The organism is Natronococcus roseus (genome assembly GCF_043677095.1).
Taxonomy (GTDB): Archaea; Halobacteriota; Halobacteria; order Halobacteriales; family Natrialbaceae; genus Natronococcus; species Natronococcus roseus.
Genome location: NZ_JBHLJR010000002.1, coordinates 564,487 through 617,681 on the forward strand (window position 1 = coordinate 564,487; position 53,195 = coordinate 617,681).

At 66.5% G+C, this 53,195-nt stretch carries 65 protein-coding genes and 2 tRNA genes (2 of these 67 only partly in view); 33 read left to right on the forward strand and 34 right to left on the reverse strand.

What is annotated here, in order from left to right; all coding sequences use genetic code 11:
* A protein-coding gene (gene mutS / locus ACFEMD_RS07350; protein WP_394740385.1) for a DNA mismatch repair protein MutS crosses the window boundary here: on the forward strand, positions 1–884 show its end. The gene continues 1,807 nt to the left of window position 1, outside the view; only the last 884 of its 2,691 coding nucleotides appear in the window; its start codon lies beyond the left edge, outside the window; it ends in the stop codon at positions 882–884.
* A gap of 29 nt (positions 885–913) precedes the next feature.
* Here the strand turns inward: mutS and ACFEMD_RS07355 are convergent, their stop codons facing one another.
* Positions 914–1,390, reverse strand: coding sequence for a DoxX family membrane protein (locus tag ACFEMD_RS07355; protein WP_394740386.1), 477 nt, complete (start codon positions 1,388–1,390; stop codon positions 914–916).
* 101 nt (positions 1,391–1,491) lie between these two features.
* On the opposite strand from ACFEMD_RS07355, the gene ACFEMD_RS07360 reads away from it, so the two are divergent.
* Positions 1,492–1,950 carry a YbhB/YbcL family Raf kinase inhibitor-like protein gene (locus ACFEMD_RS07360; RefSeq protein ID WP_394740387.1) on the forward strand — a complete coding sequence of 153 codons (459 nt, stop codon included), beginning with the start codon at positions 1,492–1,494 and terminating at the stop codon, positions 1,948–1,950.
* Between the two features lie 31 nt (positions 1,951–1,981).
* On the opposite strand, the gene nucS is transcribed toward ACFEMD_RS07360, so the two are convergent.
* A complete protein-coding gene (nucS, locus tag ACFEMD_RS07365; protein WP_394740509.1) occupies positions 1,982–2,689 on the reverse strand; it encodes an endonuclease NucS in 708 nt (235 codons plus the stop codon).
* A gap of 133 nt (positions 2,690–2,822) precedes the next feature.
* Here nucS and ACFEMD_RS07370 point away from each other — a divergent pair, with 133 nt between their 5' ends.
* On the forward strand, positions 2,823–3,512 hold the full coding sequence (locus ACFEMD_RS07370; RefSeq protein ID WP_394740388.1) for a hypothetical protein: 690 nt from the start codon (positions 2,823–2,825) through the stop codon (positions 3,510–3,512).
* Between the two features lie 15 nt (positions 3,513–3,527).
* Here the strand turns inward: ACFEMD_RS07370 and ACFEMD_RS07375 are convergent, their stop codons facing one another.
* Positions 3,528–4,010, reverse strand: coding sequence for a hypothetical protein (locus ACFEMD_RS07375; protein WP_394740389.1), 483 nt, complete (start codon positions 4,008–4,010; stop codon positions 3,528–3,530).
* A 343-nt stretch (positions 4,011–4,353) separates the two neighbouring features.
* Here ACFEMD_RS07375 and ACFEMD_RS07380 point away from each other — a divergent pair, with 343 nt between their 5' ends.
* Positions 4,354–6,288 carry a beta-CASP ribonuclease aCPSF1 gene (locus ACFEMD_RS07380; RefSeq protein ID WP_394740390.1) on the forward strand — a complete coding sequence of 645 codons (1,935 nt, stop codon included), beginning with the start codon at positions 4,354–4,356 and terminating at the stop codon, positions 6,286–6,288.
* Between the two features lie 60 nt (positions 6,289–6,348).
* Here ACFEMD_RS07380 and ACFEMD_RS07385 read toward each other — a convergent pair whose 3' ends face one another.
* Positions 6,349–7,344: a hypothetical protein gene (locus ACFEMD_RS07385; protein WP_394740391.1), complete on the reverse strand. Its 996-nt coding sequence runs from the start codon at positions 7,342–7,344 to the stop codon at positions 6,349–6,351.
* 341 nt (positions 7,345–7,685) lie between these two features.
* On the opposite strand from ACFEMD_RS07385, the gene ACFEMD_RS07390 reads away from it, so the two are divergent.
* On the forward strand, positions 7,686–8,660 hold the full coding sequence (locus ACFEMD_RS07390; protein ID WP_394740392.1) for an EamA family transporter: 975 nt from the start codon (positions 7,686–7,688) through the stop codon (positions 8,658–8,660).
* Positions 8,661–8,678: 18 nt separating this feature from the next.
* Here ACFEMD_RS07390 and ACFEMD_RS07395 read toward each other — a convergent pair whose 3' ends face one another.
* From ACFEMD_RS07395 to ACFEMD_RS07455, 13 genes are all read right to left on the reverse strand, one after another.
* Positions 8,679–9,482 (reverse strand): ABC transporter permease, encoded by an 804-nt coding sequence (locus tag ACFEMD_RS07395; protein WP_394740394.1) that lies wholly within the window; start codon positions 9,480–9,482, stop codon positions 8,679–8,681.
* Entirely contained in the window at positions 9,475–10,392 is a 918-nt protein-coding gene (locus ACFEMD_RS07400; RefSeq protein WP_394740395.1) for an ABC transporter permease, read from the reverse strand. Before ACFEMD_RS07400 ends, ACFEMD_RS07395 begins: the two co-directional genes overlap by 8 nt.
* A 2-nt stretch (positions 10,393–10,394) precedes the next feature.
* Positions 10,395–11,534: an ABC transporter ATP-binding protein gene (locus ACFEMD_RS07405; protein WP_394740396.1), complete on the reverse strand. Its 1,140-nt coding sequence runs from the start codon at positions 11,532–11,534 to the stop codon at positions 10,395–10,397.
* 49 nt (positions 11,535–11,583) lie between these two features.
* A complete protein-coding gene (locus ACFEMD_RS07410; protein ID WP_394740397.1) occupies positions 11,584–12,726 on the reverse strand; it encodes an ABC transporter substrate-binding protein in 1,143 nt (380 codons plus the stop codon).
* Between the two features lie 126 nt (positions 12,727–12,852).
* On the reverse strand, positions 12,853–12,999 hold the full coding sequence (locus ACFEMD_RS07415) for a hypothetical protein (protein WP_394740398.1): 147 nt from the start codon (positions 12,997–12,999) through the stop codon (positions 12,853–12,855).
* A gap of 131 nt (positions 13,000–13,130) precedes the next feature.
* Positions 13,131–14,807 (reverse strand): potassium channel family protein, encoded by a 1,677-nt coding sequence (locus ACFEMD_RS07420; protein WP_394740399.1) that lies wholly within the window; start codon positions 14,805–14,807, stop codon positions 13,131–13,133.
* Positions 14,808–14,873: 66 nt separating this feature from the next.
* Positions 14,874–15,686, reverse strand: a complete 813-nt coding sequence (locus tag ACFEMD_RS07425; protein ID WP_394740400.1) for an endonuclease III domain-containing protein — start codon at positions 15,684–15,686, stop codon at positions 14,874–14,876.
* A 120-nt stretch (positions 15,687–15,806) separates the two neighbouring features.
* Complete coding sequence (locus ACFEMD_RS07430) at positions 15,807–16,112, reverse strand: hypothetical protein (protein ID WP_394740402.1); 306 nt, start codon at positions 16,110–16,112, stop codon at positions 15,807–15,809.
* A gap of 133 nt (positions 16,113–16,245) precedes the next feature.
* Positions 16,246–16,659 carry a DUF371 domain-containing protein gene (locus ACFEMD_RS07435; RefSeq protein WP_394740403.1) on the reverse strand — a complete coding sequence of 138 codons (414 nt, stop codon included), beginning with the start codon at positions 16,657–16,659 and terminating at the stop codon, positions 16,246–16,248.
* A gap of 45 nt (positions 16,660–16,704) precedes the next feature.
* On the reverse strand, positions 16,705–17,073 hold the full coding sequence (locus ACFEMD_RS07440) for a hypothetical protein (RefSeq protein WP_394740404.1): 369 nt from the start codon (positions 17,071–17,073) through the stop codon (positions 16,705–16,707).
* Positions 17,074–17,210: 137 nt separating this feature from the next.
* Positions 17,211–18,554, reverse strand: a complete 1,344-nt coding sequence (locus ACFEMD_RS07445) for an alkaline phosphatase family protein (RefSeq protein ID WP_394740405.1) — start codon at positions 18,552–18,554, stop codon at positions 17,211–17,213.
* A gap of 207 nt (positions 18,555–18,761) precedes the next feature.
* Positions 18,762–18,896 carry a hypothetical protein gene (locus tag ACFEMD_RS07450; protein ID WP_005558012.1) on the reverse strand — a complete coding sequence of 45 codons (135 nt, stop codon included), beginning with the start codon at positions 18,894–18,896 and terminating at the stop codon, positions 18,762–18,764.
* Positions 18,897–19,024: 128 nt separating this feature from the next.
* On the reverse strand, positions 19,025–19,555 hold the full coding sequence (locus tag ACFEMD_RS07455; protein ID WP_394740407.1) for an inorganic diphosphatase: 531 nt from the start codon (positions 19,553–19,555) through the stop codon (positions 19,025–19,027).
* 201 nt (positions 19,556–19,756) lie between these two features.
* Between ACFEMD_RS07455 and ACFEMD_RS07460 the strand changes: the two genes are divergently transcribed.
* Entirely contained in the window at positions 19,757–20,125 is a 369-nt protein-coding gene (locus tag ACFEMD_RS07460; RefSeq protein WP_394740409.1) for a PadR family transcriptional regulator, read from the forward strand.
* Positions 20,126–20,272: 147 nt separating this feature from the next.
* On the opposite strand, the gene ACFEMD_RS07465 is transcribed toward ACFEMD_RS07460, so the two are convergent.
* Both ACFEMD_RS07465 and rnhA read right to left on the reverse strand, forming a co-directional pair.
* Positions 20,273–20,887 carry a DUF7108 family protein gene (locus tag ACFEMD_RS07465; protein WP_394740410.1) on the reverse strand — a complete coding sequence of 205 codons (615 nt, stop codon included), beginning with the start codon at positions 20,885–20,887 and terminating at the stop codon, positions 20,273–20,275.
* A 45-nt stretch (positions 20,888–20,932) separates the two neighbouring features.
* Entirely contained in the window at positions 20,933–21,526 is a 594-nt protein-coding gene (gene rnhA, locus ACFEMD_RS07470) for a ribonuclease HI (RefSeq protein ID WP_394740411.1), read from the reverse strand.
* Between the two features lie 162 nt (positions 21,527–21,688).
* On the opposite strand from rnhA, the gene ACFEMD_RS07475 reads away from it, so the two are divergent.
* A complete protein-coding gene (locus ACFEMD_RS07475; protein WP_049892140.1) occupies positions 21,689–22,651 on the forward strand; it encodes a transcription initiation factor IIB in 963 nt (320 codons plus the stop codon).
* A 141-nt stretch (positions 22,652–22,792) separates the two neighbouring features.
* Here the strand turns inward: ACFEMD_RS07475 and ACFEMD_RS07480 are convergent, their stop codons facing one another.
* Both ACFEMD_RS07480 and gfcR read right to left on the reverse strand, forming a co-directional pair.
* Positions 22,793–23,143, reverse strand: coding sequence for a hypothetical protein (locus ACFEMD_RS07480; protein ID WP_394740412.1), 351 nt, complete (start codon positions 23,141–23,143; stop codon positions 22,793–22,795).
* Between the two features lie 269 nt (positions 23,144–23,412).
* A complete protein-coding gene (gene gfcR / locus ACFEMD_RS07485) occupies positions 23,413–24,063 on the reverse strand; it encodes a transcriptional regulator GfcR (RefSeq protein ID WP_005558005.1) in 651 nt (216 codons plus the stop codon).
* Between the two features lie 120 nt (positions 24,064–24,183).
* On the opposite strand from gfcR, the gene ACFEMD_RS07490 reads away from it, so the two are divergent.
* From ACFEMD_RS07490 to ACFEMD_RS07500, 3 genes are all read left to right on the forward strand, one after another.
* Positions 24,184–25,428, forward strand: a complete 1,245-nt coding sequence (locus ACFEMD_RS07490; protein ID WP_394740414.1) for an HAD family hydrolase — start codon at positions 24,184–24,186, stop codon at positions 25,426–25,428.
* 154 nt (positions 25,429–25,582) lie between these two features.
* Positions 25,583–26,707, forward strand: a complete 1,125-nt coding sequence (locus ACFEMD_RS07495; RefSeq protein WP_394740415.1) for an acyl-CoA dehydrogenase family protein — start codon at positions 25,583–25,585, stop codon at positions 26,705–26,707.
* A 43-nt stretch (positions 26,708–26,750) separates the two neighbouring features.
* On the forward strand, positions 26,751–27,293 hold the full coding sequence (locus ACFEMD_RS07500; RefSeq protein WP_394740416.1) for an HAD family hydrolase: 543 nt from the start codon (positions 26,751–26,753) through the stop codon (positions 27,291–27,293).
* A 70-nt stretch (positions 27,294–27,363) separates the two neighbouring features.
* Here ACFEMD_RS07500 and ACFEMD_RS07505 read toward each other — a convergent pair whose 3' ends face one another.
* Entirely contained in the window at positions 27,364–27,597 is a 234-nt protein-coding gene (locus ACFEMD_RS07505) for a DUF5822 domain-containing protein (protein ID WP_394740417.1), read from the reverse strand.
* A 96-nt stretch (positions 27,598–27,693) separates the two neighbouring features.
* On the opposite strand from ACFEMD_RS07505, the gene panB reads away from it, so the two are divergent.
* Positions 27,694–28,506: a 3-methyl-2-oxobutanoate hydroxymethyltransferase gene (gene panB, locus ACFEMD_RS07510; RefSeq protein ID WP_394740418.1), complete on the forward strand. Its 813-nt coding sequence runs from the start codon at positions 27,694–27,696 to the stop codon at positions 28,504–28,506.
* A gap of 96 nt (positions 28,507–28,602) precedes the next feature.
* Here the strand turns inward: panB and ACFEMD_RS07515 are convergent, their stop codons facing one another.
* Positions 28,603–29,379: an alpha/beta fold hydrolase gene (locus ACFEMD_RS07515; RefSeq protein WP_394740419.1), complete on the reverse strand. Its 777-nt coding sequence runs from the start codon at positions 29,377–29,379 to the stop codon at positions 28,603–28,605.
* Positions 29,380–29,586: 207 nt separating this feature from the next.
* On the opposite strand from ACFEMD_RS07515, the gene ACFEMD_RS07520 reads away from it, so the two are divergent.
* Both ACFEMD_RS07520 and ACFEMD_RS07525 read left to right on the forward strand, forming a co-directional pair.
* Positions 29,587–29,835, forward strand: coding sequence for a DUF7127 family protein (locus tag ACFEMD_RS07520; RefSeq protein WP_394740420.1), 249 nt, complete (start codon positions 29,587–29,589; stop codon positions 29,833–29,835).
* Positions 29,832–32,093, forward strand: coding sequence for a CDC48 family AAA ATPase (locus ACFEMD_RS07525; protein ID WP_394740421.1), 2,262 nt, complete (start codon positions 29,832–29,834; stop codon positions 32,091–32,093). Before ACFEMD_RS07520 ends, ACFEMD_RS07525 begins: the two co-directional genes overlap by 4 nt.
* A 56-nt stretch (positions 32,094–32,149) precedes the next feature.
* Here the strand turns inward: ACFEMD_RS07525 and ACFEMD_RS07530 are convergent, their stop codons facing one another.
* The 5 genes from ACFEMD_RS07530 to ACFEMD_RS07550 all read right to left on the reverse strand — a co-directional run bounded on the left by ACFEMD_RS07530 (position 32,150) and on the right by ACFEMD_RS07550 (position 35,730).
* Positions 32,150–32,287 (reverse strand): hypothetical protein, encoded by a 138-nt coding sequence (locus ACFEMD_RS07530; RefSeq protein WP_169331743.1) that lies wholly within the window; start codon positions 32,285–32,287, stop codon positions 32,150–32,152.
* A 128-nt stretch (positions 32,288–32,415) separates the two neighbouring features.
* Positions 32,416–32,901 carry a peroxiredoxin gene (locus ACFEMD_RS07535; protein ID WP_394740422.1) on the reverse strand — a complete coding sequence of 162 codons (486 nt, stop codon included), beginning with the start codon at positions 32,899–32,901 and terminating at the stop codon, positions 32,416–32,418.
* A 58-nt stretch (positions 32,902–32,959) separates the two neighbouring features.
* A complete protein-coding gene (locus tag ACFEMD_RS07540) occupies positions 32,960–33,970 on the reverse strand; it encodes a DNA replication complex subunit Gins51 (protein WP_394740423.1) in 1,011 nt (336 codons plus the stop codon).
* On the reverse strand, positions 33,967–35,142 hold the full coding sequence (priS, locus tag ACFEMD_RS07545) for a DNA primase small subunit PriS (RefSeq protein ID WP_394740424.1): 1,176 nt from the start codon (positions 35,140–35,142) through the stop codon (positions 33,967–33,969). Before priS ends, ACFEMD_RS07540 begins: the two co-directional genes overlap by 4 nt.
* 111 nt (positions 35,143–35,253) lie before the next feature.
* Positions 35,254–35,730 (reverse strand): GNAT family N-acetyltransferase, encoded by a 477-nt coding sequence (locus tag ACFEMD_RS07550; protein WP_005557985.1) that lies wholly within the window; start codon positions 35,728–35,730, stop codon positions 35,254–35,256.
* 153 nt (positions 35,731–35,883) lie between these two features.
* Here ACFEMD_RS07550 and ACFEMD_RS07555 point away from each other — a divergent pair, with 153 nt between their 5' ends.
* The 3 genes from ACFEMD_RS07555 to ACFEMD_RS07565 all read left to right on the forward strand — a co-directional run bounded on the left by ACFEMD_RS07555 (position 35,884) and on the right by ACFEMD_RS07565 (position 39,019).
* Positions 35,884–36,303, forward strand: coding sequence for an archease (locus ACFEMD_RS07555; RefSeq protein ID WP_394740425.1), 420 nt, complete (start codon positions 35,884–35,886; stop codon positions 36,301–36,303).
* A gap of 142 nt (positions 36,304–36,445) precedes the next feature.
* Positions 36,446–37,510, forward strand: a complete 1,065-nt coding sequence (locus tag ACFEMD_RS07560) for a DoxX family protein (RefSeq protein WP_394740426.1) — start codon at positions 36,446–36,448, stop codon at positions 37,508–37,510.
* Between the two features lie 48 nt (positions 37,511–37,558).
* Entirely contained in the window at positions 37,559–39,019 is a 1,461-nt protein-coding gene (locus tag ACFEMD_RS07565; protein ID WP_394740427.1) for an RtcB family protein, read from the forward strand.
* On the opposite strand, the gene ACFEMD_RS07570 is transcribed toward ACFEMD_RS07565, so the two are convergent.
* Positions 39,016–39,243: a hypothetical protein gene (locus ACFEMD_RS07570; protein ID WP_005557977.1), complete on the reverse strand. Its 228-nt coding sequence runs from the start codon at positions 39,241–39,243 to the stop codon at positions 39,016–39,018. The two genes, ACFEMD_RS07565 and ACFEMD_RS07570, sit on opposite strands and share 4 nt — an antisense overlap.
* 46 nt (positions 39,244–39,289) lie before the next feature.
* Positions 39,290–39,949, reverse strand: a complete 660-nt coding sequence (locus ACFEMD_RS07575) for a helix-turn-helix domain-containing protein (protein ID WP_394740428.1) — start codon at positions 39,947–39,949, stop codon at positions 39,290–39,292.
* 139 nt (positions 39,950–40,088) lie between these two features.
* Here ACFEMD_RS07575 and moaA point away from each other — a divergent pair, with 139 nt between their 5' ends.
* Positions 40,089–41,060, forward strand: coding sequence for a GTP 3',8-cyclase MoaA (gene moaA / locus ACFEMD_RS07580; RefSeq protein ID WP_394740430.1), 972 nt, complete (start codon positions 40,089–40,091; stop codon positions 41,058–41,060).
* Here moaA and ACFEMD_RS07585 read toward each other — a convergent pair.
* The 4 genes from ACFEMD_RS07585 to ACFEMD_RS07600 all read right to left on the reverse strand — a co-directional run bounded on the left by ACFEMD_RS07585 (position 41,057) and on the right by ACFEMD_RS07600 (position 44,955).
* A complete protein-coding gene (locus ACFEMD_RS07585) occupies positions 41,057–41,491 on the reverse strand; it encodes a hypothetical protein (RefSeq protein ID WP_394740431.1) in 435 nt (144 codons plus the stop codon). The two genes, moaA and ACFEMD_RS07585, sit on opposite strands and share 4 nt — an antisense overlap.
* Positions 41,492–41,552: 61 nt before the next feature.
* Complete coding sequence (locus ACFEMD_RS07590; protein WP_394740432.1) at positions 41,553–42,089, reverse strand: DUF7519 family protein; 537 nt, start codon at positions 42,087–42,089, stop codon at positions 41,553–41,555.
* Positions 42,086–44,032, reverse strand: a complete 1,947-nt coding sequence (locus tag ACFEMD_RS07595) for a DUF7269 family protein (RefSeq protein WP_394740434.1) — start codon at positions 44,030–44,032, stop codon at positions 42,086–42,088. Before ACFEMD_RS07595 ends, ACFEMD_RS07590 begins: the two co-directional genes overlap by 4 nt.
* Positions 44,029–44,955 carry a DUF4129 domain-containing protein gene (locus tag ACFEMD_RS07600; RefSeq protein ID WP_394740435.1) on the reverse strand — a complete coding sequence of 309 codons (927 nt, stop codon included), beginning with the start codon at positions 44,953–44,955 and terminating at the stop codon, positions 44,029–44,031. The genes ACFEMD_RS07595 and ACFEMD_RS07600 overlap by 4 nt, the downstream gene beginning before the upstream one ends.
* Before the next feature lie 180 nt (positions 44,956–45,135).
* Between ACFEMD_RS07600 and ACFEMD_RS07605 the strand changes: the two genes are divergently transcribed.
* The 16 genes from ACFEMD_RS07605 to ACFEMD_RS07680 form a co-directional block, all read left to right on the forward strand.
* A tRNA-Ser gene (locus ACFEMD_RS07605) sits at positions 45,136–45,218 on the forward strand.
* A 71-nt stretch (positions 45,219–45,289) separates the two neighbouring features.
* Positions 45,290–45,805, forward strand: coding sequence for a 30S ribosomal protein S13 (locus ACFEMD_RS07610; protein ID WP_005557961.1), 516 nt, complete (start codon positions 45,290–45,292; stop codon positions 45,803–45,805).
* Positions 45,805–46,326, forward strand: a complete 522-nt coding sequence (locus ACFEMD_RS07615) for a 30S ribosomal protein S4 (RefSeq protein WP_005557957.1) — start codon at positions 45,805–45,807, stop codon at positions 46,324–46,326. The genes ACFEMD_RS07610 and ACFEMD_RS07615 overlap by 1 nt, the downstream gene beginning before the upstream one ends.
* Position 46,327: 1 nt before the next feature.
* Positions 46,328–46,717: a 30S ribosomal protein S11 gene (locus ACFEMD_RS07620; RefSeq protein WP_005557955.1), complete on the forward strand. Its 390-nt coding sequence runs from the start codon at positions 46,328–46,330 to the stop codon at positions 46,715–46,717.
* Between the two features lie 3 nt (positions 46,718–46,720).
* Positions 46,721–47,470 (forward strand): DNA-directed RNA polymerase subunit D, encoded by a 750-nt coding sequence (locus ACFEMD_RS07625; RefSeq protein ID WP_394740436.1) that lies wholly within the window; start codon positions 46,721–46,723, stop codon positions 47,468–47,470.
* Positions 47,471–47,602: 132 nt separating this feature from the next.
* Positions 47,603–47,687, forward strand: a tRNA-Leu gene (locus tag ACFEMD_RS07630).
* Positions 47,688–47,870: 183 nt separating this feature from the next.
* Positions 47,871–48,224 (forward strand): 50S ribosomal protein L18e, encoded by a 354-nt coding sequence (locus tag ACFEMD_RS07635; protein WP_005557951.1) that lies wholly within the window; start codon positions 47,871–47,873, stop codon positions 48,222–48,224.
* Positions 48,221–48,661 carry a 50S ribosomal protein L13 gene (locus ACFEMD_RS07640; protein ID WP_394740438.1) on the forward strand — a complete coding sequence of 147 codons (441 nt, stop codon included), beginning with the start codon at positions 48,221–48,223 and terminating at the stop codon, positions 48,659–48,661. Before ACFEMD_RS07635 ends, ACFEMD_RS07640 begins: the two co-directional genes overlap by 4 nt.
* Complete coding sequence (locus tag ACFEMD_RS07645; protein WP_005557947.1) at positions 48,655–49,053, forward strand: 30S ribosomal protein S9; 399 nt, start codon at positions 48,655–48,657, stop codon at positions 49,051–49,053. The genes ACFEMD_RS07640 and ACFEMD_RS07645 overlap by 7 nt, the downstream gene beginning before the upstream one ends.
* Positions 49,054–49,065: 12 nt before the next feature.
* Positions 49,066–49,260 (forward strand): DNA-directed RNA polymerase subunit N, encoded by a 195-nt coding sequence (locus tag ACFEMD_RS07650; protein ID WP_005557945.1) that lies wholly within the window; start codon positions 49,066–49,068, stop codon positions 49,258–49,260.
* A 2-nt stretch (positions 49,261–49,262) separates the two neighbouring features.
* Positions 49,263–49,445 carry a DNA-directed RNA polymerase subunit K gene (locus ACFEMD_RS07655; protein ID WP_005557944.1) on the forward strand — a complete coding sequence of 61 codons (183 nt, stop codon included), beginning with the start codon at positions 49,263–49,265 and terminating at the stop codon, positions 49,443–49,445.
* Complete coding sequence (gene eno, locus ACFEMD_RS07660) at positions 49,442–50,653, forward strand: phosphopyruvate hydratase (protein ID WP_394740440.1); 1,212 nt, start codon at positions 49,442–49,444, stop codon at positions 50,651–50,653. Before ACFEMD_RS07655 ends, eno begins: the two co-directional genes overlap by 4 nt.
* Positions 50,650–51,432 (forward strand): 30S ribosomal protein S2, encoded by a 783-nt coding sequence (rpsB, locus tag ACFEMD_RS07665; protein WP_278293209.1) that lies wholly within the window; start codon positions 50,650–50,652, stop codon positions 51,430–51,432. The genes eno and rpsB overlap by 4 nt, the downstream gene beginning before the upstream one ends.
* 82 nt (positions 51,433–51,514) lie before the next feature.
* Positions 51,515–51,643: a hypothetical protein gene (locus ACFEMD_RS07670; RefSeq protein WP_394740441.1), complete on the forward strand. Its 129-nt coding sequence runs from the start codon at positions 51,515–51,517 to the stop codon at positions 51,641–51,643.
* A gap of 91 nt (positions 51,644–51,734) precedes the next feature.
* Positions 51,735–52,721, forward strand: a complete 987-nt coding sequence (gene mvk / locus ACFEMD_RS07675) for a mevalonate kinase (RefSeq protein WP_394740442.1) — start codon at positions 51,735–51,737, stop codon at positions 52,719–52,721.
* Positions 52,718–53,195: the 5' portion of an isopentenyl phosphate kinase gene (locus ACFEMD_RS07680; protein WP_394740443.1), read on the forward strand. Its footprint extends 275 nt past the window's final position; only the first 478 of its 753 coding nucleotides appear in the window; its start codon is at positions 52,718–52,720; the stop codon falls past the right edge of the window. Before mvk ends, ACFEMD_RS07680 begins: the two co-directional genes overlap by 4 nt.

Sequence of the window (53,195 nt, forward strand, 5' to 3'; positions counted from 1 at the left end):
AGGCGAGCGACGGCCTCGAGATCGGTATCGAGGGCGGGCGCCACCCCGTCGTCGAGCGCACCCAGGAGTCGTTCGTCCCCAACGGCGCCGCCCTCTCGCCCGATCGGCGGCTGGCGGTGATCACGGGGCCGAACATGTCCGGGAAGTCGACGTACATGCGCCAGGTCGCCCAGATCGTCCTCCTCGCGCAGGTCGGCAGTTTTGTCCCCGCCGAGTCGGCTCGGATCTCGCCCGTCGACCGGATCTTTACTCGAGTCGGCGCCAGCGACGACATCGCTGGCGGGCGCTCGACGTTCATGGTCGAGATGGACGAGCTGGCGACCATCCTCCGGGAGGCCGACGAGCGCTCGCTGGTCCTGTTAGACGAAGTGGGTCGGGGAACCTCGACGGCCGACGGGCTCGCGATCGCGCAGGCGATCACCGAACACCTCCACGACGAGGTCGGCGCGACGACGCTGTTCGCGACCCACCACCACCCGCTGACCGAGCTGGCCGACGAGCTCCCGGCCGCGTTCACGCTCCACTTCGAGGTCGAGCAACGCGAGGGCGAGGTCGTCTTCCACCACGAGATCGCTCCCGGCGCGGCGACGGGCTCCTACGGCGTCGAGGTCGCGACCGCGGCCGGCGTCCCCGAGGACGTCGTCGAACGCTCCCGGGAGCTCGTCGCGGAAAACGCCGACGAACCGGAGGGAGGCGGACTGGGCCCTCAGGCCGATCCGCAAAGCCGGGCGGACGAGCCCCGCGTTCCGGCGTCGACCGACGGGGGGTGCCAGGGGGTTCCCGACGACGTCGCGAGTGAGCTCCGCTCGCTCGAGCTGGCCCACCTCACGCCCGTCGAGGCGCTGACCGAACTCGATCGGTTACAGCGGCTGCTCGAGGAGTAGTCGAAGCGGCAAAGAAGCGATCGTCGACGTTACTTCGAGCGACGGGCGACCCGCGCGAACGCGAGCGCGGCGCCGAACAGCGCGGTGTTTTTGAGGAACTGGATCTGCTCCTGCTGTTTCTCCTCGGGATCGTCCTGGTTCCAGAAGTCGTGCATCACGGGCGTCGTACCGGCCAGGAAGCCCGCGATCCCCAGCGCGGCCGCGGCCGGGAGCTTCCAGAGGACGACGCCGAGCCCGCCGAGCAGCAGGCCGACGCTCGCCGCGGGAACGGTACGGTCGGGCTCGGGAGCGCCCTTGAACTCAGCGTAGCCGATGCGCTCCTCGAGGTTGCGCAGGTTGTCGATCGCGTTGAACGCGAGCACGCCCCCGAAGAGGACGCGCCCGAGTCGGAAGAGGGCGGTGTCGGCTACCGAACGGTCGTCGGCCGGCTCCGAAACCGTCTCGGTGCGCTCGACGGGTTCGTCGTCGCTATCGCTGCGGCTCGTAAGTCGAGAGGCAACTGTCATCACCAGCGCTAGGGGATCGAGCGGGATAAGTCCGCGCTGACACCGATGTCACTGCGCTCCGGTATAACGTACTTCGTGGCTCGGGTGGGAGAGCCGAGGCGATGGCGACGCTCACCCTTACGAGTCCCGCGTTCGACGACGGCGAACGGATTCCCGAGCGATACGGCTACGACGAAGCAAACATCAACCCGCCCCTCGAGATCGAGGGCGTGCCCGACGAGGCCGAGTCGCTCGCGTTGATCGTGGACGACCCCGACGCGGTCGAGCCCGCCGGAGCGATCCGGGACCACTGGATCGTCTGGAACGTTCCCTTGGAGATCGAAACGATCCCCGAGGACTGGGATGCCGACGACGCGGCGGAGGGGACGAACGATTTCGGCGACGTCGGCTACGGCGGCCCGAGTCCGCTCGATCGGGAGCACACGTATCGGTTCGCGGTCTTCGCGCTCGACACGACCCTCGAGCTCGGTCCCGAGACGGACGCCGACGGCCTCAGATCGGCGATGAGCGGCCACGTCCTCGCACAGGGCCAGCTAGAGGGACGCTATCCGTCGACGTAGCAACTCGAGGAGCGGTCGCCGCCGACGTAGTTCACGCTGTCGGCTCGAGGGCGACGAACTCGAGGTCGTGGCGGGCCAGCAGCCGCTCGGCCCGATCTGTCACCGAGGGCGCGACGAGGATCCCCCGGACCGAGGCGTCGGCGTGGAGATCCCGCTCTAAGGCGTCGACGTACCGACGGAGCTGGCTCACCGCGTCGGGGCCGACCCGTCGGCGCTTGAGTTCGACGACGACCGATCGGCCCGCGGCATCCTCGCCGTAGATGTCGACCGCTCCCGCGGGCGTGTCCCGCTCGGTCGCAAGCGGCGTAAAGCCGGCCTCGAGCAGGGTCGGCTCCTCGAGGATCCGTCGACGGAGGTCCTCCTCGGTGCCGACGACCGAGAGCTCCGTCGGATCCGAACCCGCGAACGTCGAGACCTGTAGCACTTCCTCGAAGCTGACCAGCAGTCGTTCGTCGGGCGAGGAACGCAGGCTCTCGATGACGAGGGCGTCGTCCTCGCAGCGAACCGCGTGGTCGCAGCCCGGCGGCTGCCAGTTGACGGGCTGTTGGCCCTCGTCGGTGTGAACCAGCGCCGCGCCGTCGGGTTTGAGCATGAGGTGACGGTCGCCGGCCTCGAGCCGGCTCGAGGCCCGACCGTCGTAGTCGACGGAACAGCGGCCGAACACGGTGATCATCGCCCCCCGGTCGATACCGTCGGCGATCGCCTCGCGGGCGTCCTCGAGGGTGGGACGCTCGAGCATCGTCGCCTGCGGAGGCCGGATACCGGATGTCACTGGCCCGTGGTAGCGGGCTGACGGACAAAAGGGATCCGGACCGCAGGTGTGGGGCGATCGAAAACCCTTATTTTCGTGGGGGGACGCGTTCGAACCACCAATGACCAGCGAACACGATCGACGGCGGTTCCTTCAGCTCACCGGAACGGGGACCGCCGCGGCACTGGCCGGCTGCAGCGATCTCGGCCTGCTCGGCGACGACGAGGGCGAGTACGACGACGTTCTGACGGCCGTCATCGGCCCGGACTCCGCGGAGATCGAGGAGCTCCAGGAGCAAGTCGAGAACGAGGAGATCGACATGATGGAGGCCCAGCAGCGCCAGCAGGAGCTCGTCGAGGAGGCGATCGACGACTTCGAATCCCGGGCCGAGGAGGACGACGACATCACGATCGAAGACTCGAGCCCCGAGTACGGCATCTACCGGATCGACGGCGAGGCCGAGGCGATCGTTGACGAGCTCAAGGGAGGGCCGATCGCGTCGCTCTCCGAGGGCGCGGCCTACGACCGGATCCTCGAGGAGCAGGAACAACAGCCCGATCCGGCCGATCCCGAGGAGGACATCGACGTCGAGGAGGAGCCCGAAGACGGCGAAGGCGAGGAGGACGAGCCCGAAGACGGCGAAGCCGACGACGGCGACGAGGAAAACGGCGCGGACGACGGCGACGAGCCGGCCGACGACGAAGATCCCGAGGATCTCGAGACCGAAGACGAGGACGAAACCGACGAGGCCGACCCCGACGCCGATGACGAGAACGGCGACCTCGAGGACGAAAACGCGGGCGACGACTGATCGCTCCTCGAGTTCCTACCGCACCCCGAACGGGCTCTCCCGTTCGGTCCAGTTCCAGCCCGGCAGTCGCTCCTGGAAGCCCGCGGCCAGGGCCGCCTCGCAGTCGTCGACGCCCGCGTTCTCCTCGGCGTCGCCGTGAACCTGCAGATCGGCATAGTGAAACGTCGCCTCGCCCAGCGTTCGCAGGGGCTGGGTACCAGCGATCGTCGCCGCCAGCTCCCGGCCGATGATCTCGTCGACGATGAAACCCGGGTAGTCTCCCTCGACGTCGAGTTCCCGCAGGATCGCGACCATCGCGGCGACGTTGACCGCGAGGTCGCCGTCGGCGAAGACGGCGTCGACCTCCTCCCGGTAGGCGTCCTCGGTGACCGAATCGACGTCGGTCTCGAAGATCGATCCCAGATCGTCGCGCACGTCGTTGATGACCGGGACGACAGTGTCGGCTCGCTCGGTGACCCACTCGTACTCGGCCGCGACGCGGTCCGGCGTGAGGTGCATACGGTCGCTTCGGGCCGAACCACCCTGGGTTTTGCGAAGGCTTTTATACCACGCAAAGAATAGCCACGGGTAAGCGGGTTCTCCCTGGAATCTTCCCGCACGAACCAGGATAACCGACCTGGGTACGTCTTCGTTGGACGAACCATCACACAATGATTCGGGACACCGGACGGAACGGATCCTCCGTTGTCCGATGGCACCGTCACTCGAGGTCGTCGGCAGTATCACTGCAGCAGCCGACGGCCGCCCGGCGATCCGTCGACGGTCCCCGCGGTGGTGCGTTCGATCCGGCGACTCCGGCGTCTCCCCGTCGGCGAGTTCACGCAATCGATAACTGGCGATTATGAGCACTGTAGAGCAGCAACTCGACGATTTGAAAGCAGAGATCACGAGCGAGTTACCGAACGATATCTCGGTTTCCTCGGTGAAGTACGAAGGCCCGGAGCTGGTCGTGTACACGCGCGACCCCAAGGAGTTCGCCCAGCAGGGCGACCTCATCCGGAAGCTCGCGAGCAAGCTCCGCAAGCGGATCACCGTCCGCCCGGACCCGAGCGTTCTCTCGCGGCCCGACGAGGCCCGCGAGCAGATCACGAACGTCATTCCGGAGGAGGCCGGCGTTACCGACCTCGACTTCCACGCCGACACCGGCGAGGTCGTCATCGAGGCCGAGAAACCCGGCATGGTCATCGGCCGCCACGGCTCGACGCTTCGGGACATCACCAAAAGCGTCGGCTGGACGCCCGAAGTCGTCCGCACGCCGCCGATCGAGTCCTCAACGGTCTCGAACGTTCGGAGCTTCCTCAAGCAGGAACGCGACGACCGCCGGGACATCCTCGAGCGCGTCGGCCGGCAGATCCACCGCGAGGAGATGTCCGACGACGAGTACGTCCGGATCACGACGCTGGGCTGCTGTCGCGAGGTCGGTCGCGCCTCCTTTATCCTCTCGACGCCCGAAACCCGGATCCTCATCGACTGCGGCGACAAGCCCGGCGCCGAAGGGGAAGTACCCTACCTCCACGCCCCTGAGGCGCTCGGCGCTGGCGCCCAGACGATCGACGCCGTCGTCCTGACCCACGCCCACCTCGACCACTCCGCGCTGATCCCGCTGCTCTTTAAGTACGGCTACGACGGCCCGATCTACTGCACCGAGCCCACGCGGGACCTGATGGGGCTGCTGACGCTCGACTACCTCGACGTCGCCTCCAAGGAGGGACGGGCCCCGCCCTACGAGTCCGAGATGGTTCGCGAGGCGATCAAACACACCATCCCACTCGAGTACGGCGACGTCACCGACATCGCCCCCGACGTCAAGCTGACGCTACACAACGCCGGTCACATCCTCGGTTCGGCCGTCTCGCACTTCCACATCGGCGACGGCCTCTACAACGTCGCGTTCTCGGGCGACATCCACTACGACGATACGCGCCTGTTCAACGGCGCCGTCAACGACTTCCCGCGCGTCGAGACCCTAGTCCTGGAGTCGACCTACGGCGGTCGCAACGACTACCAGACCGACCAGGAGGACTCCGAGCGAAAGCTCGTCGACGTTATCAACGAGGCTCACGACCGCGACGGGAAGGTCCTCATTCCCGCCTTCGCCGTGGGCCGTTCCCAGGAGATCATGCTCGTCCTCGAGGAGGCGATGCGATCGGGCAAGATCCCCGAGATGCCGGTCCACCTCGACGGAATGATCTGGGAGGCGACGGCGATCCACACGACCTACCCCGAGTATCTGCGCGACGACCTGCGGGATCGGATCTTCCACGACGACGAGAATCCCTTCCTCGCCGAGCAGTTCAACCACATCGACGCCGGGGAGGAAGAACGCCAGGACGTCGCCGACGGCGGTCCCTGCATCATCCTCTCGACGTCGGGGATGGTCACCGGCGGCCCGATCATGTCCTGGCTGAGCCACCTCGGTCCCGACCCGGACTCCTCGCTGGTCTTCGTCGGCTACCAGGCCCAGGGGACGCTCGGCCGACGCATCCAGAACGGCTGGGACGAGATCCCGACCAGCGAGGTCGGCGCGATGGGCAACGGCGGCGGCCGCGGCACGCTCTCGCTGAACATGAACGTCGAGACCGTCGACGGCTTCTCCGGCCACGCCGACCGGGCCGGCCTCGAGAACTTCGTCAAGACGATGAACCCCCGCCCCGAGAAGGTCCTCTGTGTTCACGGCGACGAACGCTCCACGCAGGACCTCTCCTCGGCGCTGTACCACGACTACAACATGCGGACCTTCGCGCCGAAGAACCTCGAGACGTTCAGGTTCCTCTGAGGGCCCTTCGGAGCGCAGGTCGGCGACGCGAGAACTGTACCGGTCCCCTGGTTCGACCCGTCACTCGTCGGTCGAAAACAGGGTGTAATCCTTCTCCGAGGCCGCGAAGGGCATCACGGTCGCGTTTCGCTGTGCGACCCACGACAGTCGAAGAACGAACGACGCCAGGATCGAAAGCGGCGCGAAGCAGGCGACCATGGCGACGAGCGTCGTAGCGACGATTCCCGCTGCCGGGAGCGCTTCGATCGCCGCGAGATCGTACACTGCGAGCGTCGCGGCGAGAAACAGCTGCGCCGGGAGTCCGACGATCAGCAGCACCCGCGAGAGAAAGGAGAGTTCCTTCGTGATGTACACCGTCCGGAAGTACTTCCGGGCGACGTCGATGTGCAGCAGGTGCTCGCGGATCGACGTGAACAGCTCGCGCTGCTCGTCGGTCAGTTGCACGTCGTACTCCGTCTCGATCCGGGTGAGGTCGTACAGCTGCTCGGCCTGGGTCGTCCCCAGCGTCGCCGCGATCGCCCCGAATATCTGCTCATCGGCACCGGGCGTGTCGACCGCCCTCGTGACGGTTCTGACGTCGCCTCGGAGCGCGCCCACCAGTTCGTCGATCTCCGCGGAGAGACCACCGTCGAGGGAGTCGGTCACCGTCTCGCGCAACGCCTGGGCCCGCTTACCGAGGTTCTTGTGAAGGACGAGCAGAAACAACCCCGGCATCACCGGACTCACCGCCCGGTCCATCACGTCCTGGACCTGATCGCGGTACTCGACGGCGTTTCGGGTTCGCCGTTCCAGATCGCCCGGCGAGCCGAGTTCTCGAGAGAACACGAGCTGGTTGATCGCGATGACGACCGTGATGAGGGTGAGGTTTCCGCCGAGAAACGAGCTGAACAGGAGATAGAGCGGTTCGCCGGGCGCCCGCGGAAACAGGTTTACGACGAGCAAGACGAGCAACAGCAACGCGATCCCGCCGAGGAGCACGCCGGCGACGGTGAGCCGGTTGCCCTCGATGACTGTCCATCGAAACACCGAGTGACGCCAGCTGGTGTCGTCGGTCATAGCCCGACTACAGGGATCACCCACCTGTAGCTTCTACCCTCGTTCGTATACAGTCTCGAGTAGTGTCAGGTGTATGCGATCGGCATATCGGACGAACGATGGTTCGTCCCTACCGCGCACTGACCCGTTCGCCCCTGTGGTTCGAGCGCGCGATTGAAACCCGGAGTCCGCGACGAACCTTCCGTGTGAGCGTGTGACACCGGAATCTCCTTACAGGAGACTCTTGGGACTCGAGACATTCGGTCAGGAACGATGGAATGCGACGAGAGCGGTCGCCGTCTCGAGGGTTGTAACGCCGGTCGGTCGTTGGCGAACGACACCGTTCTGGGGGCGCCCCGTCCATGATGTCGACCTGGTTCTTCTATGCCTTCCTGACTGCAGGGATCTACGCCGTGATCGCATTGCTGTCGAAGGTCGTCAGCGGGGTCGAGATCGACGACCCGCTGACGCTGGCGATCTACAACTGCATTCCGTTCTACGCCGTTTACGTCCTCGTCGGGCTCGCCCTCGAGTGGCCGGCGATCCGAAACAGCCTCACGGGAACGGGCGGCGGCCCGGTTCCGGGAGCCGAGCCCGCGCCGGTCGCGGTCGCGCTGGGGTTCGGCGTCGTCTCGACGATCGCCTACGGGATCTACTACTGGGGGCTGGTCAACGGCGACGTCTCGCGGTTCGTCCCGGCGCTGTCGCTCGAGACCGTCTTCGTCCTCGTCCTCGGGTTTTTGATCCTCGACGAGGCGTTCCCGTCGGGCGTCTACGCCGGCGTCGGACTGGTCGTCTTCGGGGCGCTGTTCATCTCCTACGACCGGGAGGCCGGTTCGATCCGCGAGAGCCTGACGTTCTCGACGGTCGGGGTCGCGGTCCTCGCCGCGATCGCCTTCGCGGTGTTCAACACGGGGATGAAGGTGCTCACGGACGGCTTCGGAACCGTCGAGATCCTGTTCTGGATCAGCCTCGGCGGACTGGCCTCGATCGCCGCGGTCGTCCCGTTTCGCGGCGGCGGGGTCGAACCGAACCCCGCCGACCTGCTCGCCGGACGCGTGCGGCTCACGAAGGGAACGAAGCTGCTGCTCGTCGGCGGCCTGCTGAACGCCGTCGGCCTCTTTACGTTCATCCGGGCGCTCGAGCACGGCCCCGTCTCGCTGGCGACCGCGATCACCAAACTCGACGTCATGATGGTGTTCGTCGGCGCGCTCGCGCTGTCGAAGCTCGCGCCCGCGTTGCTCCAGGAACAGTTCGACCCGTTCACGCTGGCCCAGAAGGCGTCGGCGTCGATGATCGTCCTCGCGGGCTCGGCGCTGATCCAGTTCAGCTACTGAGAAAGGAGAGTCGCGAGGTCAGGAGAGCTGTTTCGACAGCCACTCGAGGTTCGTCGCGACCACCGCCAGGAGGATCCCGACGACCGAGATGACGATCAGGAACGTCGAGACGACGCTGACCATCGGATCCAGCGCCTGCCGGATCTCGGTCCAGGCGAGGACGGGGATCGTCTCGGTGCTGGGCGTCGAGAGGAACAGCGCCATCACGAACTCCTGGAGGCTGATGATGAACGCGAGCAGTCCGCCGACGAAGATCCCGTGTTTCACGTTCGGGAGGACGACGTGAACGAACGACTGGACCGGGCCGGCGCCGAGGTCCTGTGCGGCGTCGAGTTGCTGCCAGTCGAACCGGCTGAACACCGACCGCATCACGAAGTAGACCAGCGGCGTCGCCCACAGCGTGTGGGCCAGCACGATGCTCGCGTACGAGCCTCGGAGCCCGACCTCGTTGAAGTACATCAACAGCGTGATCCCGAGGATCACCGGCGGGATCAGAAGCGGGATCAGCACCAGCGGCGCCAGCACCGACCCTAGCGAGCCGTCGTCGATCTCTTGGCCGAACGCCCCCATCACGCCCAGCAGCGTCGCGACCAGCGCGGTGCCGACGCCGATAACGATGCTGTTCGTGAAGGCGTCGAGCCAGCGGACGCTGTCGAGGAACTCGACGTACCACATGACCGAGTAGCTCTCCGGCGGGAACGCGAGCCGGCCCGTGCCGGAGAACGACGTCACGACGACGACCAGCAGCGGCAACAGCATGAGCGCCAGCAGAGCTAGATAGCCGGCGCGAAACGCCGCGGTCTCGAGGCGTTCTCTATGCAAGCTCGAACTCACCTCCGAGTCGGTTGAGCAGGGTAAACATGATCGCGATGCTGACCAGCATCAACAGGAGCATCACCACGGAGAACGCGGCCGCCAGCGGGTAGCGCATGTCCGAGAGCATCAGGCCCTCGACCTGCATGGCGAACGTGATGTTGCCCGACAGCAGATCGGGTGCGGCGTAGGCCCCGACGCTCCAGGCGAAGGAGATCACCGCCGCGACGATAATGCCGGGCATCGCCTGCGGGACGACGACCTCGAGCACCGATCGGGGTCGGCTCGCGCCGAGGTCGCGGGCGGCCTCGACGACGTGCCAGTCCATCGTCGCCAGCACGCTGTAGATCGCCAGCACGGCGTAGGGAAGCACGATGTAGAGCTGGCCGACGACGACGCCGACGGTCCCGGGGACGAACTGGATCGGACTCGAGATGAGTCCGAGCGAGAGCAGCAGCTCGTTGAGCGTCCCCGACGGCGCCAGCAGGGGATTGAACGCGTACGTCCTGATGACGAGCGTCGTCAGCAGCGGGAGCACGACTGAGAACAGCAACAGCGACTTGACGAGTCCCGTCGACCGCCAGATCGCGTACGCGTAGAACAGGCCGATCAGGACCGACAGTATCGTGACGACGACTCCAAGCAGGAAGGAAAAGCCGACGATGCTCCAGAGGAGGTCGCTCGTGAGAACGCTCGAGTAGGCCTCGAGCGTCCAGGTCCCCTCGGCGTAGACGAGGTCGCTCGACTCCTCCGCGAAGCTGATCCGCAGGAGGATGAAGAAGGGGACCACGAACACCAGTAGCTCGAAGGCGAGCAGCGGCGCCATGAGCAGCAGGGCCCGATTCGAGCCGGACTGCTGGCCGAGCGACTCCCGAACGCCCTCGAGCGAGCGCGGAAACTGCGAGTTCGCCTCGGCCATCGTTAGAGCGTCACCCGCGAGCCGTCGGCGCGGAACGCGAGCACGTCGGTGCCGTCCCACTCGATGCGGATCTCCTCGCCCGCGGTCAGCGCGTCGGTGCTCGCACCCGTCCGTTCGGCGAACATCGCAGTCCCGTTGACCGAGACGGAGTACCGCACCGTCGACCCACGGTAGAGGACGTTCTCGACGGTGCCGACGACGGCGTTGAGCGTACTGCCGTCGGCGAGCACCGGCTGTTCGTCTCCCTCCACGGCGTCGGCGGCCGGATCCCGTTCGATCGAGAGCACCTCTGGACGCAGCGACAGCGTCAGCTCCGTTCCCTCGGCGACGTCGGGGTCGCGGTCGGTCGGGAGCACGAGCTCGTACCCGAGTTCGGTCTCGACGCGGACGGCTCCGTCCGTGACGCCGACGACCTCGCTGTCGACGAAGTTCGTGTCACCCAGAAAGCCCTCGATGAAACGGTTCGCGGGATTCTCGTAGACCTCGGTGGGCTCGCCGACCTGGATCAGTTCGCCCTGATCCATGATCCCGATGCGGTCGGCCAGGGTGAACGCCTCGTCCTGGTCGTGGGTGACGTGGACGAACGTCTCCTCGAGGTCCTCGTGGATCTCGCGGAGTTCGATCTGCATGTCCTCGCGGAGGCGCTTGTCGAGGTTCGACAGCGGCTCGTCAAGCAACAGGACGTCGGGATTGACCGCGAGCGAGCGGGCCAGCGCGACGCGTTGCTTCTGGCCGCCGCTGAGGGTCGTCGGATCCTCGTCGCCGTAGCCGCCCATCTGGACGCGCTCGAGCATCGCCTCGGCGCGCTCGCGGCGTTCCTCTTTGGGGACGTCGCGCATCTTCAGTCCGAACGCGACGTTCTCCAGGACCGTCTTGTGGGGAAACAGCGCCCAGTCCTGGAACACGGTCGAGGTGTTGCGTTCGTACGCCGGCTGGTCGGTGACGTCGGCCCCGGCGAGCGTGATCTCGCCGTCGGTCGGCGTCTCGAGGCCGGCGATCATTCGCAGCGTCGTCGACTTGCCGCTGCCGCTGGGGCCGAGCAGGCAGAGCAACTCGCCGTCCCGGATCTCGACCGAGACGTCCTTGACGGCGGTCGTCTCGCCGTAGCGCTTCTCGAGTTCGTTTAACGTGATTTCTGACATTGGTGACGGTGTGGTCGGTAATCGGATGTAGAACGGTGGTAGGCGGCGATCAGGAGCTCTGTTGGATACTCGAGAACGCGTCCGAGAGCTCGTCGTCGTGGTCGGCGAGGTACTCCCAGTCGGGGAAGGCGATGGTCTCGGCTTCCTCGGTCGTCGTCGGGAGGTCGTCCTCGAGCTCCTCGGGGTAGTCGATCTCCTCGTTGCTGAACATCATCGGGTGGGTCTCGGCCCACTCGGACTGGACCTCGGCGTCGAGCAGGAAGTTAATGAACTCCTCGGCCTCGTCGCGCCGGTCGGTCCCCTGGACGACACACCAGTTGTTGAACCAGCCGGTTGTCTCCTCGGGCATCGTGTGGGTCAGGCCGTCGTAGTCGTCGATGTCGGCGGCCGTCTGGTCGTAGTACCACTGGGCGACGTCGATCACTTCGTTGTCGAACGCCTGCCAGATATCCTCGCCGGAGCTGGCCCAGCTCTCGACGTTCCACTCCTCGAGGGTCTCGAGGACGTCCTCGTGGAGCTCCTCGTCGTGCATCTCCTCGGCGCCCTCGTCCTCGTCCATGCCGATCGCGGCGGCGTAGAGGGGGTACCACCAGAACCCGGTGTCGACGCCGATCCCCTCGCTGTCGGCGACGGTCTCCGAGGAGAGGTCGCCCCACGTTTCGGGGTCGACGTCGGCGTCCTCGCGGTGGATGATCGTACATGGCGCACCGTCGACCGGCAGCCCGTACTCCGTCCCCCGCATCTCCGCGTAGTAGTCGATGATCCCGTCGGCGTTGGGGACGTTCTCCTCGCGGATGGGCTCGAAGAGGTCGTCCTGGCGGCCGTAGTAGTAGAAGTTCCCCTCCGCCACCGTGACGTCGAACGGCGGCTCGTCCTCCGGGGCGTTCTGGATGTCGGTGAGGATGTCGTCCCAGCCGCGGTGGACGTCGACTTCGACGTCGTGCTCGTCCTCGTACTGCGTGACGAGCCCCTCCTCGAAGCGGTCGGCGTAGTTCCCGCTCCAGACGCTGACGCGCAGCGTCTCTTCACCCCCTGCGAGTTCGGCACAGCCCGCGATCGCCGTTGCGGAGCCGACTGCCGCTGCGGACAGAAATCGCCGTCTCGAGGTCGGGTTCGCTCGAGAGTCGGTTGAAGATCCGGTCGCCGGTTTCGCGTCGTCGGTTTCTGCATCCCGGTGTGGGCCTGCAGCCATGAGTACCCGGTAAACCCGGATTGCGACATAAAGGCGTTATGATGTAGTAATAATATCCGATAAAAATCGCGAAGATCGGTCGCCGCATCGAGCGTTCGCGGGCGAATCACCGCCAGGCGGACGCTCCTATCCGTCCGCCAACCGTCCGAGGCCGTCCTCCTCGGAGTTGTCGCCGGGGATCCGCCCTCGGACGCGGACCCGGTCTCGCTCTCGAGTTCGACCGCCGACGTTCGGCGGGCTTACGAGCAGGTGACAGTTGGCGGTAGCGACCACTGGGGATCGAATCGGCACTCGCTCTCCGGTAATCGGTGGGTAACGGGCAAGCAGACGGACTGTTGTAACCGTTTACCGACACACCCGGCAGATGTCCCTAGAATGTCGACGATGAGTTACAGGAGACCGTATCAGTCTTCGCCGTCGCCGAACTCCGTCTTGAAGTTGGAGACGCCCCGGTCGGTGCCCGCGACGAGGACCTCGTCGTCGGTCTCGAGCCCGAAGTCGTCGTCGAACGCCGTGACGATCTCACCGTTTCGTTTTACGGCGACGATCGTAGAGTCGGTCCGCTCTCGAACCTCGTCAGTGTCCGGGTGCTGTCCGGCGAGTTCCGGTGCCCGTGTTCTGGTGAGCTGGATCTGTTCGCGGAGCGTCATCACGTCCTCGTCGTAGAGGCCGAGCGTCGTCATCCGGCCGGCGACCTTCGGCAGCGCGAGGACGTAATCCGCGCCCGCCCGGTAGAGGTCGCTCGCGCTCTCGGCGTCGTTGGCCGCGACGACGATCTCGACGTCGTCGTCGGCCTCGCGGGCGACCAGCGTCGCGAGGGTCGCGTCGTCGTCGTCGGGCAACGCGAGGATGACCGTCTCTGCGTCGTCGATCCCCGCCTCGTCGAACGTCGTCGTCTCCGTCGCGTCGCCGACGACGTCGACGCCCTCTCCGGGCTCGGTGTCGATCACCGTCGTCTGCTGGTCGGCCTTCCGGAGGATCCCCTCGGCGGTCGTGCCGACGAAGCCGTGACCGGCGATGATCACCGGACCCGCCGTCGCGGACCGCCCGCCAGACCGGGTAATCGGCTCGATCCGCTCGAGCTGCTCCTCGGTGCCGGCAACGACGAGGACGGTACTCTCGTCGGCGACCGCCTCGCTCGAGGGATCGGTGACGAACTCGCCGCGTAGCCAGACGCCGACGAGCGTCGCCCCCGTCCGCTCGAGGGGGTCGAGGGAGTCGAGGTGCTGACCGTAGAGCGGGCTGTCGTCGGTCACCGGGAACTCGGCGATCTCGAGGTCGACGTCGAAGTCCTCGATATCCTCGAGTGCGGTGCTGACGACGTTCTGGGCCTTGTCCGCGAGGCTCTTCCCGAGACGGTGTTTCGGCGAGATAACGGTCGTCGCGCCGGCGAACCGGAGGTATCGTGACTGTTCGGGGTCGTCGATCAGACAGATGATCTCGAGATCCGGGTTGGTCTCCGCGAGCGAGAGGAGCGTGCCGATGACGTTCTCCTGCTGTTTCGCGCCGACGACGACCGCGACCGCGTTTTCGATGTTGACCGCTTCGAGCGTCTCCTCGTCTTCGATCGTCCCGTGGACGACGTTCCGTTCCTCCTCGAACAGCGTTTCGGCCCGCTGCTCGTCGTCCTCGACGATGACGTACTGCTCCTCGCGGGCCTCCAGATCGTCGACCAGACTCTCACAGAGCGAGGTGTATCCCCAGATAACGGCGTGGTCCTCGGCGCTCTCGACGGCGTCGGGGACCCTCGTCTCGGTGAGCTCCTCCCTGGCCCAGGGGACGACGAACTGCGGGACGGCGACGGCGATGTAGGCGATCCCCGTAAACTGCGCGACGACCATCAGCGCCTGCATTCCGATGGACGTCCACGGCGCGTCCTGTCCGTACCCCGTCGAGGTCAGCGACTGGACGATAACGTTGAGCGAGTCCTGCAGTGACCGCGGTCGCCCCTCCAGTTCGGCCATCCCCCATCGATACAGCAGCGTCTGAACGGCCACCACGACGACGAACGAGAGCAGAAAGGTCACGAGACGTCTGTTCCGACCGATCCACTGGAACGGAGACGGTTTTCGAAACTCCATATAGCCCGAGCTAGATGACTCGGACGTGTAGATATTGGAGTTGCATATGCGGCGTGGTAATCGCTGTCAGTCGGCAGCTTCGGCCGGATCGACGACCTCGTTCGTCTCCGGGTAGACGCCGACCTGCTCGCAGACGTCGGCCATCGGACAGGCATCGGGATCCTCGAGACAGGCCGGCTTGCGGGCCGTGCAGTACTCGCGGCCGAACTGGATCGAGGCGGTGTGACCGAACCCACACTTCGCGGCAGGGATGTCCCGCTCGAGGACCGCCCGTACCGCCTCGTGGTCGGCGTCGGCGGGGGCGATCCCCAGCCGCCGGTAGATTCGGTGGACGTGCGTGTCGACGGGGAAGACGCCGCCGCGCCCGCCCGCGAACAGCAGGACGCAGTCAGCAGTTTTTGGGCCGACGCCGTGGATCTCGAGCAGCCGTTCGCGGACGGGTTCGGGCTCCGCCTCCCTGACGAAGTCGTCGAACCCCGCAGCGGAGTCGAACTCCTCGAGGACCTCCTCGGCAGCACCGATGATCATCGCCGACTTCTGGTTGTACAGGCCGGCGGAGCTGATCGTCTCGGCGAGTTCGGACTGCTCGGCGTCGGCGAGCGATTCCGCGAGGTCCCCATCGGGACTTCCGTATCTGTCGACCAGCGCGTCGTGAGCCGGCTGGCTCGCCACGTCGCTCGTGTTCTGGCTCAGGATCGTCCGGACGAGGCAGGTGAAGGCGTCCTGCCCGCCGTACGTTTTCTGCCAGTACAGCTCGCCGAGGCGGTCGACGACGCGCTCGGCGCGGGTGTCGGCGGTCGCCGGGTCGAACTCGGCGGCGGCTCCACCGCCCGTCTCGCCGCCGCTGATGTTGACCGACGGCTCGTTGTCGTCACTCATGCGCCAGGATTCGGGCTCGAGGAGCAAAACCGCCGTGGAAGCGGTGATCCGACTCGAGCACCAGTCCACCGATACCCCTCGCTCGAGCGGTCGCCTCACCGTCGCTTACGAGTTCCACGGCTACGGATTCCCAGAGGTGTACGAGACCGTTACCGTCACCGAGAGCCCCGTCGTCCCGCCGGCGACGCTGAGCTGGTAGCTCTCCGCGCCCTCCTCGGCGGCCAGCGTCTCGAGTTTCTCCCGAATGCCGCCGAGCAGTCGCTCGAGGCCGCCGATCACTCGCTCCTCTCGCTGGGTGTCGATCGGTTTGGTCGACGGCTCCTCCAGTTGCCGAGACGTCGCGGCGACGAACGCCTGGAGCTCGTCGAGCGAGTCGACGCTGTTCAGTCGCTGTTCGAGGTGGTCGGCGGTTTGTGTATCGAGCATCGTGGCCCTTGCTACCAATCGTTGGTTCGGCGGAAAAATAGTTCGGTGCCCGGGACAGTTGTCCGCGACGAACGATCCGAAAGCGACACCGTCGGTGGAGGCCGCGGAAACCGTCGATCGCGGGATACCCCCGCTACTCGACCGTCAGCGTCACCGTCGCCTCGGCGCCCTCGGCGAGCGCGTCGACGAGTTCTCGGTCGAACCCCTCGGCCGCGAACTCGGCGCCGACCACGACCGTTCGGTCGTCTACGTAGTCGCTGGTTCGGCCGACCGCGCTGCGCTCGTTCGTGAACTCGAGATCGGGATCGCCGCGTCCCTCGACCGACTCGCGGTGGCCGTCGGCCTCGATTTCGACGGTGATCGTCGCCTCCTCGTCCCGGCAGGCCTCGACGAACTCGGGATCGAAGTCGGCGGGTGCCCGATCGGCGTCGATCGCCAGGATACAGTCTCCGGCGGGCGTGAGGTAGTCGTCGGTCGTCACCTCGAACGTGCTCGCGTGTGCGGCGCTGACGTGCTCGTGTCCTCGAGCGCGGATCAGTTCCTCCATACCGAAGCAGAGTCGAGCGGCTCGGAAAACGGGATCGACTCGGCGCTACGCCGTCTCCCCCCGGTAACCGGTGCGGAACTCGCGAACGACGGCCCCGCCGAGGACGCCGAAGACGACGACCGCGAGGACAGCCGTCAGGCCGACGCCGACCTCGCCGTGGAGATCGGCACCGAGAACGCCCCAGCCGAGAGCGAGAAGGGCACCGACAGCGGCCAGGACGGCTACCCCCAGCCGGAGCGGGTCGTCGGACTGCCTCGAGAGGACGTACTGCGGGCCCGCGACGCCGACGAACAGGTAGATCGCGATTCCGACTGGCGTGGCACCGAGGACGGCCATCGAGCCCGTCTGCCAGCTTACCAGACCACTCGAAAACACTGCGAGGAGGATGCCGATGCCGACGAGTCGTCCGCTCATACGGAGAGTTGTCAACGGGTTACAATATTTGTTTCGACGGCACCGTCCGTACTATCGGTTCGACCGCGTCTGCGATCGGTTTCCGTCCGTATTGTCGACAGGAAAAACCGCGCGTGGAGTGATCTCGTTCGGCCTCCTCAGACCAGGCTCGCGCCGTCGAACTCGCCGCGGTTGTACTCGAGGTCCATCAGATCGAGGATCGTCGGGGCGATGTCGTAGAGGTCGGCTTCGCCGATCGAGGCGTCGGGGTCGTCGATGTACAGCGAGGTGTCGTCGAAGCTGTGCATCCCGTTTCGCGGACCGCTGGTGAAGATCTCGGAGTCGGCCTTGAAGCCGGATTTGAGGTCGAAGCCCTTGTTAGGGATCGCGACCAGATCCGGCGCGATGTCGTCGTGATCGCCGCGGAAGGCCGCTTCCTTCTCGACGACGCGGTCGACGACCTTGTTGCCGTTGGGGCCCTCGAGGGCCTCGAGGTCGGCCTTGAGCTCGTCGCGGACCTCGTCGTACTCGTCCTCGGGGACCGAACCTCGCGGTTCGCGGCCCTCGAGGTTGAGATAGAATCGGCCGGGGATGAAGGAGTAGGCCGTCGTCTCCGTGGCGATGTCGCCCAGCTCCTCGGGCTCGTCGTCCTCGAAGGAGAGCCACCCCTCCTCGATGAGCCACTCGTTGAAGTGGACCTCGTAGTCGAGGCTCGTGAAGCCGTGGTCGGAGGCGACGATCAGCGTAACGTCCTCGGGAAGGGCCTCCCGAAGGCGGCCGACGTAGTCGTCGACCTTCTCGTAGAACTCGAGGAACTCCTCCTTGTACTGGCCGTCGCGCTCGTAGTCCTTGAACAGGAAGTGGTTGACCCGATCGGTCGTCATGAAGACGCCGAAAAAGAGGTCCCAGTCGTCCTCCTCGATGTAGTGTTCGAACGCCTCGAAGCGGGCGTCGATCGTCTCGTGGGCGTCCTCGATGAACGCCTCCTTTTCCTCCTCGTGACCGAGTTTCGGATTGACGTCGATCCGGTAATCGAGCGTCTCGAGGTACTCACGAACGTCGTCGGGGTAGGCGGCCTTCTCGAGGCCGGGCGAGAGAAAGCCCGACACCATGCGCTGGACGTTTCGCTGTGGCGGGAACGTGACGGGGACGTTCATCACGGTCGCCTTGAGCCCCTCGTCCTGGACGCGGTCCCAGACGCGGTCGGCCTGGACTTCCCGTCCCATGGGGACGTAGGTGTCGTAGGTGCCGACCTCGCGGTCCTGGAAGCCGTAGACGCCCGTCTCACCGGGGTTGACCCCGGTGGTCAGCGACGGCCAGCAGGCGCTGGACTCGGGTGGGACGATACTCGAAATCTCGCTCGCAGTACCGTCTGCCGCCAGCGACGCGAAGTTCGGAAACCGGTCCTCGTGTTCGGAGAGTAAACTGTACGGCACGCCGTCGACGCCGATAAACGCGACTCGGGGGGAGTCGTCGCCCCGCAACCGGTCGAACAAACCCATGCGGGGCCGTAGTCCGACCGCATACAAGAAGGTTCGTTTCCGGACACTGTTTTCGAGAATCGGTGACGACAGTCTCGGTGTCGCGTTCGGCGTTGCCGACTGTCGCGTCGGTGCTGCGGACCGACGCCAGCGGAGGAGGCCCTCGAGGTGCTCGTAGAAACCGGCAGGATCTCCGGTCGCGCTCGCGGCGGGCGATCGGGAACCGGGCTACTCCGTCTCCTCGTCCGCGCTCTCGGAACGGAAGTTCGTCGGGACGACCGTCAGGTGGGCCATCCCGGTACCGGATTCGACCGACTCGGTGGTCGACGCGGACTCTCGTGGGGACGGGTTGGTTGCTGCCATGACGGACGGTAGTACGACGGCTCACCCAATAAAATTACCCATGCTCATAACACATACGGCGGACGGGTGGCGATAACTCCGACGAATCCGTTGGCAGAAAAATCGAACGCTGGCTCGGGAGGTCGCCGCTAGAAGTTCTCGTCGTAGAGATCCTGGGCGTGTTCGATCGCGTCGTAGGCGGCCTGTCGGTCCTCCCAACCCTGGGTCTCGACTTCCTTGTCGGCCTCCAGGTTCTTGTAGGTCTTGAAGAACTCGTCGATCTCGTCGAGTTGCTGCTGGGGGATGTCCTCGAGGTCCTCGATGTGGTCGTAGCGGGGGTCCTCGCTCGGGACCGCGATGACCTTGTCGTCCTGCTCGCCGTCGTCGTCCATCTTCATCAGGGCGACGGGACGGGCCTCGATGATACAGCCGGGGAACGTCTGATCCTCGACGAGGACCATCACGTCGAAGGGGTCCTCGTCGTCGTAGTACGACTGCGGGATGAAGCCGTAGTCGGAGGGGTAGTGGACGTTCGAGTGGAGCACGCGGTCGAGGACGACGCCGGGGACGTCCTTGTCGTACTCGTACTTGTTGCGCTCGCCCTTGAGACACTCGACGACCGCGTAGATCTCTTCGGGCGGGTTCGGTCCGGTCTCGAGGTCTTCCCAGAGATTGACCATGTATCTCGAACGTTCACGGTGGGTCAAAAAGTCCTTTCGTAATCGTATCGGACGGTATGGCCGACGACCGTCGACGGAGCGCCGAGTACGTGGCTCGTCGGGACGACGTTCGAGCCGGTATCGGCTGCTGGACGGGGTCTGCGGGACGATCGGGCAAAATAGTTGAGAAGTCTTAAATAGTCCGATGACTGTTAGACAACTATGTCAGAGGCACAATCAATCAGCGGCGATCAGAGTGTCGCACGCGAGCTGACCGCGTTCCAGACCAACATCCTCACCATCCTCGCCAAGGAGCCGATGTACGGCCTGGCGATCAAGCGCGAACTCGAGGAGTACTACGGAACGGAGGTCAACCACGGCCGGCTCTACCCCAACCTCGACGAACTCGTCGAGCTCGGGCTGGTCGAGAAGAGCGAACTCGACAAGCGGACGAACCAGTACTCGCTGACCGACGAGGGCTACGAGGCCGTCCTCGACGGCGTTCAGTGGTCGCTCTCGAAGATCGTCACGGACGACGACCGCGCCGACGAGATCCGCCAGCTCGTCGACGAGAGCTACAGTAGCAACTGAAAGGCAGTGCGTATCCGATCGCACGGCGGCCGTGCGATCGGGTGCAAACAGTTTCAGTCGGTACTGCACCGAGCGGCAACCAGGGTGTCAGAACCTCCGTTCGCGCTCGATCGCACGCGGGTGTGATCGACGCCGAACTGTTTCGTTTTATTCGACGGCTGAGGACTCCCGGAGCTCCGGATGTGGCTCGTCGGCCGCCTCGAAGACCAGGTCGATCGACTCCTCGACCGCGTCCTGTTGTGCTTCGGAGGGCCAGGCGTTCCGAACGAAGTACCCCGTCAGGAACTCCTCGAGCTCCGTCGGCGTCGCCGATTCGATCGGCTTCGCGTAGTGATTCCCGAAGAAGTCCGCGAGGGCGACCGCGTTGTCGCCGTGGACGTCGCCGTGGGCCGCCCTGACCTCGGCGACCAGCTCGCGGTTTCGCTCGTCGACGACCTGCCAGTCGTCGGGATCCTCGGTGCCCTCAAGCTGGATCTCGATCGCCCGGTCGATCTCCTCGACGCGGTCGGTTCTGATGACGCCGTCCTCGTGCCACTCCTCGGGGTGGAGCACGAGCGTCGCGTCCTCCTCGTCCCGAACGCGGGCGGTGAACTCGTACTCGGAGAGCAGGTCGTCGCGTCGCTCGAGCCGAGCCGTCCGTTCGTTCTCGTCGGTCGCAGTACGGGCCAGCCGCGTCAGTCGTTCGGCCTCGTCGACGACGTCGGCTGGCAGTTCCCCGGGCGGTCTCTCTTCATCGCCTCTCTCGTCCGCGAGGTCGCTCATACCCGTCGTTCGCGCTCGACGCCCTTTCCGTTGCTGTTTTCGGCGCTACCCCTGGTCCAGCGCCTCGTTGGCCAGTCCGTCCGCGCGGTCGTTGACCTCCCGCGGAACGTACTCGAGGGTCCAGTCGTCGAACGAGGAGAGGAGCTCGAGGGCCCGAACCCGCTGTTCGCGCAGTTCGGGATTGTTGGTGTCGTACTCGCCCCGGACTTGCTTGACGATCAGTTCGGAGTCCCCGCGGGCGTGGACCTCGCCGTAGCCGTACTCCTCGGCCGCCTCGAGGGCCGTGATCAGCGCGGTGTACTCCGCCTGATTGTTCGTCGTTCGTCCGATCCGTTCGCCCCCCTCGGCGACGATTCCCTCGCTCGTGACGATCACCCAGCCGATCGCCGCCGGCCCGGGGTTGCCGCGGCTGGCGCCGTCGAAGTAGACGTGGGCTCGACCGCCGCCCTCGCGAAGCAGTGACTCGAGCGTGCGGGGCGTCTCGCCCTGAATCACGACCTTGTCGTCGTAGGCGACGGCCGTCGCGCCCTCGCGACTCGCCCGCCAGCGTTCGTGTTCGGTGTTTCCGGGATCGACGGCGACGCCCGCCTCCTCGAGGCGCTCGCGGGCGTCGTCGACGTCGCACTCGATAACCGGCATTCGTGCCTGTGCTCGAGGAGAGTCGGATAAAGGTTTTCCGGTTTCAAATCGTAAACCATCTCGCTGAACGTCTGTAGGTGCCGTTTTCGACGGATAACAGGAATGTGTCGTGAGTGGAACCCCAGAACTTATATATCATAGTAGTACTACTATAAAAGCGCGATGACACGGTCCACCCGCCAGCGGGAGCGAATGCGTGAAACGGACGAATCCGAGGAACAGGACGAGGTACGTGCCTGTCCCGAGTGTGAATCGGATAATCTCGTGAAAGACTCCGATCGGGGTGAGCTCATCTGCGAAGACTGTGGGCTCGTCGTCGAGGAGGAGAAGATCGACCCCGGTCCGGAGTGGCGGGCGTTCAATCACCAGGAGCGACAGGAGAAGTCCCGCGTCGGTGCGCCGACGACACAGACGATGCACGACAAGGGGCTGACGACGACGATCGACTGGAAGGACAAGGACGCCTACGGTCGCTCGATCTCCTCGAAGAAGCGTAGTCAGATGCACCGACTGCGCAAGTGGCAGGAACGCATCCGAACCAAGGACGCTGGCGAGCGCAACCTGCAGTTCGCGCTCTCGGAGATCGACCGGATGGCCTCGGCGCTGGGTGTGCCGCGGTCGGTTCGCGAGGTGGCGTCGGTCATCTACCGGCGCGCGCTCAAGGAGGACCTTATCCGCGGCCGATCGATCGAGGGCGTCGCGACCAGTGCGCTGTACGCCGCCTGTCGCAAGGAGGGCATCCCGCGAAGCTTAGAGGAGATCTCGGAAGTTTCACGCGTCGAGCGAAAGGAGATCGGTCGCACGTACCGGTACATCTCGCAGGAACTCGGCCTCGAGATGCGCCCCGTCGACCCGAAAAAGTACGTTCCCCGCTTCTGTTCCGAACTCGAACTCTCCGAGGAGGTCCAGACCAAGGCCAACGAGATCATCGAGAAGACGGCCGAGGAAGGACTGCTCTCGGGCAAATCCCCGACCGGGTACGCCGCGGCGGCGATCTACGCCGCCTCGCTGCTGTGTAACGAGAAGAAGACCCAACGCGAGGTCGCAGACGTCGCCCAGGTGACCGAAGTCACGATCCGGAACCGCTACCAGGAACAGATCGAAGCGATGGGAATCCACGGCTAACACCGACACCACCTCTTTTATTCGACCACCGCCGCCTACCGTTCGTCAGCGTCGTCGCTGATCAGGCGGCGTTTCCGCGGATGCTCGCTGCCGAACGTCGGTGCAACGTCCCTGCGGCCGCTCGAGGACGAGTTCGGAGGGTTACTCCTCGTCTTCGTCGTCCTCGACGTCTTCTTCCTCGTCATCCATCGGGTCGTCTTCCTCGTCATCCTCTTCGGGATCTTCATCGTCCATCGGATCGTCCTCCTCGTCATCCTCTTCGGGATCTTCATCGTCCATCGGATCGTCTTCTTCCTCGTCCTCCGGGTCGTCCTCTTCATCGTCCATTGGATCGTCTTCCTCCTCGTCCTCCGGATCATCCATCGGGTCGTCCTCCTCTTCGGGATCTTCCTCCGGATCATCCTCGGGGTCGTCGTTACACCCCGCGATCGCGATAGCGCTAACTGAGCCGCTCAGTGCGATCAGACGCCGGCGTGTGAGATGGTCTTCCATGTTTGGTCACTCCGAATCGGGTCTGAGAAGTCTATCGCAAAGAGAATGCGCTGCCTATTCTCGCTCCGTCGGACACAAACTGCAGTTACGTCGAACGGGTTCTCGAGCGAGATAAATCGCGGGCGCTCGAGCCGGCAGATCGGCGGTCGGAGCGTTCCGCCGACGACGGTAACGGAAGATCAACTGACCAGAGCGGGACGACGACACGACAGAAAACGTCAGTTACCGTTTCAAGCGGATGGAACGGTCGGGCTCGTCCGTCGGAGCCGTCACTCGTCCTTGCCGACGCTGATGACCTGTAGCAACGAGTAGACGGGAACGCCCTCGACCTCCTCGACGCCCTGCTTGTCCGCGAGGACGACACACGCCAGCGGCTCGCCGCCTTCCGCCCGAATCGCTGTGATCGTCTCGCGCATCGTCGTTCCGCTGGTGATCGTGTCGTCGACGACGTAACACTCCCGGTTGCGGATACCCGCGAAGTTCCGGGAGAACGTCCCGCCCAGCTCCTCGATGTCGCCCTCTTCCCACTGGTGTTTCGCGGGCGTGTACGTCGAGAGATCGGTCTCGAGCTCGCTCGCGATGAGCGTCGCGATTGGGCCTCCCGCCTTCTCGATCCCGACGGTCAGATCGACGTCCTCGCCGTGTTTGGCGAGCAGGTCGGCCATCGCTTCCGCGATCGATCTCATCCGTTTGCTGTCCCGGCCGATCGCCGACCAGTCGACGTGGATGTCCTGTGGACCGCCGTTCTCGGCGGACTGTTGGGTCGACTGGCTCGAGAGGTCGGTCGTCGCGTCGCCGCGCTCGACCAGCCAGCTCGCGGTCTCCCGGGAGACGTTCAGTTCGTCCGCGATCTCGCCCTTCGAGAGGCCCTGGCCCGCGAGCTCGGCGGCGCTCTCGATGAGGTCGTCAACGTTTTTCATGGTTCGGAGTTCGCACGCCGTTTTTATAGTCGTGTCGCAGCCGACGAACGTCGCCTCGACTCCCTGGAAAGACTCTCAGTATTGGCAAGGATTATCACTCGTCTCTCCGGTATCTCGAGTATGGAACGGTACGATCTCGTCTACCAGCTCTACGACGAGTACGACACGAAGACGTTGCGAGAGTACCAGGAGTTCGTCGACGTCTTCCCGGCCGTCGACTCGCGGGTCGCCCTCGAGCACTGGCAGTCGGCAAACGAGGAGCTCGAGGACCGCAAGGACGAGATCCGGGCGGCGTTCGCGGCCGGCGAGACGTTCGCCGAGATCGCCGCGCGGGCGACCCGCGATCAGGCGTTTACCGCGCTCGACCTCGAGGCCAAGTACGGCCGCGGCGTGAACGTGCTCGTCCTCGACGTCGACGAGACGCTGCGCTCGGCCGGCAGCACCGACAACGAGATTCCCCGGGACACCTTGCACGTCCTGACGGAGTTTCACGAGGCGGGCGTCCCGATCGTGATCTGTACGGGCCAGACCTTAGAGAACGTCAAGGGGTTTGCCATCCAGGGGCTCGGCAGCGAGATCGTCCACTCCGGGGAGCTGTCGATCGTCTACGAGGCGGGAACCGGCGTGTTCACGCCGGGCCACGGCGCCGAGACCAAACAGCTGCTGTACGAGGAACTCGACGAGGAGATCCGCGACGTCTTCGACGACCTGCGGGCTCGAGTCCTCCCGGAGGCCCCCGACGCGCTCAGGCGGGGCTGTCACCTGCAGGGCAACGAGTTCAATGTCACGATGAAACCCAACTACGAAACCGGGTCGGCCGACGCCCGCGAGATCATCGACGACGCGCTCGTCTACCTGATCGACCTGCTGGCCGACGCCGTCAGCGAGGCGATCGAGTTCGACGGCGAGGAGATCCATGACCGGACCCGCGCGTTTTACGCCGATCAAGATCCCGAGATCAGGACCGTCCTCGAGGAGGAAGGCGCCTACCCCGATCGAGACGACGAGGAAATTCCCGACGAGCTCGCGGCCGTCCTCGAGCGGATCGACGTCGCCTACTACGAGGCCGACGCCGCCGAAATCGGCAGCCTCGAGCTGAACAAGGTCGTCGGCGTCGAGCGCGCGCTCGAGGTGCTCGGGATCGACGACCCGTTCGCGCTGGTGATGGGCGACTCGAAGAGCGATCGTCGCGTCATGGAGTGGGTCGCGGAGAACGACGCCGGGATCGCGGCCGCGCCGGAGCACGCCTCCCAGGACACCCTCGAGCACGTCCTCGGCACCGACGAGCTCGTCTTCGATCGCGGAAAGAGCGTCGACGTCCTTCAGACGGCGTACGCGCTTAATCGCCTCGCGAGCCTCGGGTGAGCGAGGTCGACACTCACACTGCCGGAACGAAGGGACCGTCTCCGCGGGAACGAACGGCCCGACGACACAACGACGGCAAATCGACCGAGCGAACCGGTAAGGATCGGTCGCTCGAGTGGTGGCCATTTTTGCCACCGCGCTCGAATGGGGGCGTATGGAACTCACCGACGAGCAGGCGGCGGTTCGCGACGTGGTCCGCGAGTTCGCCCGCGAGGAGATCAGACCGACGGCGCTCGAGGCCGACCGGAGCCAGGAGTTTCCCGAGGACGTCTGGGACGGGCTCGCCGAGCTCGACCTGACGAGTCTTACCGTTCCCGAGGCGTACGGCGGCTACGACGCCGATCCCGTGACGGCCGCCGTCGTCAACGAGGAGGTCGCCTACGGCGCGCTCGCGGTCGCGACGGCGCTGTCGGTCCACTCGCTGGCGACCTCCTGTCTCGCCGAGTTCGGCACCGAGGACCTCAAAGAGCGCTGGCTCCCCGACATGGCCGACGGTCGGCCCGTCGGCGCGTTCGCGCTCTCGGAGCCCCATGCCGGTTCGAACCCCGCCGAGATGTCGACCGAGGCCCGCAGGGAGGGCGACGAGTACGTCATCAATGGCGAGAAGCAGTGGATCACGAACGGGAAGCGGGCGGGCGTCTACGTGCTGTTCGCGAAGACCGACCGCGACGATCCGTCGACGGTGACCCAGTTCCTCGTCCCCGGCGATGTCGACGGGCTCTCGGTCGGGGAGAAGGAGGACAAGCTCGGGCTCCGCGCGAGCGACACGACCAGTCTCACCTTCGACGACGTTCGAATCCCCGCCGAGAACCGGCTGACCGAGGAGGGACGGGGCCTCTCGGCCGCCTTTCACATCCTCACAGGGGGTCGGATCGCCATCGCGGCGCAGTCGGTCGGTCTCGCACAGTGTGCGATGGACGAAGCGCTCGAGTACGCCGGGGAGCGCGAGCAGTTCGATCAGCCGATCGGCGAGTTCCAGTCAATTCGCCACAAGCTCGCCGAAATGGCGACCCGAATCAAGGCCAGCCGGCTGCTGACCCGGGAGGCGGCACGCGAGCGCGCGTCGGGCAGCGCCGGACTGACCGCGAGCATGGCGAAGTACTTCGCCAGCGAGACGGCCATGCACGTCACCAACGAGGCCGTCCAGATCCACGGCGGCTACGGCTACGTCACCGAGGGCGAGGTCGAACGGCTCTACCGGGACGCCAAGATCACCGAGATCTACGAGGGGACCACCGAGATCCAGAAGAAGGTGATCGCGCGCCACCTGCTCGAGTAGCGGAACCGAAGTCGCTATTCTGTTCCCGTCCGTATCATCCGTCGTGACCGAATACGATGCCGTCGTCTACGACCTGGACGGAACCCTCGTCGACCTCGCCGTCGACTGGAACGCGGTCGCGATCGACGTTATCGCGGTGTACGCCCGGGCTGCGACCGAGCCGCCCAGCGAGAACCTCTGGGAGCTGCTCGAGGCCGCGAGCAAGTTCGAGATCGCACCGGCCGTCGAGGAGACGATCGCCGACCACGAACGCGAGGGCGCGCGGCTGTCCCGCCGTCTGGCCCGCGCCGACGAGGCCCTCGAGCGGCGGGTTCCCGTGGGGGTCTGCTCGCTCAACTGTGAGGCCGCCTGTCGGATCGCGCTCGAGGAACACGACCTCGAACCCGCCGTCGACGCCGTCGTCGGCCGGGACACCGTCGAGACGCGAAAGCCTGACCCCGAGCCACTGCTCGAGACCGTCCGCGGGCTCGGCGCGGAGCCGGCGTCCACGCTGTTTGTCGGCGACACCGAGCGCGACGAGCGAACGGCCGACCGAGCCGGCGTCGACTTCGAGTACGTCGAGGGCGGCGAGTATAGTAGCAACTGAAACGATTTACACACCGATCTCGATGCGGTTCGGCGATCGGGTGCGCATTGACTTCCAGTTGCTACTATAGCTACCCCTGCGTGCGCTTCGCGTACGCGAACACCGACAGCGCCACGAGTAGCCAGACGACGGCGCCCACTCGGATCGCGAACTCGGCTCGAGCGCCCCAGGTCGGGAGCTCGGTGCCGATCGATAGCAGGGCGACGACCGGCGCGCCGACGAGGATCGTGACGACGAACGTCGTCTGCATCACCCACCCGAAGTCGACGCCGTCCGGCGAGGTCGTTTCGACGCGTTCTGGCACGTTCGAACGTGTTCACCGGGTCCTCTTAAGGCTCGCGGGTGGCAGGTCGTCGGTGCGGAACGATGACGTTTACTCGCGGGAGCCGAACCCACACGTATGCCTACCGTACGGGAGCTGCAGTCGATGGCCGGAACCGAACCGATCACGATGCTAACGGCCTACGACGCGCCGACGGCCGAAATCGTCGACGAGGCAGACGTCGACGTGATCCTGGTCGGCGACAGCGTCGGCAACACCTCGCTCGGGTACGAGACGACGCTCCCGGTAACCGTCGACGACGTCGCGGCTCGCGTCGGCGCGGTTTCGCGGGCGACCGACGAGGCACTGGTCGTCGCCGACATGCCGTTTCTCTCCTTCGGCGTCGACGAGACGGACAGCCTCGAGAACGCCGGTCGGATGCTCAAAGAGGAGGGCGCCGCGGCTGTCAAACTCGAGTCCGGACCCCACACCGTCGATCTCACCGAAACGATGGTCCAGCTCGGAATCCCCGTGATGGCCCACCTCGGCCTGACGCCCCAGCACGTCAACCAGTACGGCGGCTACCCGCGCCAGGGAACCGATCAGGAGGCCGCAGAGCGCATGCTCGAGCTGGCCGTCGCCCATGAGGAGGCCGGCGCGTTCTCGCTCGTCTTAGAGCACGTCCCCGCGAACCTCGCGGCCGAGATCACCGAGACGCTCGAGATCCCGACGATCGGGATCGGCGCCGGCCCCGACTGCGACGGGCAGGTGCTCGTCGTCGACGACGCGGTCGGCCTCAGCGACTGGTCGCCCTCCTTTGCCAAGCAGTTCGGCAACGTCCGCGAGGAGATGAGCTCGGCCGTCGAGGGCTACGTCGAGGCCGTCGAGTCCGGCGAGTTCCCGGCCGAGGAGCACAGCCACGAGGAACGGGACCTCGACGACCTGTACTGATACGGGTTGCTGTAACGATTTACCGGTGGGACCGCAGGACGGATCGCGGTCCCAGCGGAAGTGACTTACAGCAGACAGTATGACCCTCGAGACGAATCACTCCTCGAGGCCGCCGACGAACGCCGCGACGGCCTCGTTGAACGCCACAGGTTGCTCGAGCATCGCCAGGTGAGCTGCGCCCTCGATTTCGACGAGGTCGCCCTCGCCGATCTCGTCCGCGAGGTACTCGTGGTACTGCGGGGGCGTCAGCTGGTCGTGCTCGCCGTAGACCGCGAGCGCGGGAACGTCGATCCGGTGAACGTCGTCGCGGACGTCGAAGCGGTGGCAGGTTCGGAAGTCCCGCCGCACGGTTCCCTGCCCGCACTCGCGCATCCGTTCGATCGACTCGTCGCGCAGTTCGGGGTCGGGATCGTGAAAGAGCCGATCCGAGCCGTGGAGGAACTCGAGGGCCCGATCGAAGTCGTTCTCGAGCCACTCGAGCAGATCCTGGAGCACGCCAAGTTTGGCGCCCGTTCCGGCCAGAACGATCCCGTCGATATCGGGGTCGCGCTCGAGCAGAAGCTGCATAGTGACGGCTCCGCCAAGGGAGCTACCTGCCAGTACACTCGCGTCCGTCGCCTCGAGGACGGCCGCGACGTCGTCGGCGTACGCCGACAGCGCCGTGTACCCCGCGCTGGCGTCGACGTCCTCGGAGTCGCCGTGCCCGCTGAGGTCGACGGCGACGACCGGGTACCGATCGGCGAGGCGGTGCTGTGCCTTCCAGGCTGCTCGTGAGCCCCCGCTGCCGTGGACGAAACAGATCGTCGGCTCCGTCCCCCCTCGATCGGCGACCTCGTAGGCCGTCTCCCGGCCGTGGTGTCGAACCGTTTCCATACACCTCCGGACGCGGGGGACCGGTATAAAGGCTCGAGCCGGATCCCGAGACAACCGGCAGGAACGGACGGATCCGATAGGAACCTGGGACCGGAGTCCGTACGTCGAACTGCGAACAAGCCTCTTCTATGGTGCCCCGATTCCGTACCGTGGTTTCTCGGAGAAATGTTTATATACTAGTAGCGCTTACCCGTAGTTAGTATCACCATGACACTCGATCAATTCACCCGTGGAGACGAGCAGATTGCTCGTCGCTACGAGTACGAGGACGGATCGGTGCTGGCCGTCGATTTCGGCACGGCGAGTACCGACGCCACCGCCGACACCGTCGACGGAACGGTCATCGTCGTCGACGGCGACGACCAGTACGAGTTCGAGCTGCCCGACGGCGCAGCTGACGCGCACACGTTTATCAGAAACGGCGTGCTCACTGTCGAACTGGAGGGCAACCAATGAAACTCACCGTCAAACCCCTAAAACAGAAGGACGCGGGCCGCGGACTCGCCGCGATCGACCGCGTCTCGATGCGCGAGCTCGACCTCGAAAACGGCGATTACATCGTCATCGAGGGCAACGATGACAGCCAGGCCGTCGCGCGCGTCTGGCCCGGCTACCCCGAGGACGAGGGCCGCGGCATCGTTCGCATCGACGGCCGCCTGCGTCAGGAGGCCGACGTCGGGATCGACGACAACGTGAGCGTCGAGCCCGCCGACGTCAAACCTGCGAACTCGGTCACGGTCGCGCTCCCGCAGAACCTCCGCATTCGCGGCGACATCGGCCCGCTCGTGCGCGACAAGCTGTCCGGCCAGGCGGTCACCGAGGGGCAGACGGTGCCGTTCTCGCTGTCGTTCGGTCCGATGGCCAGCTCCGGCCAGTCGGTGCCGCTGAAAATCGCCAGCGCCGACCCCTCCGGAACGGTCGTCATCACCGACTCGACGAACATCGAGATCTCGGAGACGCCGGCCGAGCAGGTCAGCTCCGAGGCCGGCGAGTCCCCCGAGGGAGTGCCGAACATCACCTACGAGGACATCGGTGGACTCGACGACGAGCTCGATCAGGTCCGGGAGATGATCGAGCTGCCGATGCGCCACCCCGAGCTGTTCCAGCAACTCGGCATCGAACCGCCGAAGGGGGTCCTGCTGCACGGTCCGCCCGGCACCGGGAAGACCCTGATGGCGAAAGCCGTCGCCAACGAGATCGACGCTCACTTCGAGACGATCTCCGGCCCGGAAATCATGTCGAAGTACTACGGCGAATCGGAGGAGCAGCTCCGGGAGGTGTTCGAGGAGGCAGAGGAGAACGCCCCCGCGATCATCTTCATCGACGAGCTCGACTCCATCGCCGCCAAACGGGAGGAGGCCGGCGGCGACGTCGAACGACGCGTCGTCGCCCAGCTGCTGAGCCTAATGGACGGCCTCGAGGAGCGCGGCCGAGTCACGGTCATCGCGGCGACGAACCGCGTCGACGCGATCGATCCCGCACTCCGTCGCGGCGGCCGGTTCGACCGCGAGATCGAGATCGGCGTCCCCGACAAGGGCGGCCGCAAGGAGATCCTGCAGGTCCACACCCGCGGGATGCCGCTGGTCGAGGGCATCGACCTCGACCACTACGCCGAGAACACCCACGGATTCGTCGGGGCCGACCTCGAGAGCCTCGCCCGCGAGGGCGCGATGAACGCCCTGCGACGGATCCGCCCCGATCTCGATCTGGAGTCCGACGAGATCGACGCCGAGGTCCTCGAGTCCCTCGAGGTGACCGAAGACGACATCAAGGAGGCGATGAAGGGGATCCAACCCTCGGCGCTCCGGGAGGTGTTCGTCGAGGTTCCCGACATCACGTGGGACGAGGTCGGCGGGCTCGGCGACACCAAAGAACGGCTGCGCGAGACGATCCAGTGGCCGCTTGACTACCCCGAAGTGTTCGAGCAGATGGACATGGAGGCCGCCAAGGGCGTCCTCATGTACGGCCCGCCCGGCACCGGGAAGACGCTGCTGGCCAAAGCCGTCGCGAACGAGTCCCAGTCGAACTTCATCTCGATCAAGGGGCCCGAACTCCTGAACAAGTACGTCGGCGAGTCCGAGAAGGGCGTCCGCGAGGTCTTCGAGAAGGCCCGCTCGAACGCCCCGACCGTGATCTTCTTCGACGAGATCGACTCGATCGCGGGCGAACGCGGCCAGCGCCAGGGCGATTCGGGCGTCGGCGAGCGCGTCGTCTCCCAGCTGCTCACCGAGCTCGACGGCCTCGAGGAGCTCGAGGACGTCGTCGTGATCGCGACGACCAACCGCCCGGACCTGATCGACTCGGCGCTGCTGCGACCCGGCCGACTCGACCGCCACGTCCACGTGCCGGTCCCCGACGAGGAGGGCCGCAAGCGGATCTTCGAGGTCCACACCCGCGACAAACCCCTGGCCGACGCGATCGACCTCGAGTGGCTCGCCGCCGAAACGGAGGGCTACGTCGGCGCCGACATCGAGGCCGTCACCCGCGAGGCCTCGATGGCCGCCAGCCGCGAGTTCATCAACTCGGTCGACCCCGGCGACATGCCGGACACGATCGAGAACGTCCGCATCAGCAAGGAACACTTCGAGCAGGCGCTCGAGGAGGTCCAGCCGAGCGTGACCCCCGAGACCCGCGAGCGCTACGAGGAGATCGAACAGCAGTTCCAGGCCACCGAACCCGAGGGCGAAGAACAGCTCGGCCGCACCTTCCAGTAACGGCAGCGCCCTCGTTCTCACCGGTTTAGTCTCGAAAGGTCGAGAGAACGGCTATTTCAGAAGACGAAGACGGCAACGAAGATAACGATCCCGAAGGCGGCCGTGAGCGCCATCCAGACGGCGACGATGATCGCGGCCTGTCGACCGGTCAGCTCCTCGCCCTCGAGCACATCGACGAGCCGTTGTAACTCCATACTGGTGGGTCCGGCTATCGGTGCAAAACTCTTTGTCCCGAAATATCGAGACGGTACCGGGATCGGAACCGCCGGCCGAACCGATTCGCCTCGCGGTCGCCGCCACCTCAGAGCGGGCCGCCGAAAGCCTACCGCTCCGGAACGGCCTTTCCGGTCCGTCGTTCGTCGAGGTTCTCGAGCACGGCCTCGGCGTGTCCATCGGGCGAGACGTCCCCGTAGGCCGCCTCGATCGTGCCGTCGGAGCCGACGACGTACGTGGTTCGGAAGACGCCGTCGAAGGTGTTGCCGAACATCTGCTTCTCGCCGTAGGCCTCGTACAGCGTCGCGACCTCTCCCTCGGGATCGGAGAGCAGGTCGAACTCGAGGTCGTGGTCGGCGGCGAACGACTCGAGGTCCGCGACCGAGTCGTCGCTGATCCCGACGATATCGACGCCGCGGTCTTCGAACTCCTCTCGAGCCGCCTCGAACTCTCGAGCCTCGGTCGTACAGCCGTCGGTGCCCGCTCGCGGATAGAAGTAGACGACGAGTCGGCCGTCGAACTCCGAACGGCGAACCGTCTCGCCGTGTTGGTTTTGTAGTACGAACTCGGGTGCGTCGTCGCCGGTTTCGAGCATACCGTCCCTTCGACGGAGACGTCGTATGCCTTCCGGTTGCGTCCGACGGGCCCGGCCCTCAGTCGAGCCGTTCGGCCGCGTCGCGCTCGAGCAGGGGCGAGGCGTTCTGTTCGGGGAGCATGACGACGTCGTCGGAGGAGAGCGTGTACTCGCGGTCGTCGACGCCGAGGATCGACCCGACGTCGCGGGTCATCCGAACGGTAACGCGATCGACGGCGTCCTCGGCGGCGGGCTCCGGGTCGTCCTGTCCACCCTCGAGGTCGGGGTCAATGGACTCGCCGGGAGCCGAGTCGCTTCCATCCGGCGTAGCCGCTCCGTCATCGGCAGCGTCGACCGGTGACGGCGGCTCTCCGTCGGGTCGCGGCGCCTCCTCGCTCGCGTCGGCGGTCGCCGGGCCGGCACCGCCCATAACGTCGGCGGCCGTGACCTCGCTCTCGCTTTCGCCCGCGTCCGCCGCTGGGGAGGCGTCGTCGGGCTCGAGGGTCGTCGGGTCGACGGCCGCGTCGTCGTCGGTCGGATCGGGCTCCATCGGCGGCGCAGGTGGCGCGTCGTCGGTCGACGCGTCGGGTTCGGCGGCCGATCTCGAGGACTCCCTCGTCGAGTCGGTTGGTGGGTTGGAAACCGGATCCGACTCGGGTTCGGACGCCGGACCCGACTCCCGTTCGGGGTCGGGATCGGCCTCGAGACCCTCGAGGACGTCGAGGACGCGGGTCTTGTTCGCGTCGATACGATCGACGAGGTCGTCGAAGAGATCGGCCTCCTCGGCGGTGAGTCCCTCGTCGTTGGCCGCCATTCCCGCCGCGGCGAGGCTGGCCTGCTTGACGAGCTTGCCCATTCGTCGCTCGTAGATCGCCTCGACGACGTCCTTGGCGGTCTCGATCTCGTCGGTGAGTCGGCTCACCTCGGGCGAGGAGAAGGGGTCGTCGGCCCGTTCGGCCGCCCGATCGCGTTCGGCCTCGAGTTCGGCGATGTACTCGCCGACCTCCTGGTAGAACGAGGGGCGCAGGTTCTGGAGGCTGTCCTTCTGGCGCTCCTTGCTCTGGACGGATCGTAGCTCGTCGAGATTCATTCTTTCTCCTTCTCGGCTCGGCCGCGGGCCATGAGGAACACGGCAACGTACTCCGGAAGTGACTGGTCACCCTCCGGAACCGTAAAGCTATCTCCTCCCAGTTCGACCTCGCCGCCGTCGGTGACGTCGACCCGGATCTCGTGGCCCGTAAACGTCTCCGGGACGGCGTCGACCAGCGGGTCGAAGGCGTCGATCTCGTCGCGCCCGAGTCTGACCGTCTCGAGCCCGCTGCCGCCGTGGAGACTGCCCGGGAGGCGGATGAGCCGGTTCGTATCGGTCGTCACCGGTTCGTCGATCGGGGCGTTGTCGGCCTCGACGGCTCGGTGAGCGAACCGTTCGGCAAGCTGGGAGACGGCGGTGTGGACGGTGACGTTGCCAGCCTCGAGCCCCTCACGGTTGTTCCGGGCGGCGTTTAACGTCGCCGTCGCCTTCCCCTCGCCGATCCCGTCGAACTCCCGGAGGCGCTCGAGGGCAGCGTCCTCCTCGAGGGCGAGCAGCTCGTCGACGAAGGCCATAAACCGGTCGTGGGTGCGGGCGCCCCAGCCACCCTCGGTTCGCAGGGTGCGGCGTTCGGTCGGGGTCTTGCGGCCGAGTCCGGCGACGGTCTCGGTCTCGATCAGCTCCTCGAACTCGAGGCCGATCCCGCGGACGTAGTCGACGACCTCCCGACGGTGCTCCCGGTCGAAGTGCCGGATCGACTCGTCGCGGACGTGCACGTGGTACCCCCGCCCGCCCGAGAAGACGATCTCCAGCTCCTCGAACGCGAAGTCGTCCTCGAGGAAATCCAGCAGGCGAAGGAGGGCGTCCTTGCACGTCGCGAGCATCTCGGCGTAGGAGTCCTCGCCGAGGGTCACGTTCGGCAGGTGGTCGGCGTCGAGGTCGAAGACGAGATCCGCGGACTGCCAGTCCTTCTCGTGCATCGAGCTCGCGCCGGGGTCGCGAAACCGCCCCGCCGAGAAGTAGACGTGGCGGGGCCGCTTGCGGACGAGGAACTCCTCCAGGTCGCCGAGTTCGAGCAGCGAACGGTGCCGGACCATCGTCGTGTCGGGTCCTTCGGTCCAGGGGATGTACCCCCACTCGCGCTCGTTGGCCGCGGGCGGGAGCGTCAGCTCCGTGCGGCGGTAGTGATCGCGGAATCGACCCCGAAGGTAGGCCCTCGTTCGCTCCTCCATGCGCCTCGTGTGCTCGTCGTCGTGACGGTATAATCCTGCCGAAAGCCCCGGCCCGTGGGGACCCCTCCCGAGCGGCCGCTCGCGGGGCGGCGAGTGCGGAACGACGGCGGTCTACCGGCGGACGAACTCCGAGATCCGGTCGGCCAGTCCGGAGTCCGAACCGAGTTTGAGGTAGTAGGCGTCGCCGCCGTCCTCGTAGTAGCCGTTGATCCGGCGTTTGATCTCGAAGCCGAGGTGTTCGTAGAACTCGAGGGCGTTCTCGTTGCTGGTCCGGGCATGGCAGGTGATCGACTCGTTGTCGTCGGCGACTCGCGCGACGAGTCGCTTGCCGATCCCCTGGCCGCGAAACTCCGTCGAGACCGCCAGAAAGAGAATGTAGCCGTCGCGGCGAACGGCCGCAAAACCCACGAGATCGTCCTCCTGCAGGTAGCAGTGGACCGTCGAGCGACGGTACGCGTCGGTAAAGAAGTCGTGGCGCTGCTTCAGCACGCCCTCCTGGCTGTTGATGCGCTCCTTGAGCCGCCAGGCCTCGTCGACGTACTCGTCGCTCCCCGGGGCGACGACGCGACTGTCGATGTTGACGCTCACTACCACAGTGTAGCAGGCTCGCCAATATAATTCCACCGGCAGCGCGGTCGTTCGCCGGGAACCGCCCGACCATCCGCCGTCGGTACTGCCCGAGACGCGACGGCGGCGGGTCGAAGCGACGGACATACCTCGCGGGCTCGAGAACGGGAGAGTATGGGATTCCAGCTTCGCGACCACACCGCCGACATCGGGGTCGAAGCGACCGGGGGGAGCCTCGAGGCGGTCTTCGCGGCTATCGCCGACGGACTTGCGGCCGCCTCCTGCGAGTCGATCCCGGACGGGACCGGCGAGCGCTTCTCGGTGTCGGTGACGGCTGAGAGCCGCGAGGCGCTGCTGTTCGACTTTCTGGACGAACTGATCTACCTGCGGGACGTCCGGGCGGCCCTGCCCGTCGACCACCGCGTCGAACGGGTCGACCAGTTCGGCGAGGAGGGGTGGCGCCTCGAGGGCAGCGCTCGCGGGATCCCCCTCGAGGCGATCACCGCCCGCGAGATCAAGGCCGTCACCTACTCCGAGATGCGACTCGAGGCGGTCGACGACGGCTGGGAGGCGTACGTGGTCTTCGACGTCTGAGACGGGCTGCGGTACCGATGTCCCGGAGCGCCCGCGAGCTGTCCTGCGGTCGCTCCGGAATCGATGTACAGGAGTTCGCCCGAGGGAGTTCGGGAACCGCCAGGTGGGGTGTTTTTCCGTCGCCTCCGCGATACACTACGCGATGGACGGCTATCGTCGCTCGCGACCCGTCGCGGCCCCCGCCGCGACCATCGGCTCGCTGCTCGCGCTCGTCGCGCTCGCAACCGGGTCGGCCCGCGCCCACGAGGAGTACGTCGCCGACGAGGAGTACGACGTTCCCGTCGCGGAGTTTCTGACCGACGCGCTGACCGATCCCCTCGTCGTCGGTCCGCTCGTCGCCGGCGGCCTGGCCGCCCTGGCCGTTCTGGGCGGCTATCTGTACGTTCGGCCCGCGCCGCGGGACGTGGCCGCGTTCAGGGACGCGATGGGCGAGTACACCGGGTACGTCCCGTGGCTGTTGCGGATCTCGTTCGGGATCCCCCTGATCGGCGCCGGGTTCGAGGGGTACTTCGTTAGCCCCGCAGTCGAGGTCGAGCTCCGGCTCCTGCAGGTCGGCCTGGGCTTCCTGTTGCTGTTCGGGCTCGGCACTCGAGTCGTCGCGCTGGCGGCGCTCGCGGCGTACCTCGTCGGACTGGCGTTTCGCCCGCTGTTGCTGTTACAGCTCGAGTTCGTCGGCGGACTGCTCGCGGTCGCGCTCGTCGGGAGCGGGAAGCCGAGCGCGGACCACGTCCTCCAGCGGATGGCCGGAATGCACGGAACCCTCTACGGCCGGATCGACGTCGTCTACGACCACGCCCGCCGGTTCCAGGAGTGGAACGAGCGGTACAAGCAGTACCTGCCGACGGTAGTCCGGATCGGTCTCGGCGCGGCGTTCATCTATCTCGGGCTGACCCAGAAGATCCTCCGGCCGGGAATCGCGCTGGCGGTCGTCGACCAGTACGACCTGACGAGCGTCGTCCCGGTCAGCCCGGAGCTGTGGGTGATGGGCGCGGGGCTGGCCGAGATCGCCCTCGGCATCGCCCTGATCCTCGGCCTCTTCACCCGCGCGACGGCCCTGTCGGCGATCGCGATGTTCACGCTGACGCTGTTCGCGCTGCCCGACGACCCCGTGCTGGCCCACGTCGCGCTGTTCGGAATGGCCTCGGTGTTGCTGATCACCGGGAGCGGTCCCCTCGGCGTCGACGGCCGGCTCACCGAGGTCGACTGACGGCGTCGAGGCGAACGTTCTTTCATCGTCGCCGTCGGAGTGTCGCGTATGACTACGTTCGACGCCGACGGCATCACCCTCGAGAAGGTAGGCGACTACGTCTGGGAGATCCCACAGGAAGGGGAGATGAACGTCCCCGCGCGGGTGCTCGCCAGCGAGGCCTTACTCGAGGAGATCAGTGAGGACAAGACCCTCCAGCAGCTCAAGAATACGACCCACCTGCCGGGGATTACAACCAACGCGATCTGTATGCCCGACGGCCACCAGGGGTACGGCTTCCCCGTCGGGGGAGTCGGCGCGCTCGACGCCGAGAACGGCTGTATCTCCCCTGGAGCGGTTGGTTACGACATCAATTGCGGCGTAAGAATGATGCGGACGAACCTCACCTACGACGAACTCCAGGGCCGCGAGGAGGAGCTCGTCGACTCCCTCTTTGCCAACGTTCCCTCCGGACTCGGCGGCGGCGGGATCGTCGAGGCTGACATCGACACCGTCGACGAGATCCTCGCTCGAGGCGTCGACTGGGCTCTCGAGCACGGCCACGCCGTCGAGGACGACCTCCTGCACTGTGAGGACGAGGGGATGCGCGAGGGCGCCGATCCCGACAAGGTGAGCCAGAAGGCCAAGGACCGCGGCAAGAACCAGATCGGCTCGCTGGGCTCGGGAAATCACTTCCTCGAGGTCCAGCGCGTGACCGACGTCTTCGACGACGGCGTGGGCGAGGCGTTCGGGCTCGAGGAGGATCGGATCGTCGTCCTCATCCACTGTGGCTCGCGGGGGCTGGGTCACCAGACCTGTAACGACTACCTGCGGAAGATCGAGCAACAGCACAAGGGGCTGCTCGATCGGCTGCCGGACAAGGAACTCGCGGCCGCGCCCGCGGGCTCCCAGCTCGCCGAGGACTACTACGGGGCGATGAACGCGGCGATCAACTTCGCATGGGTCAACCGCCAGCTGATCATGCACCGCACCCGGCAGGTCTTCGAGCGCGTGTTCGACCGCTCGTGGGAGGAGATGGAGATGGAGCTGCTGTACGACGTGGCACACAACATCGCGAAGAAGGAAACCCATACTGTGGACGGGGAGGAGCGCGAACTCTACGTCCACCGCAAAGGTGCGACTCGAGCCTTCCCGGCGGGCCACCCCGAGGTGCCGAAAGCCTACCGCGACGTCGGTCAGCCGGTTATCATCCCCGGCAGCATGGGCGCGGGCAGCTTCGTCCTGCGCGGGGGCGAGCACTCGATGGATCTCACGTTCGGGTCGACGGCCCACGGCGCGGGTCGGCTGATGAGCCGTACCCAGGCCAAAAACGAGTACTGGGGCGGGGACGTCCAGCAGGAGCTACAGGACCAGCAACAGATCTACGTGAAGGCCCAGTCGGGCGCGACGGTCGCCGAGGAGGCGCCGGGCGTCTACAAGGACGTCGACGAGGTCGTCCGCGTCTCCGACGAGCTGGGCATCGGCGACAAGGTCGCGCGAACCTTCCCCGTCTGTAACATCAAAGGTTAGTTCACGCGGAACGGGTTCTCGTCGTCGCCGTCGCGATCCGAGTCGCTTCCGTCGTCCTCGCTCTCGTAGGGCTTTCGGGCCGTGATCGTCACGGTCGCCTCGGGATCGTCCTCGTCGGACCACGGGCTGTCGTAGGCCGAGATCTCGAGGTCGGTGACGTCCCACCCCTCCTCCTCGACGAGTTCGACGAGTCGCTGCTGATCCGCGAGCATCTCTCGGTCCATGCGGGTCCGTTGCTCGCCGACGGAAGTAGGTGTTCTGCCGGCGCGCTCACCGCGTCTCGTCGGTGCCGACCGCCTCCCTCACGAGCGCCAGGTGCGCCCGGCGCAGCCGCTCGGAGAGCGCCTGGTGTGAGATCTCGAGCTCGTCCGATAGCGCCTCCATGTCGATCTCCCGGGGGATGTCGTAGTAGCCGTGCTCGAGGGCCGCGACGAGCGTCTCGTACTGGGGGTCGGTCAGGTCGAACCGACCGTGGCGGGTCTCCTCGAGGCGATTGATCTTCCGCAGGTCGATCGGAACCCCCTGATCGGTCGCGAACTCGTAGCTCCGGGCCAGCGCTTCCCGATCCGGAAAGAGGACGCGAAACCGCCAGCGATCGCCCTCGAGGCCCGCCTCGAGCACCGTCGCGTGCTCCCTGGTGAGCAGATGGACGGCGTCGACGACCGTCTCGGTCCATCGGATCCGGTAACAGCGTTCGTCCTCGAGTTCGAGGATCGGCGTCGCGGCCTCGACCGTCGGATCCCCGGCGAGCGCGTCGTCGGCGCGCTCGAGCATCTCCTCGCTCCCGAAGAGTCGGACGCAGGGTATCACCGCCTCGGGACCCGCCGCGACGACCCGTTCGACCTCGACCTCGAGGTCGGTGACGCGCTCGAGCGTGTGCCCGAGCGCGAACGCCTCGGCGGGGATCGTGAACTCGGCGATCGTGCTCATGCCGAGTCACACGACGGCCGGCTGCAAGAGTCATACACCACGTGAGGTGGAACTGCACCGCCGCTGACGAAACCGAAATAGGTTACGAAGGCTGATTTCGTCCGGCGAACTTAAGCGGTTTCACCTGAAACTGGGTGGTATGTTAACCGACGAGTTCGGACGCGAGGTCACGGGGGTTCGGATCTCGCTCACCGACCGGTGTAACTTCGACTGCATCTACTGTCACAACGAGGGGCTCGGCGACACGCGGGGACCGATGGACCCCCAGGACGACGAGATGAGCGCCGACGACGTCGTGCGCTTCCTCGAGGTCGTCGAGGAGTTCGGTGTCGACTCGGTGAAGTTCACGGGCGGAGAGCCGATGCTCCGCCAGGACTTAGAGGAGATCATCGAGCGTACGCCCGACTCGATGGAGGTCTCGCTGACGACCAACGGCACCTTCCTTCCCGGTCGGGCCGAGGACTTAGTCGACGCCGGGCTCGAGCGGGTCAACGTTTCCCAGGACGCGCTCGACCCCGAGGACTTCGCCGCGGTTACGAAAAGCGGCGCCTACGAGAAGGTGCTCGAAGGCGTGCGGGCGGCCGTCGACGCCGGCCTCGATCCCGTCAAACTCAACATGGTCGTTTTCGAACACACTGCGGGATACGTCCCGGAGATGGTCGACCACGTGGCCGAGAACGACGGGCTCCAGCTCCAGCTGATCGAGTACATGCCCGAGCTGACTGGCCGGCCGGAGTGGAACATCGACATCCAGCGGGTCCACGACTGGCTCGCCGAGCAGGCCGACGAGATCGAACACCGGGAGATGCACGATCGCAAGCGCTACTGGGTAGACGGCGGAATGGTCGAGATCGTCGACCCCGTCGAGAACCCGACCTTCTGTGCGAACTGCCACCGCGTTCGGGTCACCCACGAGGGGTACCTGAAGGGCTGTCTCAACCGCAGCGACGACCTTCGCCCGATGGGCGAGATGACCAAACCCGAGATCCGCGAGGCCTACCGCGAGGTCGTCGCGAACCGCGTCCCCTACTACGGGGAGTACATGGTCAAAAACGACGACGACGAGTGGGAGATCAACGACAAGTACGTCGAGGGGTACGCGGAGGTCTAATCCAGTCCGTCGACGGTCGTCGAGTACGTCTCACCGAACGCGTGGTGTTCGGTCGCCGCGACCCGCCGGAGCTCGTCGCCGACCGTCGCCTCGAGGCGGTATCCTTCCTCGACGAGATCGTCCGTACACGCCGACGTCCACCCTGAGTCGTCGGCCGCGACGACGAGGACGTCGAGTCGAGCCTGGGAGTCCTCATAGTCAGCATGCGCGAGTTCGACCCCGCCGCAGCTGCTCGACCCGTACTCGAGCGTGCCGCGGACGGTGACGACGCCGTCGTCGACGGTCACGTCGGGCGGGTCCTGTGGCCGAAGTTCCGGATCGGTCGTCTCCAGGGAGGCGTCGAGACCGACGCCCGGAAGCCGCTCGAGACAGCCCGCGGTGGCGACGAACCCCCCGGTCGCCGCCGTCGCGAGAAACGCGCGTCGCTCCATACCGGTCGTTTCTGTTAGTACACAAAACTGTTGTGGCCGACACGCTCCGCGGCTCCGCCGCTCAGTGGCGAGTTCGCCGACGACGGCTCGACCCCGCCCGTCCGCCGCCGAACCCGACGACGATGAGCACCGCCGCGACGAGCAACAGGACGACGGCCGCGACCGGTTGGCCGCTTCCTCCGAAGACGTACACCGCATAGCCCGCCGTCCCCGACAGCAGCCCCACGAGAAGGCTCGAAACCGCTCGGATCGCCTCGAGCCGGCGCGTCTCGGCCTCGTGGCCGAGCTGGTCGCCGAGCGCGATCGCCCCGTGGGCGAGGTCCCAGGCGACGACGGTTGCGACCGTGGCGACGATCGTCGCCTCGACCGCGGTCGCCTCGAGCCCGCCGGCGACCACCCCGAGGAAGAGCGCGAGCGCGCCGACGTCGACGGCGCGGTGACGGCCGGTCACCAGCCCGACGGCGAAGACGAGCCCGCCGACCGCGCCGAACCCGAGGGCGCTCGCCGACTGGCTCCCCGCGGCGAGGACGGCGACGAGGACGACGGCGCCGGCGGCGACGCTCGAGCGAACGGCCGGTCGGCGGGTTATCTCGCTCACCGGCGATCACCCGCGCTCGCGGCTCGCCGGGCGAAGACGGTATCGATCGACTCGTCGGCGGGCCAGTCGACCACCGGTATCCCGGCCCGTCGGAGGTCGAATCCACGAACCTCCCTGGCGACGCGGGCCAGTCGTTCGCCGGCGGTGCCGTCGGCGGTCGGATCCGGGCTGACGATCGTGACCGGATACCCTCGCGAATCGAGTCGGCGGGCGACGTCGGCCGAGACGTCGTCGCAAAGCGGCGTCAGGAAGACGACCTGCGTCCCGGTCGCGAGTCGTCGCCTGAGCCCGCGTAGCTGCCAGAGCCACCGTCCCTCGTTCGTCGGCGGGATCGTCGAAAACTGCGGGTGGGTCGCGAGCAGCTCCGCGAACCGAGCCTCATGGTGACGTCCGGCGGCCGGTGCGAGCCAGCAGGGCTCCGCGTCGGCCTCCTGCGGGAGTGCCCCCAGTCCGGCCAGGCCGACGGTATCGCCGTCGGCCAGCAGCGAGGCGGCGATCCGACCCGCCGCGGCGATCGACCGGTCGACGGCGTGGGTGGTTTCGGAGTCGGGCGCCAGGTAGGCGTCCCGCCGGGCGTCGATCAGGACGACGACGCGGGCCGAGCGCTCCTCGTGGAACTGCAGCGTCGCCAGCTTGCCGGTCCTGGCCCGGCGGTTCCAGTCGACCCGAGCGAGGGGGTCGCCCCTTCGATACTGTCGCACCGAGTGAAAGGTCGTCCCGGCGCCCGCCTCTTCGGTTCGAAGTCGACCCGAGACGGTGGCTCCGGCGGGACGCAGCGGAACCGGGGCCGCGACCGGCCGCAGCTCGGGCTCGCAGACGACCGTCGTCTCCGCGCCGACCAGGTACTCGCGTTCGGTCGACCGCGAGAGGTCGCCGACGACCGCGAGCACGGGGTCGAACTCGTGGCGTCCGCGGCCGACCGCGACCGCGTACTCGAGGCGAACCGACTCGCCGGGCCGGAGCGCGGTTCCGAGCCGACTCGAGCCCTCGACGACGGCCATCCCCGCGGGGACGCCGTCGACGATCCGGAGGTCGGGGACGAACCCGTCGCGCTCGTTGGTGATCGTCACCGTCACGTCGATCTCGTCGCCGGGCGCGGGCTCGTCGTCGCTCAGTTCGCGATCGATCGAGAGCTCGAGTTCGGGCGGTTCGAACGCCCGGGAGAAGCCGGCGTAGCCGACGCCGACGACGCCGGCCAGGACGACCGCGGGGGCCTCGGCGACGACGCCGACGCCGACGGCCAGCAACGCGACGACGCCGATTCCGTGCCAGTAGTTCGTCGCGCGCTCGCGGCGCCGTCGGGTGCCGTCGATCGGGTCCGTGGCGGTCCGTGTTCCCCGATCGCGAACGGGTCGTCCCTCGCCGGGATCGTACCGGGGAAGCGAGCCGTCGCTCTCGCCGTCGCCGACCCTCGCGATGGCGGCGACCGCGCGTCGAACGCCGTCGTCGAACCGCGATCCGCGACCGGCAACGGCGGCGATTCTGTCCCGAATCGACCCCGACGGTCGCTCGAGCGAGGGCGAGAGGAAGGCGGCGGCGACGGCGTCGTCGGTCCACTCCCCGGACTCGACGCGCTCTCGGGCCTGCTCCTCGCCGTCCCCGCCGAACCGCGAGCAGACCGCGATCGCCGCGGCTCGAAGCCCCTCGACGGTTCTGCGGCTCGTCACCGCATAGCTCGTCTCGACCGACCGGAAGGCCCCGAGCGACTCCCGGAGGGTTTCGCCCGGGACGGGAACGTCAGTCGGGCGCTCGGGGTCGGGCGTGCCGACGTTCCGGGGCGGTTCGCGGGCGAACAGCGCCCGGAGGGCGATTCCGACGGCAGCGAGGCCAACGACGACGATCACCGGCTGTGCGAGCCCGAACTCGAGGACCCCGGCGAGGACGGCGAGCGCGGCGGCGAACGCCGCCAGGCCGAGCGCCAGCGCGACGGTTCGGCGGTTCACGTCCCGTCGCCTCCGTCGGCGTACTCGGACTCGATCTTCCGGAGGACCGACACGGCCCGTCGCTCCATCGCCGCCGTCGTCTCGCTGTCGCCGTACCTGACGTCCTCGAACAACCGGGTGAGTTCCTCGACGTGGTCGCGCTCGAGTCCGGCTTCGATCGCGGCGTCGGCGAACTCCCGGGGGGTACTCGAGTCGGGGCGCTCGACCTCGAGGGGGGCGGTCATCTCCCGCCAGGCGCGGTACACCTCGTTGTCGGCGGCAGTCCCCTCGTCGATCCGATCGGCCGCGCGACCCGCGGCGGAGCCGACGGCGGCGGCCTCGGCCTCGGTCGGCGCTCGTCCCTCGTCTTCGGGTGTCGCTTCCGAGGGCGGAGACGTCGGTTCGGTCGCGTTCCGAGTCAGCAGGAGTCCGCCGACGAAGACGGCGGCAAGGACGGCGAGGACGCCGAGCAACGGCCCCGTTGGCACCGATCGCTCGCCGTCACCCTCCCCGGGCTCACCCCCCTCCTCGCCGATGCCCGGCTCCTCGGGTTCGTCGCCGGCCGGCTCCTCGCCGTCGAGCGGGACCGTACCCAGGGCCGCCAGCGCGTACGCCAGCCCGAGGGCAACGAGCGCGACGACGAGGGCGATCGCGAGCAGTCGAACGGCGTCCCGGCGGTGGGCCAGCAGGTACCAGACCAGGACGATCGCCAGCAGCGCGACGACGGCGTAGAGGAGGTACTCGAGAAACGGCGGGATCTCGCCGCCGGTTTGCGGGGCTGATTCGGGCGGCTGTCCGGTTCCCGTTCCGTCTCCCTCGCCAGTTCCCGTCCCACCGGAGCCGCCGGTCTCGAGCGGTGAGCGAACGGTCGCCGCGGCCAGCCCGATCGCGACGATCGCGGCGGCCGCGGCGACGAGGCGAACGAGGACGGTTCTTCGTGACACGCGTTGACGGCGGTACGAAGGCGTCGGTAATAAGCGCCGGTCCTTCCGTTTTGCCAACGTCTGGCGCCCGCAGTCGAGGGGATTCGTTGCGCTTAAGTACCCATCGGCGATAGGTGTGAGTGCAATACGTGCAGGGGACGCCGTCCCCGAGTCCGTACGGGCGACGATACAACACACCGTGTCGTGGTAGCCAAGCGGCCCAAGGCGCATGGTTGCTAACCATGTGGCGTCAAGCCTCCGGGGTTCAAATCCCCGCCACGACGTCGGCTTACCCGATCGACGTCCAGTCGGTCGGCTCTGAAACGCGCGCACACCAGACACAGATTCACCACACATGAGCGAGGAAGAACCTCAAGAGCAAGAGGACGAAGATCTTCAGTACTTCGTCCGCATCGGTCAAACCGACCTCGACGGGACGAAGTCCGTCGAACGCTCGCTCTCGGAGATGAACGGGATCGGTCGTCGGACCGCCCGACTCATCGCCGAGAAAGCGGGCGTCGACCGAACGGCGACGTTCGGCCGACTCGACGAAGACGTCATCGACGAGGTCGTGACAGTCGTAGAGAACTACGCCGACGAAGTCCCGGACTGGCTCAACAACCGCCAGAACGACTTCTACACCGGCGAAACAACCCACGAGATCGGCAACGATCTCCAGTTGACCCGACAGCACGACATCAACCGGATGAAGATGATCGACTCCTACAGGGGCGTTCGCCACAAGCGCGGCCAGAAGGTCCGCGGCCAGCGAACGAAGTCCACCGGTCGTACGGAGGGCACCATCGGCGTCAACGTCGAGGAGATCCGCGAGGAACAGGAAGAGGAAGCCGCCGAGGAGGATGACGAATAATGCCGCTCGGAACCGACACTAAGCAGTACGAGACGCCGAATCATCCCTACCAGGGCGAGCGTATCGCCGACGAACACTCGCTGGTCGAGCGCTACGGGCTCTCGAATAAGGAGGAGCTCTGGCGAGCGCAGTCCGAGCTTCGTTCCTACCGACGCGAGGCTCGTGACCTGCTCGGTCAGGCACAGGACGACGAGACCGTCATGCGCCGCTCCGAGGAGTTCCTCGGACGGCTCAAGCGCGTCGGCATCCTCAACGAGGCCGACGAACTCGGCGACGTTCTCTCCCTCGAGATCGAGGACGTCCTCGAGCGCCGTCTCCAGACGGTCGTCTATCGGAAGGGGTTCGCGAACACGACCCAGCAGGCCCGTCAGTTCATCGTCCACGGCCACATCGTGGTCGACGGCCAGCGCCACCGGGTCCCCTCTTACGTCGTCGACATCGACGAAGAGGACCTCGTCGGCTTCGAGGAGAACAGCCCGCTGTCGGACGACCTGCACCCGGAACGCGCGGAGGAGCAATAACATGAGCCAGGACGACGAGAAGTGGGGCGTAGCCCACGTGCACGCATCGTTCAACAACACGATCATGACCGTCACCGACCTCACCGGGTCGGAGACGATCGCCAAGTCCTCCGGCGGGACCGCGGTCAAGCAAAACCGCGACGAGGCCTCGCCGTACGCGGCGATGCAGATGGCCGAGTCGATCGCCGAGGAGGTCAAGGCCGCCGGCATCACGGGACTGCACGTTCGCGTGCGCGGTCCCGGCGGTAACCTCCAGAAATCCCCCGGTCCCGGCGCGCAGGCGACGATCCGCGCGCTGGCCCGCTCGGGCATCGAGATCGGGCGCATCGAGGACGTCACGCCGATCCCGCACGACGGATCGCGCGCACCCAAAGGCAAGGGCGGCTACTAACCCATGAGTGAGGAGTACGACGTCGAGTTCGTCGAACGAGGGGATCGAGAGGGTCGATTCCTCGTCCGCGGGATCACCCCCGCGTTCGCCAACGGGATCCGTCGCGCGATGGTCGCCGACGTCCCGACGATGGCGATCGACACCGTCCGGTTCGTCGAGAACTCGTCGGTGATGTTCGACGAACAGCTCGCCCTGCGACTCGGGCTCGTTCCGCTGACGACCCCGCCGGAAGGCGAGTTCGTCGAGGACGACACCGTGACGCTCTCGATCGACGTCGAAGGACCGGCCACCGCCTACTCGGGCGATCTCGTCTCGAGCGACTCGCTCGTCGAAGCTGCCGACGAGAACGTTCCGATTATCGAGCTCAAAGAGGGCCAGCGCCTCGAGGCCGAGGCCGAGGCCCGACTCGAGCGCGGGAAGAACCACGCGAAACACCAGGGCGGGGTCGCGGTCGGCTACCGACACCTCCAGCGCGTGGAGGTCGTCGACGACCTGCCGGAGTTCCAGGAACCGGAACCCCAGATCGTCCGAGGGGTCGTCGAGGAGAACGGCGAGCTCGTGCCGACAAGCGAGTTCGACCACGACCTCTCGACCCGACACCCCGGCAAGGAGGTCAGCCTGGAGGACGTGCCGAACGCCTTCGTCTTCCACGTGGAGACGGACGGCTCCTTTACCGTCGAGGAACTGGTCACGCGAGCCGCCGACTCGATCGAGGCGCGCGCGACCGAACTCGAAGAGGCAGTACAGCTATAGATATGATCCGACGCCCCCGAACCCACGTCGCCGATGCGTCCCTCGCCAGTGCCGTCTCCAGCGAGACTGGCGAGACGTCGGCAGCTCGAATCGAAAGGGGTTTGAAGGGGCGACGGGTAGACGGAAGTGCGAGCAGGGATAGCCAAGTCAGGCCAACGGCGCAGCGTTCAGGGCGCTGTCTCGTAGGAGTCCGCAGGTTCAAATCCTGCTCCCTGCATTTTTCGGCTCGACCGAACGGAAGAGCCGCAAAAATGAAACGCACGGATTTGAGCCACGGGAGTCGCGACAGCGTCTCCCGACGGTTCGAATCCTGCTCCCTGCATCCACTTCTCAGCGACCAACTGCACCGACGAGACAGTTTCCCGTCTCGTCGCGTGCCCGCAGTATTTGGAGGAAACCAATGAGTAGCAAAACCAATCCGAGGCTCAACGATCTCATCGCCGAGCTGAAGTCGACGTCCCGGGAACGGGACGCCGACGTCTGGCAAGACGTTGCGGATCGACTCGAGAAGCCCCGGCGTACTCACGCCGAGGTCAATCTGGGCCGTATCGAGCGATACGCACGCGAGGAAGAGACCGTCGTCGTTCCCGGCAAGGTGCTGGGATCCGGCGCACTACAGAAAAACGTCACCGTCGCCGCCGTCGACTTTTCGTCCTCCGCAGAGACGAAGATCGAACAGGTCGGCGACACCGTCCCGCTCGAGCAGGTGCTCGAGAACAACCCCGAGGGAGCCAACGTCCGGGTGATTCGATGAGCATGGCAGAGTTCGAAGCAGACGTCGTCGTCGACGCTCGAGACTGTATTCTCGGCCGCGTCGCAAGCCAGGTCGCACAGCGCGCCCTCGACGGGGAGCGCGTCGCGATCGTCAACGCAGAGGACGCCGTTATCACCGGCGACGCCGAGGACGTCTTCGGAACCTACCGCAAGCGTCTGGAGCTTGGCTCCGACAGCGGTCCGTACTACCCGAAGCGACCCGACACGATCCTCAAGCGCTCCGTTCGCGGCATGCTGCCGTACAAGAAGCCCCGCGGCCGGGAGGCGCTCGACAACGTTCGGGTCTACGTCGGCAGCCCCTACGAGGACGACGAGGCAGAGGTCCTCGAGGACACGTCGCTCGATCGACTCTCGAACATCCGCTTCGTGCACCTGCACGAGGTCAGCGAACAGTTAGGTGCTAACGTCACATGGTAACGAACACGAGTGGAAAGAAGAAGACCGCCGTCGCCCGCGCGACCGTTCGCGAAGGCGAGGGCCGCGTCCGTATCAACTCGAAACCGGTCGAACTGGTCGAACCGGAGATGTCGCGACTCAAGATGCTCGAGCCGTTCCGCATCGCCGGCGACGAACTCCGCGACGAGATGGACATCGAGATCCACGTCGAGGGTGGCGGCATCAGCGGACAGGCCGACGCCGTCCGCACCGCCATCGCCCGCGGGATCGTCCAGCACACCAACGACGCCGAGCTCCGCGACGCCTACATGGAGTTCGACCGCTCGCTGCTGGTCAACGACGTTCGCCAGTCCGAACCGAAGAAGTGGGGCGGCCCGGGCGCTCGGGCTCGCTACCAGAAGTCCTACCGCTGAGGTGATTCACATATGATGGTACCGGTCCGGTGTTTCACCTGTGGAAACGTCGTCGGCGAACACTGGGAGGAGTTCGACGAGCGAGCCAACCAGGGCGACGAGGACCCCCAGGAGGTGCTCGACGATCTCGGCGTCGACCGCTACTGCTGTCGGCGGATGCTCGTCAGCCACACCGACCTCGTCGACGTGGTCTCACCATACCAGTAACAATGCAACAGGAACGCCACAACCGATACGAGAAGGCACGCATTCTGGGCGCGCGAGCGCTGCAGATCTCCTACGGTGCGCCGGTGCTGATCGAGACGGATCGGAGCGAGCCGATCCTGATCGCCGCCGAGGAGTACGACGCCGACGTGCTCCCCTTTACCGTCAACCGGGGGCCGAAGCGATGACGCTCGTCACCGACGTCCGGCTCCGCCGGATCCTCGACTCGCGTGGCAACGCCACGGTCGAGGCCGACGTCGTCACCGAGAGCGGCGGCTTCGGCCGCGCCGCGGCACCGAGCGGGGCGAGTACCGGCGAGTTCGAGGCAATCGAACTGCCGGCCGGCGAGGCGATCGCCGCGGCCCGCGAGCACGCCGTACCGCGACTCGTCAACGAGACCTACGCGGGCAACCAACGCGAGATCGACACCGCACTGCGGGCCGCCGACGGCACCGACGACTTCTCGAAGATCGGCGCTAACAGCGCGGTCGCGATCTCGATGGCCGCCGCGAAGGCCGGCGCCGACGTGCTGGGCGCGCCGCTGTTCCAGCATCTCGGCGGCACCTTCCGGGGCGAGAACTTCCCGACGCCGCTTGGCAACGTCGTGGGCGGGGGCGAACACGCCGCCGACGCGACCGACATCCAGGAGTTCCTCGCCGCACCCGTCGGCGCGCCGAGCGTCGAGGACGCCGTCTTCGCCAACGCCGCCGTCCACGGCGAGGTCGCCGACATCCTCGAGGAGCGAGACTACCCCTCGGGCAAGGGCGACGAGGGCGCGTGGGCGCCGTCGATCGACGACGAGGAAGCGTTCGAGATCGTCGAGGAGGCCGTCTCACGGGTCGAAGACGAGGTCGGCTTCACGATCGGCTTCGGACTCGACGTCGCGGCCGCGGAGATGTACGACGCTGACGCCGAAACCTACGAGTACGAGTCGGCGGGCGTCAGCCGCGACACCGACGAGCAGATCGAGTACATCGCCGATCTGGTCCGCGAGTACGACCTGGTCTACGTCGAGGATCCCCTCGATGAGAACGACTACGACGCCTTCGCCGACCTCACCGACGAGGTCGGCGATCAGACGCTGGTCTGTGGCGACGACCTGTTCGTCACGAACACCGACCGACTGCGGGAAGGAATCGATCGCGACGCGGCAAACAGCATCCTGATCAAGCCGAACCAGATCGGGACGCTGACCGACGCCTTCGACGCGATCGAACTCGCGACCGAGCACGGCTACGACTCGGTCGTCTCCCACCGCTCGGGCGAGACCGAGGACGCGACGATCGCACACCTCGCCGTCGCAACCGACGCGCCCTTTATCAAGACGGGCGCCGTCGGCGGCGAGCGAACCGCCAAGCTCAACGAGCTCATCAGAATCGCAGACGACGCGACATGACAGACGAAAACGCAACCCAGGAAGGGCTCGACGCCGCCGACGAAGAGATCGACGAGGAGCCGGCCGAAGGGCCCGGCCCCGCCGCCGATCCCGACGAGGACGTCGAGCCTGCTGACGAACAGCCCGCCGAGGCCGAGGAGGCCGAGGCCGAAGAAGACGCAGGACCCTCGCTCGACGACGACGTCATGAGCGACGAGGAGGCCGACCTGCTGATCCCCGTCGAGGACTACCTCGGCGCCGGCGTCCACATCGGGACCCAGCAGAAGACCAAGGACATGGAGCGGTTCATCCACCGCGTCCGGACCGACGGCCTCTACGTGCTCGACGTCTCGAAGACCGACGGCCGCATCCGCACGGCCGCGGACTTCCTCTCGAACTACGACCCCGAGCAGATCCTGGTCACCTCGAGCCGCCAGTACGGTCGGTTCCCGGCCGAGAAGTTCGCCGAGGCCGTCGGCGCTCGCGCCCGTACCGGCCGCTTCATCCCCGGCACACTCACGAATCCGAAGTACGACGGCTACATCGAACCCGACGTCGTGGTCGTCACCGACCCGATCGGCGACGCCCAGGCCGTCAAGGAGGCGATCACCGTGGGTATCCCGGTCATCGCGATGTGTGACTCGAACAACCAGGTCAGCAACGTCGACCTGGTCGTCCCGACCAACAACAAGGGTCGCAAGGCCCTCTCCGTGGTCTACTGGCTGCTCGCCAACGAGGTTCTCGACCGCCGCGGCGCCGAGCCGTCCTACGCGCTCGAGGACTTCGAGAGCATGGTGTAGCCGACGGATTCGATTTTCTCACGATCGTCAATCGTCGCTTCGGAGCGATAGCGTTAGGGTTCTTCCCTGTGAAACGAACTGTATGCTCCAGCACGTCTTCGAGTTCGAAGAGAAGAAAATGCCGCTGCCGGTGTTGCTGTCGACGATCGGCCTGATGGTGCTTTTCGCGGTCGGGCTCGTCTACCGGCTGGTTTCGTTCGCCGTTCTGTAGGGTCGACCGACGTGAGTGGAAAAATCCGGCCCGACGAGCGCCGCACCCGGACACAGTCAACTATTAACCGCCGTCGTTCGAACGGCCGGGTATGACACGCTCGAGCGCCCCCGGCAAGGTCTATCTCTTCGGGGAGCACGCGGTCGTCTACGGCGAGCCCGCAGTGCCGTGTGCGATCGAACGACGGGCGCGCGTCGGCGTCCGACGACGGGACGACGGCAAGCTCCGCGTCCACGCGGAGGATCTCAGTCTGGACGGCTTTACGGTCGAGTACGGCGGCAGCGCGGACGAACAGCCAGACGTCGACGTCCCCGAGTCGCTGGTGACGGCAGCGATGGGCTACGTCGACGGCGCGATCGAACAGGTTCGCGAGGTCACCGGCGAGGAAGAGGTCGGCTTCGACGTCACCATCGAGAGCGACATCCCGCTGGGTGCGGGGCTGGGCTCCTCCGCAGCAGTGGTCGTCGCGGCTATCGACGCTGCAACCCGCGAACTGGGAGTCGAGCTCGAGCCAACCGAGATCGCCGAGCGCGCCTTTCGGACCGAGTACGAGGTTCAGGACGGCCAGGCCTCCCGCGCGGACACCTTCTGCTCGGCGACGGGCGGTGCGGTCCGCGTCGAGGGCGATGACTGCGGCTCGATCGAGGCGCCCGACCTCCCGCTGGTGATCGGGTTCGACGGCGGGGCGGGCGATACGGGCCAGCTCGTCGCGGGAGTGCGGAAGCTCCGCGAGGAGTACCCCTTCGCCGAGGACACCGTCGCGGCGATCGGCGACGTCGTTCGCAACGGCGAGGACGCCCTCGAGGCGGGCGACCTCGAGGAACTCGGTCGCCTGATGAACTTCAACCACGGACTGCTGTCGGCGCTGGGGGTGTCCTCGCGCTCGCTGGACTCGATGGTCTGGGGGGCGAGAGACGCCGGCGCCTACGGCGCGAAGCTGACCGGCGCCGGCGGCGGCGGCTGTATCGTCGCGCTCGATCCGACCGACGAGACCGAAACCGCCCTCTCGTACACGCCCGATTGCGAGGAGACCTTCCGTGCCGAACTCGCCGAGACGGGGGTGGAGCGACTCGAATGATCGTCCTGAAACTCGGCGGCAGCGTCGTCACCGACAAGGAACGCGCCGAAACGCTCGACGGCGAAGCCCTCGACCGAGCCGCGGACGCCGTCGCCGCCGCGCTCGAGAGCCCATCGGAGTCGCTCGCCGAGGGGCTCGTCGTCGTCCACGGCGGCGGGAGCTTCGGCCACCACAACGCGAGCGAACACGGCGTCAGCACGACCGTCGGAACACGCGATCCGGTTGCGGTGCAGGACATCCACGGCGCGATGACGACGCTGAACGCGTTCGTACGGTCGCGGCTGCTCGAGCGCGACGTCCCCGCGGTTCCCGTCCACCCCTTCTCGGCGGGCCACCGCGACGCCGACGGCGACCTCCACCTGCCGACGGGACAGGTCCGGACGCTGCTCGAGGAGGGGTTCGTCCCCGTCCTCCACGGCGACGTGATCGCTCACGCGGGCGAGGGGGCGACGATCGTCAGCGGCGACGAACTCG

Bases quoted from the DNA above. Each gene is read 5' to 3' on its own strand.
- ACFEMD_RS07355 (WP_394740386.1), bottom strand. From the start codon at position 1,390: ATGACAGTTGCCTCTCGACTTACGAGCCGCAGCGATAGCGACGACGAA.
- ACFEMD_RS07360 (WP_394740387.1), top strand. From the start codon at position 1,492: ATGGCGACGCTCACCCTTACGAGTCCCGCGTTCGACGACGGCGAACGG.
- nucS (WP_394740509.1), bottom strand. From the start codon at position 2,689: ATGCTCGAGCGTCCCACCCTCGAGGACGCCCGCGAGGCGATCGCCGAC.
- ACFEMD_RS07370 (WP_394740388.1), top strand. From the start codon at position 2,823: ATGACCAGCGAACACGATCGACGGCGGTTCCTTCAGCTCACCGGAACG.
- ACFEMD_RS07375 (WP_394740389.1), bottom strand. From the start codon at position 4,010: ATGCACCTCACGCCGGACCGCGTCGCGGCCGAGTACGAGTGGGTCACC.
- ACFEMD_RS07380 (WP_394740390.1), top strand. From the start codon at position 4,354: ATGAGCACTGTAGAGCAGCAACTCGACGATTTGAAAGCAGAGATCACG.
- ACFEMD_RS07385 (WP_394740391.1), bottom strand. From the start codon at position 7,344: ATGACCGACGACACCAGCTGGCGTCACTCGGTGTTTCGATGGACAGTC.
- ACFEMD_RS07390 (WP_394740392.1), top strand. From the start codon at position 7,686: ATGATGTCGACCTGGTTCTTCTATGCCTTCCTGACTGCAGGGATCTAC.
- ACFEMD_RS07400 (WP_394740395.1), bottom strand. From the start codon at position 10,392: ATGGCCGAGGCGAACTCGCAGTTTCCGCGCTCGCTCGAGGGCGTTCGG.
- ACFEMD_RS07405 (WP_394740396.1), bottom strand. From the start codon at position 11,534: ATGTCAGAAATCACGTTAAACGAACTCGAGAAGCGCTACGGCGAGACG.
- ACFEMD_RS07410 (WP_394740397.1), bottom strand. From the start codon at position 12,726: ATGGCTGCAGGCCCACACCGGGATGCAGAAACCGACGACGCGAAACCG.
- ACFEMD_RS07420 (WP_394740399.1), bottom strand. From the start codon at position 14,807: ATGGAGTTTCGAAAACCGTCTCCGTTCCAGTGGATCGGTCGGAACAGA.
- ACFEMD_RS07425 (WP_394740400.1), bottom strand. From the start codon at position 15,686: ATGAGTGACGACAACGAGCCGTCGGTCAACATCAGCGGCGGCGAGACG.
- ACFEMD_RS07430 (WP_394740402.1), bottom strand. From the start codon at position 16,112: ATGCTCGATACACAAACCGCCGACCACCTCGAACAGCGACTGAACAGC.
- ACFEMD_RS07435 (WP_394740403.1), bottom strand. From the start codon at position 16,659: ATGGAGGAACTGATCCGCGCTCGAGGACACGAGCACGTCAGCGCCGCA.
- ACFEMD_RS07440 (WP_394740404.1), bottom strand. From the start codon at position 17,073: ATGAGCGGACGACTCGTCGGCATCGGCATCCTCCTCGCAGTGTTTTCG.
- ACFEMD_RS07445 (WP_394740405.1), bottom strand. From the start codon at position 18,554: ATGGGTTTGTTCGACCGGTTGCGGGGCGACGACTCCCCCCGAGTCGCG.
- ACFEMD_RS07450 (WP_005558012.1), bottom strand. From the start codon at position 18,896: ATGGCAGCAACCAACCCGTCCCCACGAGAGTCCGCGTCGACCACCGAG.
- ACFEMD_RS07455 (WP_394740407.1), bottom strand. From the start codon at position 19,555: ATGGTCAATCTCTGGGAAGACCTCGAGACCGGACCGAACCCGCCCGAA.
- ACFEMD_RS07460 (WP_394740409.1), top strand. From the start codon at position 19,757: ATGTCAGAGGCACAATCAATCAGCGGCGATCAGAGTGTCGCACGCGAG.
- ACFEMD_RS07465 (WP_394740410.1), bottom strand. From the start codon at position 20,887: ATGAGCGACCTCGCGGACGAGAGAGGCGATGAAGAGAGACCGCCCGGG.
- rnhA (WP_394740411.1), bottom strand. From the start codon at position 21,526: ATGCCGGTTATCGAGTGCGACGTCGACGACGCCCGCGAGCGCCTCGAG.
- ACFEMD_RS07475 (WP_049892140.1), top strand. From the start codon at position 21,689: ATGACACGGTCCACCCGCCAGCGGGAGCGAATGCGTGAAACGGACGAA.
- ACFEMD_RS07480 (WP_394740412.1), bottom strand. From the start codon at position 23,143: ATGGAAGACCATCTCACACGCCGGCGTCTGATCGCACTGAGCGGCTCA.
- gfcR (WP_005558005.1), bottom strand. From the start codon at position 24,063: ATGAAAAACGTTGACGACCTCATCGAGAGCGCCGCCGAGCTCGCGGGC.
- ACFEMD_RS07490 (WP_394740414.1), top strand. From the start codon at position 24,184: ATGGAACGGTACGATCTCGTCTACCAGCTCTACGACGAGTACGACACG.
- ACFEMD_RS07495 (WP_394740415.1), top strand. From the start codon at position 25,583: ATGGAACTCACCGACGAGCAGGCGGCGGTTCGCGACGTGGTCCGCGAG.
- panB (WP_394740418.1), top strand. From the start codon at position 27,694: ATGCCTACCGTACGGGAGCTGCAGTCGATGGCCGGAACCGAACCGATC.
- ACFEMD_RS07515 (WP_394740419.1), bottom strand. From the start codon at position 29,379: ATGGAAACGGTTCGACACCACGGCCGGGAGACGGCCTACGAGGTCGCC.
- ACFEMD_RS07520 (WP_394740420.1), top strand. From the start codon at position 29,587: ATGACACTCGATCAATTCACCCGTGGAGACGAGCAGATTGCTCGTCGC.
- ACFEMD_RS07525 (WP_394740421.1), top strand. From the start codon at position 29,832: ATGAAACTCACCGTCAAACCCCTAAAACAGAAGGACGCGGGCCGCGGA.
- ACFEMD_RS07530 (WP_169331743.1), bottom strand. From the start codon at position 32,287: ATGGAGTTACAACGGCTCGTCGATGTGCTCGAGGGCGAGGAGCTGACC.
- ACFEMD_RS07535 (WP_394740422.1), bottom strand. From the start codon at position 32,901: ATGCTCGAAACCGGCGACGACGCACCCGAGTTCGTACTACAAAACCAA.
- ACFEMD_RS07540 (WP_394740423.1), bottom strand. From the start codon at position 33,970: ATGAATCTCGACGAGCTACGATCCGTCCAGAGCAAGGAGCGCCAGAAG.
- priS (WP_394740424.1), bottom strand. From the start codon at position 35,142: ATGGAGGAGCGAACGAGGGCCTACCTTCGGGGTCGATTCCGCGATCAC.
- ACFEMD_RS07555 (WP_394740425.1), top strand. From the start codon at position 35,884: ATGGGATTCCAGCTTCGCGACCACACCGCCGACATCGGGGTCGAAGCG.
- ACFEMD_RS07560 (WP_394740426.1), top strand. From the start codon at position 36,446: ATGGACGGCTATCGTCGCTCGCGACCCGTCGCGGCCCCCGCCGCGACC.
- ACFEMD_RS07565 (WP_394740427.1), top strand. From the start codon at position 37,559: ATGACTACGTTCGACGCCGACGGCATCACCCTCGAGAAGGTAGGCGAC.
- ACFEMD_RS07570 (WP_005557977.1), bottom strand. From the start codon at position 39,243: ATGGACCGAGAGATGCTCGCGGATCAGCAGCGACTCGTCGAACTCGTC.
- ACFEMD_RS07575 (WP_394740428.1), bottom strand. From the start codon at position 39,949: ATGAGCACGATCGCCGAGTTCACGATCCCCGCCGAGGCGTTCGCGCTC.
- moaA (WP_394740430.1), top strand. From the start codon at position 40,089: ATGTTAACCGACGAGTTCGGACGCGAGGTCACGGGGGTTCGGATCTCG.
- ACFEMD_RS07585 (WP_394740431.1), bottom strand. From the start codon at position 41,491: ATGGAGCGACGCGCGTTTCTCGCGACGGCGGCGACCGGGGGGTTCGTC.
- ACFEMD_RS07610 (WP_005557961.1), top strand. From the start codon at position 45,290: ATGAGCGAGGAAGAACCTCAAGAGCAAGAGGACGAAGATCTTCAGTAC.
- ACFEMD_RS07615 (WP_005557957.1), top strand. From the start codon at position 45,805: ATGCCGCTCGGAACCGACACTAAGCAGTACGAGACGCCGAATCATCCC.
- ACFEMD_RS07620 (WP_005557955.1), top strand. From the start codon at position 46,328: ATGAGCCAGGACGACGAGAAGTGGGGCGTAGCCCACGTGCACGCATCG.
- ACFEMD_RS07625 (WP_394740436.1), top strand. From the start codon at position 46,721: ATGAGTGAGGAGTACGACGTCGAGTTCGTCGAACGAGGGGATCGAGAG.
- ACFEMD_RS07635 (WP_005557951.1), top strand. From the start codon at position 47,871: ATGAGTAGCAAAACCAATCCGAGGCTCAACGATCTCATCGCCGAGCTG.
- ACFEMD_RS07640 (WP_394740438.1), top strand. From the start codon at position 48,221: ATGAGCATGGCAGAGTTCGAAGCAGACGTCGTCGTCGACGCTCGAGAC.
- ACFEMD_RS07645 (WP_005557947.1), top strand. From the start codon at position 48,655: ATGGTAACGAACACGAGTGGAAAGAAGAAGACCGCCGTCGCCCGCGCG.
- ACFEMD_RS07650 (WP_005557945.1), top strand. From the start codon at position 49,066: ATGATGGTACCGGTCCGGTGTTTCACCTGTGGAAACGTCGTCGGCGAA.
- ACFEMD_RS07655 (WP_005557944.1), top strand. From the start codon at position 49,263: ATGCAACAGGAACGCCACAACCGATACGAGAAGGCACGCATTCTGGGC.
- eno (WP_394740440.1), top strand. From the start codon at position 49,442: ATGACGCTCGTCACCGACGTCCGGCTCCGCCGGATCCTCGACTCGCGT.
- rpsB (WP_278293209.1), top strand. From the start codon at position 50,650: ATGACAGACGAAAACGCAACCCAGGAAGGGCTCGACGCCGCCGACGAA.
- ACFEMD_RS07670 (WP_394740441.1), top strand. From the start codon at position 51,515: ATGCTCCAGCACGTCTTCGAGTTCGAAGAGAAGAAAATGCCGCTGCCG.
- mvk (WP_394740442.1), top strand. From the start codon at position 51,735: ATGACACGCTCGAGCGCCCCCGGCAAGGTCTATCTCTTCGGGGAGCAC.